We start from the raw sequence: 57,671 nt of genomic DNA, 5'->3' as shown, positions 1-57,671 counted from the left end.
TCGTCACCGCGATCGAGCACATCGACTGGGCCGCCCGCAACGCCGGCCGGGTGCTCGGCCCGCGCCGGGTGCGGTCCCGGCTCATCCTCGCCGAGTTCTCCGGGCACCTCGAATACCAGCCGTACGGCGTGGTCGGCGTCATCGGGCCGTGGAACTATCCGGTCTTCACCCCGATCGGCTCCGCCGCGTACGCGCTGGCCGCCGGCAACGCCGTCGTGCTCAAGCCGAGCGAGTACACGCCCGCGGCCGGCCAGTGGCTGGTGGACAGCTTCGCCGAGGTCGTACCCGAGCAACCGGTGTTCACCGCCGTGCACGGGCTGGGCGGCGTGGGCGCGGCGCTGTGCCGTTCCGGGGTGAACAAGCTCGCCTTCACCGGCTCCACCGCCACCGCCCGCAAGGTCATGGCCGCCTGCGCCGAGACGCTGACCCCGGTGCTCATCGAGGGCGGCGGCAAGGACGCCATGATCGTCGACAGCGACGCCGACCTGGACGCCGCCGCCGAGGCGTGCGTCTGGGGCGGAATGACCAACGCCGGCCAGACCTGCATCGGCATCGAACGGGTGTACGCCGTCGACCAGGTCTTCGACACCTTCGTCGACAAGGTGGTGGCCCGCGCGGGCCGGCTGACCGTCGGGCCCGAGGGCACCGACATCGGCCCGATCACCATGCCCGGCCAGGTCGACGTGATCCGCCGCCACATCGAGGCCGCGGTCAACTCCGGCGGGCGCGCCGTGCTGGGCGGCCCGAGCGCGGTGCAGCCGCCGTACGTGCACCCGACCGTGCTGGTGGACGTACCGGAGGACTCGGCCGCCGTCCGCGAGGAGACCTTCGGGCCGACGCTCACCATCAGCCGGGTCCGCGACGCCGACGAAGCCGTCGCCCGGGCCAACGCGCTCGCGTACGGCCTGGGTGGCTCGGTCTTCGGTCGGCGGCGCGCGGTTGCCATCGCCCGACGGCTGCGCTCCGGGATGGCCTCGGTCAACTCCACCCTCACCTTCGCCGGGATGTCCACCCTGCCGTTCGGCGGGGTCGGTGACTCCGGCTTCGGGCGGATCCACGGCGAGGACGGACTGCGCGAATTCGGCCGGGCCAAGGCGATCACCCGCCGGAGGGCCCGGTCGCTGCTGCCGTCCATGACCTTCGAGCGGACCCCGACCGACGTCGCCCGACTCGTCAAGGCCATCAAAATGATGTACGGCAGGTGAGTGTCGGATAACCGATCTCCACCGAGATCGACGCATCCACATGTTTGGACACGGTATTCGCGGCGGTACATTGCGTTAAATGGGCCCTAATCGATTGCGCTACCGCCTTGTCGACAGTGACCGGTCGTGGAGCGCCCGGCAGCGGCGGCGTCGCTCGGACTGGCTCGCACGCACGTTCCCGACGATCGGCGACATGCACGTGGTCGATCTCGGCGGCCGGCTCGGCACCTGGAATCGCGCCACCATCCGGCCCACTCGGGTGACCGTGGTCAACCTGGAGCAACCGCCCACCGTCGTCCCAGAGTGGGCCCACGTCGTACAGGCCGATGCCTGCGACCTGCCGCCGCAGGTCACCAACGGCGACTTCGACCTGGTCTTCTCCAACTCGGTGCTGGAGCACGTGGGCGGGCACGAACGCCAGCCGCGGTTCGCCGCGGCAGTCCACTCGTTGGCCGAACGGCACTGGGTGCAGACGCCCTACCGCTACTTCCCGATCGAGCCGCACTGGATCGCGCCCGGAATGCAGTTCCTGCCGGTCCGGCTTCGCACCGCGGTCGCCCGACGGTGGCCGCTAGGCCACAAGCCGACCCGGAGCCACGACGCCGCCATCCACCAGGTGCTCTGGACCGAACTGCTGGACCGGTCGCAGATGCGCCACTACTTCCCCGACTCGCGGATGCTCGTCGAGCGGGTGGCCGGCCTACCCAAGTCGCTGATCGCGGTGCGAACCGGGGAGTGAACCGGTCAGAAGAGGGTCAACTCGTCCTTCTCGATGCCCCGCAGCTTGTCGTAGTCCACGACCACGCACCGGATGCCCCGGTCGGCGGCGAGCACCCGCGCCTGCGGCTTGATCTCCTGCGCGGCGAAGACCCCGGTGACCGGGCTGAGCAGCGGGTCGCGGTTCATCAGTTCGAGATAGCGGGTGAGCTGCTCGACCCCGTCGATCTCACCGCGCCGCTTGACCTCGACCGCGACCGCACCGGAGTTGGCGTCCCGGCAGAGCAGGTCGACCGGGCCGATCGCCGTCATGTACTCGCGGCGGACCAGCGTGTACCCGTCGCCCAACACGCTCGGGTTGGCCGCCAGCAACTCCTGGAGATGCGCCTCCACCCCGTCCTTGCGCAGGCCGGGGTCCACCCCCAACTCGTACGAGGTGTCCTGGAAGATCTCCTCAAGGGTGATCCGCAGCTCCTCGCCAGCCTTGTTGACCACCCGCCACACGCCGGGGGCCTCCTCCAGCCGACACGGCGGGCTCATCCAGTTCAACGGCTTGTACGCCCGGTCGTCGGCATGGATCGACACCGACCCGTCCGCCTTCACCATCAGCAGCCGGGTCGCCAGCGGCAGGTGAGCCGAGAGCCGTCCGACGTAGTCCACCGAGCACTTCGCAATGACCAACCGCACCCGACGAGGGTAGCCGAGCACCCACCGGTCGCCACCGAGCGGCACTGGCGCGTCGATGGGATGCTGAGATGGTGCTCGAAGTCCTCACCGGTACCGGTCTCGCCGCCTCGGCGGGCCTGAACGCGTACATACCCCTGCTCACCCTCGGTCTGCTCGCCCGCTACACCGACCTGATCGACCTGCCCAGCGGCTGGACATGGCTCGGCAACGGCTGGGTCGTCGCCATCCTGGCCCTGCTGCTCGCCGTCGAGATGGTGGCGGACAAGGTGCCGGTGGTCGACCACATCAACGACGTGGTGCAGACCGTGGTCCGACCCACCGCCGGCGGCCTGGCCTTCGGCGCCGGATCGTCGTCGGAGACGGTGACGGTCACCGACCCGGGCAGCTTCTTCTCGTCGCACCAGTGGGTGCAAGTGGTCACCGGCGTTCTGCTCGCGTTCGGCGTACACCTGCTCAAGTCCGCAGCGCGGCCGGTAGTCAACGCGACCACCGCCGGGTTCGGCGCCCCAGTGGCCAGCACCGCCGAGGACGCCACCAGCGTGGTGGTCTCCCTGGTGGCGATCATCCTGCCGGTGCTGGTGCTCGCCTTCCTGCTCGGCCTGGTGGCGTTCGTCTACTGGTTCCTACGCCGACGCTCCGAACGCCGCCGGGAACGCGAGGCAGCACGCGCCGCCGGCTTCCGCGTCTGACGAGCCGCGGGCCGCGGGCCAGGGCGTTCCCGCCGGTCCAGACATGCCGCTGGCCGGCACCCCGGGGTGGGGTGCCGGCCAGCGGTCGATGTCGTGCGGTGGTGCGGTGGGTCAGCTGTTCCAGTGCTGGGCGACCAGGTCGGTGGCCTGCTGCTCCCACTGGGCGTAGGCGTCGGGGTAGGCCGAGACCTGCACGGTCTGCGCGGCGTCGGTCAACGCCATGTCCTGCCACCCGTCAACCTGCTTCAAACCCTTGAGGAACGCGGTGGTGGAGTACTCGGGGTTGGTGATCTGCTCGGGCGTGCCCCAACCACTGGTCGGGCGCTGCTGGAACAGGCCCAGCGAGTCATGGTCGTTGGCGTCGCCGAGGTGACCCAGGTTCTCCAGCTTCGACTCCTGCAGACTCGTGGCGATCGAGATCACCGCGGCCCGCTCAGGCAGACCAGCCTTCTTCGTCGCCGCGATGATCGCCTTCACATTGCCGGTCTGCTCGTCGTTCAGGTCGATGTGCGACTGCGCGCCCTGCACCTTGGCCGTCTGCACCGCGACCGCGACCGGCTTGCCATCCACGGGGGTGGCGGCGTGCGCGGCGATCGGACCGGCGAACACGCCACCGGCGAACGCGAGACCAGCAACAGACAGCATGCTCTTACGAATAATCGTGTTCATGAGAGGTCAGCTCCTTCAGGGGGGTAGACACCCACACGCCCGAGGGGGACGGCGCAAGGATGCGAGCACCTCGTCCGGCGCTTCCAACTGCAAGGGGGGAAAGTCATCGTCGGCGGCCTACGGGCGGGGGCTCGTGGCGCCGGGACTGTATGTAACGACCGCCGGGCCGCCGGCATTCCGGGGGTGGCCCATCCATCGGCACCCCGGTGAGCGGGGGCTCCGTTCCAGCGGCCCCCGAGTGAGGGGGTCGGTCAGGGGTCTGCAACGACCGGCCACCCGCGGGCATTCCAACCCGGGCCCGGCCGCCATCCCAACCCCCAGAGGGGCGGGGTGCCGGACCGGTGGTGCTGCGATCGTCAGGGTGTGTAACGACCCCCGGCCCGCCACGATTCCACCCCACGGATGCAGCCGGTCACACGCCAGAGACCTCCGATACGGGACATACGGCACGAAATTGCCGGCTGTCGCGGGCGTCAACTCGACCGGCTGGGGTTGATCGACTCGGTATCACCGATATCGGGCCATCCGGCCGCCCAGGACACCGGGACATCCCCGAAATCGCCGACATCGCCGACATCGCCGACATCGCTGACACGCTGACATCGAGTCGACCACCGCGAACGAGGATGAAGCGAACCCGGGGCGAGGTGGTCAACGAGGGGTATACCTCGGAGGCATATTTATGCCTCCGAGGTATATCGCTCACAACAGCGACCGCCCCCCAGAAGGGAGCACCCGGCCGCGTCCAACTACAGGGACCAATCAGACCCCGCCACCCCGCCAGACGGAATGGTCCGTCACGCAGCGGAGGGATCAGGACGAACGGCGACCACCGACGGTGTGGGGCCCGCCGTGCCCGGCGTAGGGATCAAGCCTGACCGCCCGAAGCCGGGCACGGCGGGCCCCACACCGCCCACGACGCACCGCACCGCGCCCGACAACCCACGACCCACCCGCACCGCGCCCGACAACCCACGACCCACCGCCGCCGCACCCGACAAACCCACAACGCACCACACCGCGCGGCCGACAAAGCCACGACCCACCGCACCGGGTGGCCGACAAACCAGACAGCTACCCAGCGTCGCGGCATAGCAAGGATCACGAAGCCGGCAAAAGCCTACGATCGGTCAAGAAGCCTAGAGGAGGTCGGCATGACTACAGCGATGGAGATGCCCCGGGTCCAGGAGTGCGTGGTCGTGGCCTGCGCGTACAACAACGCCGGCGACTGCCACGCCTTCGCGATCACGATCGGCAGCATGGATCACGCGCACTGCCACACCTTCGTCGAGTCGCCGGTGCGCGGCGGTGTGGACAGCCTGATCGCTCAGGTGGGCGCGTGCCAGCGGTCCGACTGTCGGCACAATGAGCAGCTCGAGTGCCACGCCTCGTCCATAAGGGTCGGCCCGGACAACGACATGGCCGACTGCATGACCTACGCCGGCCGCTGACCGGTCACACCAGCCCGGGTCAGGGCAGGTCGTTGGCGCGCCGGATGACCGTCACCAGGTCGTCGATGATGCCGGTGAGGGCGAAGTCCTTCGGGGTGAAGACCCGAGCCACCCCGGCCGCCCGCAGCGTGTCGGCGTCGCCGGCGGGGATGATGCCGCCCACCACCACCGGCAGGTCCGCCCGACCGGCGGCGCGCAGCCCGTCGAGCACGGCCGGCACGGCGGCAAGGTGCGAGCCGGAGAGCACGGAGAGCCCGACCAGGTCGACGTCCTCCTCAACGGCCGCGGCGACGATCTGCCCGGCGGTCAGCCGGATGCCCTGGTAGACGACCTCGAAGCCGGCGTCGCGGGCGCGTACCGCGATCTGCTCGGCGCCGTTGGAGTGCCCGTCCAGGCCGGGCTTGCCGACCAGCAGCCGCAGCCGGCCGCTGCCCAGCTCGCGGGCTGTGGCGGTAACCCGTGCGCGGACGGCCGCGAGGCCCGGGTCGCCGCCGGTGCCGGTGGCGCCGGCCAGTCCGGTGGGCGCCCGGTACTCGCCGAAGACCTGGCGCAGCGCGCCGGCCCACTCGCCGGTGGTCACGCCGGCCCGCACGCACTCCAGGGTGGCCGGCATCAGGTTCGCGGTGGTCGCGGCGGCCGCCCTGAGCCGGGCCAGGGCCGCCTCGACGGCCGCGGCGTCCCGGTCGGCCCGCCACCGGCGTACGCCGGTGGCGGCGGCGGTTTCGACCGCCGGATCGACCTGCTCGACCGCCTCCGCTCCGGCCGCGGTCAGCGGGGACGACTCGGTCCCAGTGAACCGGTTGACGCCGACCACCACGTCGGCACCGGACTCCATCCGGCGGCGGCGCTCGGCCAGCGAGGCGACCAGCGCGCTCTTGAGGTAACCGGTCTCCACGGCGGCGACCACGCCGCCCAACTCCAGCACCTTGTCCAGCTCGACGCGGGCACCGGTGACGATCTCGTCGACCAGCGCGGTCATCACGTGCGAGCCGGCGAAGAGGTCGGGGTATTCGAGCAGGTCCGACTCGTACGCCAGGACCTGCTGCATCCGCAGCGACCATTGCTGGTCCCACGGGCGGGGCAGGCCGAGCGCCTCGTTCCAGGCGGGCAGCTGCACCGCGCGGGCCCGGGCGTCGCGGGACAACGTCACGCCGAGCATCTCCAGCACGATGCGCTGGATGTTGTTCTCCGGCTGCGCTTCGGTCAGGCCGAGCGAGTTGACCTGAACGCCGTAGCGGAACCGGCGCTGCCTGGCCTCGGTGACGCCATACCGGTCCCGGGTGATCTCGTCCCAGAGCACGCTGAACGCGCGCATCTTGGCGATCTCCTCCACGAACCGCACCCCGGCGTTGACGAAGAACGAGATCCGCTGCACCACGTCACCGATCCGCTCGGCGGGCACCTGGCCCGAGTCGCGGACCGCGTCAAGCACGGCGACCGCCGTGGCCAGCGCGAAGCCGACCTCCTGCACCGGCGTGGCACCGGCCTCCTGGAGGTGGTACGAGCAGATGTTGACCGGGTTCCACCGCGGCATCTCACGCAGCGTGTAGGCCACCACGTCGGCGGTGAGCCGCAGCGACGCCGCCGGCGGGAAGATGTACGTCCCCCGGGACAGGTACTCCTTGATGATGTCGTTCTGCGTGGTGCCGGCGCAGCGGGCCAGCTCGGCGTTCTGCTCCAGCCCCACGGTGCCGTACAGGGCGAGCAGCCACATCGCCGGGGCGTTGATGGTCATCGAGGTGTTCATGTCGGCCAGCGGAATGCCGTCGAAGAGCGCCCGCATGTCGCCGAGGTGGGCCACCGGCACGCCGACCCGGCCGACCTCACCGGTGGCCAGCTCGTGGTCGGGGTCGTACCCGGTCTGGGTGGGCAGGTCGAAGGCGACCGAGAGACCGGTCTGCCCCTTCGCCAGGTTGCGGCGGAAGAGGGCGTTGGTCGCGGCGGCCGACGAGTGACCGGCGTAGGTGCGCATCACCCACGGGCGGTCCCGCTCGGGCAACCGCCCCGAAGATGCCTTCTCATCCATGGCCGGAGTCTAAGTTACCGTTCAGTAAAACGGGTTGTGGAAAACCACACAGGTCCATGTCGCGGACGTCCGGGTGCGAAGCGCCCGGAGTGTCCCGGACCGCCACACCCCGGGCGCCACGCCACCCCGGTCAGGACGCACACTGGACACCATGGATGACGAGCTGGCCATCTCCGTCCGGGGGCTGCGCAAGGCGTACGGCGACAACGTGGCCGTGGCGGGCGTGGACCTCGACGTCCACCGCGGCGAGGTGTTCGCCCTGCTCGGCCCGAACGGCGCCGGCAAGACCACGACCGTGGAGATCCTGGAGGGCTACCGACGCCGGGACGCCGGCGAGGTCGCCGTGCTCGGGGCCGACCCCGCCCACCCGGACGCCGGCTGGCGGTCCCGGGTCGGCATCGTGCTCCAGGGCACCGGCGAGTTCGACGAGCTGACCGTGGCCGAGGTGATCCGGCACTTCTCCGGCTTCTACCCGGACGCCGACGACCCGGACAAGGTGATCGAGCGGGTCGGGCTGGCCGGCAAGGCGAAGGCCCGTACGCACACCCTCTCGGGTGGGCAGAAGCGCCGCCTCGACGTGGCGCTGGGCATCATCGGCCGCCCCGAGCTGCTCTTCCTCGACGAGCCGACCACCGGCTTCGACCCGGAGGCCCGCCGCGAGTTCTGGGAACTGATCCGCGACCTCGCGGCGGCCGGCACCACCATCGTGCTGACCACCCACTACCTGGACGAAGCGGAGGCGCTGGCCGACCGGGTGGGTGTGATCGCCGGCGGCCGGCTCGTGGAGGTCGCCGCACCGAACCAGCTGGGCAACCGGCAGGAGGCGCTGGCGACGGTCTCCTGGCGTACCCCGGACGGGACGCTGGAGCGCGCGCCGAGCGCGACGCCGACGGCCCTGGTGGCCGAGCTGGCCGCGCGCTACGGCGGCGAGGTCCCCGGGCTCACCGTGACCCGGCCGACCCTGGAGGACGTCTACCTCACGATGATCGGACACGCGCGATGACGACCACGACGAAGCCGGCGACGCCGGTCGCCGCGACCCCGGGCCGCCGGCCGGGCGCGGGCGCGCTGGCCCTGCGGCAGGGCCGGCTGGAGATCACCCAGTTCCTGCGCAGCCGGGAGTCCGTGGTCTTCACGATGGGCTTCCCTATCATCATGATCCTGATCTTCGCGTCGATCTTCGGCGGCACGATCGGCGGCGGGGTCAAGTTCACCCAGTACTTCATCACCGGCATGATCGCGACCGGCCTGATGACGGTGAGCTTCCAGAACCTCGGCATCTGGATCCCGATCGAGCGGGACCGGGGCGTGCTCAAGCGCTACCGGGGCACGCCGATGCCGAAGTGGGTCTGGTTCGCCGGCAAGGTGATCATGGTGGTGGCGATCGGCATCGCCGAGACCGCGCTGCTGCTGGCGGTCGCGGTGGCGCTGTTCGACCTCGACCTGCCGGGTACCGCCGGGAAGTGGTTCACCTTCGGTTGGGTCTCCGTGCTCGGGGTGACCGCCTGCACGCTCTGCGGGATCGCCATCTCGTCGCTGGCCCGCACCGCGCGCAGCGGCTCGGCGGTGGTCACCCCGGTCGCCCTGGTGCTCCAGTTCATCTCCGGAGTGTTCTTCGTCTTCACCGACCTGCCCACCTGGATGCAGCAGGTGGCCGCGCTGTTCCCGCTCAAGTGGATGTGCCAGGGGCTACGGGCGGTCTTCCTGCCGTCGAGCTTCGGCGCGCAGGAGCCCGGGGGCTCGTTCGAGCTGGGCCGCGTCGCGCTGGTGCTGGCCCTGTGGTGCGTGATCGGCCTGGTGCTCTGCCTGACCACCTTCGGCTGGACGACCAAGCGCGACGGCTGACCGGTAAGCAGACAGTTCCCCGTCGGCTTTTTTCGACCGCACGACGGGACACCGGGTTCCGCCAAGGGCTGCGACACTCGGACCATGGCGGCTCGACCGACCCGGCGTGGTCTCCTGCTCGCGGGGGCGGGGGCGGGTGCACTGGCCGTCGGCATCGGCTGGACGGCGCGCGACCTGATCCGGCCCGCGCCGGCACGGCCGGTGCCTCCGAAGGCACCGGCCGGCGACGAACGGCTCACCAGCCGCCCGTCCGCCGCGCGGGGCCGCACGGTCGACTTCTACACGGCCGTCCCGGACGGGTACGGCGACGGGCGGGGACTGCCGGTCTGCCTCGTGCTGCACGGCGCTTCCACCACCGCGCGGGACTTCCCCGGGCTCGGCCTGGGCCGTTTCCTGACCGACGCGGTACGCCGGGGCGCTCCGCCGTTCGTGCTCGCTGGGGCAACCGGCGACCGACTCTCCTGGCGTCCGTCCGGGCGGGACGACCCGCAACGGATGGTGCGCGAGGAACTACCGGCCTGGTGCGCCGAGCGGGGCTTCGATTCCGCCCGACTGGCGGCCTGGGGCTGGTCGATGGGGGGCTTCGGCTCGCTGTTGCTCGCCGGGACCTGGCCGGGGTTCCTCCGGGCGGTGGCGGCCTTCTCCCCCGCCGTCGCACCTGGCGACGCCGTCTTCGCCAGCGTCGATCGGCTGCGCGGCACTCGGCTGGGCATCTGGTGCGGTCGGCAGGACGACTTCCTCGCCGACGTGCAAGCGCTGGAGCGTGCTCTTCCAGAGCCGGCCGCCTAGGTGGAGTACGCCGACGGCCGACACGACTTCGGCTACTGGGGTCGGGTCATCCCAGACGCCTTCGACTTCGTCGCGGCAGCGCTGGCAGACCCCGACCCGGCTTCCAGTCCGGGATGAGCACCGCCCCGGGCCCGCGGTAGCGAGTGATCGCCACTGCGGGCCCGTAGCTGCGTGTTCTCAGTACGTGTAGAAGCCCTTGCCGGTCTTGCGGCCCAGGTCGCCGGCGGTGACCATGCGCTGGAGCAGCTCCGGTGGGAAGAACTTCTCGTCCGCCGTGTCGGTGTAGATGTTCTTCGAGGCGTGCAGCAGCACATCCACGCCGGTCAGGTCGGTGGTGGCCAGCGGGCCCATGGCGTGCCCGAAGCCCAGCCGACAGGCGGTGTCCAGGTCCTCCGCCGACACCACGCCGGACTCGACGAGCTTGACCGCCTCCACCACCAGGGCGGAGATCAGGCGGGTGGTCACGAAGCCGGCGATGTCCCGGTTGACCACCACCACCGTCTTGCCGATCTCCTCGGCGAAGGCCCGGACGGTGGCCAGCGTGGCGTCGCTGGTCTTGTAGCCGCGGACCAGCTCGCAGAGCTGCATCATCGGCACCGGGGAGAAGAAGTGGGTGCCGACGACCGCCTCGGGCCGCTCGGTGACCGCGGCGATCTGGGTCACCGGGATGGCCGAGGTGTTGGTGGCGAGCACCGCGTCGGCCTTGCAGATCTTGTCCAGGGCGCGAAACACCTCGTGCTTGATCTCCAGACGCTCGAAGACCGCCTCGACCACGATGTCCGCGTCCGCCGCCGCCTCCAAGTCGGTGGTCGGGGTGATCCGGGCGAGCGTCGCCTCGACGTCCGACGCCTCGATCTTGCCCTTCTCGGCGAACTTCTCCAGCGACTTCCGAATGCCGCCGAGCCCTCGCTTGGTGGCCGCGTCGTCCAGGTCGCGCAGCGTCACCTGCCAGCCCGCCTGCGCCGCCACCTGGGCGATGCCGGAGCCCATCAGCCCGGCCCCGACGACCGCGAGTCGACCCGCCATCTGCTTCTCCCTCGCTGCGATTGAGTGCCTGCCTGCACCCTAGTCGGCGAGCCTGAACGACGGCTAAGGGGCTGTCGGGAGACCCGACAACCCCCTGGACCCGGTCTGCGTCAGATTTCCAGCTCCGGCTCCTCCGGCGTCGTCCCGCGCTCGACAGCCACTCCGAGCGCGCGCAGGTCAGCCACGAAGTCCGGGTAGCCCCGGTCGACGTGGTGCACGTGGGAGACCTCGGTGGCCCCGTCCGCGCAGAGCCCGGCGATGATCAGGCCGGCCCCGGCGCGAATGTCCGTGGCCCGCACCGGCGCTCCGGAGAGTCGGCTCCGGCCCCGGACCACCGCGTGGTGGCCGTCGGTCTTGATGTCCGCGCCGAGGCGCATCATCTCGTTGGCGAACATGAACCGGCCGTCGAAGATGTTCTCGGTGATCAACGAGGCACCGTCACTGACCGCGGCCAGGCCGATCGCCATCGGCAGCAGGTCGGTGGCGAAGCCCGGGTACGGCAGCGTCACCACGTCGACCGCGCGGGGCCGGTCGTCCATCCGCACCCGGAAGCCGTCTCCCCGGGTCTCCACCAGGCCGCCGGCCGCCACCACCTTGTCCAGCGCGACCTCCAGGAAGGCCGGGTCGAGCCCGGTCACGGTCACGTCGCCTCGGGTCATCGCCGCGCCGAAGGCCCAGGTGCCGGCCACGATCCGGTCCCCCACGGTGGCGTGCCGCACCGGGCGCAGCCCGGGTACGCCGGTGATCCGCAGGGTGGACGTTCCGGCGCCGGAGATCCGCGCGCCCATCTGGTTGAGCATGGTGCAGATGTCAACGATCTCCGGCTCCCGAGCCGCGTTGTCGATCGTCGTGGTGCCCTGGGCCAGCACCGCCGCCATCACCAGGTTCTCGGTGGCGCCCACACTGGGGAAGTCCAGCACGATGTCCGCGCCGCGGAGCCCGTGCGGTGCGGTAGCGATGACGAAGCCGTGCTCACCGGAGATGTCCGCGCCCATCCGGGTCAGCCCGGAGACGTGCATGTCCAGCCCGCGCGAGCCGATCGCGTCGCCGCCCGGGTGAGCCACCCGCACGTACCCCCGGCGGGCCAGCAACGGGCCGAGCACGCAGATCGACGCACGCAGCCGGCGGACCAGGTCGTAGTCCGCGTCGGCGCCCGGCTGTTCGGGTACATCGATGGTCACCGAGCGCGACCGGGCCACCCCGCCCCGCGCGACCATCGGATCCACCGGGTCGTCCGCGTCGAACCGCACGTCGCACCCCAGCCGGCGCAGCACCTCCCCCATGATCGCGATGTCGGTGATCCGCGGGACGTTGGTGATCACGCTCCGGCCCGGAGCGAGCAGCGCGGCTGCCATCAACTTCAACGCCGAGTTCTTGGCACCCACCACGTGCACGGTGCCGGCCAGCCGGGCGTCACCGCGTACCCGGATGACGTCGACATCGTTGACCGCCGGATCGCCCGCGTCCCCGGGGCCCACCACCGCCGGCCAGCCGGCGGTGGTGTCCGGCCGCGCCGGGATCGTCAGGTCCGGTATCCGTAGGCTGTGCGTCATGGCCGTCCACCTCACGCGCATCTACACCAAGGCCGGCGACGCCGGCATGACCAGGCTGAGCAACAACGAGCAGGTGCCGAAGACCGATCCACGGATCGCCGCGTACGCGGATGTCGACGAGTGCAACGCGGCGATCGGCGTCGCGCTCGCCCTGGGCCAGCTCGACGAGGAACTGCGGGCCGTGCTGGCGTCGATCCAGAACGACCTGTTCGACGTGGGCGCCGACCTGTCCACGCCGGTGGAGCCGGAGCCGAAGTATCCGCCGCTGCGAGTGACCGAGGAGTACGTCGAGCGCCTCGAGGGCTGGTGCGACGAGTACAACGCACGCCTGAGCAAGCTCGACTCCTTCATCCTCCCCGGCGGCACCGCAGGCGCGGCGCTGCTGCACGTGGCGCGGACCATCGCCCGGCGTGCCGAACGAGCAGCGTGGGCGCTGGTCAGCCACGATCCGGAACGGACCAGCCCGCTCCCGGCAAAGTATCTCAACCGGCTCTCCGATCTGCTCTTTATCCTGTCAAGAACGGCAAATCCGGCGGGAGATGTGCTATGGGTGCCGGGCGGTAAGCGCTGAGCGTCGGCGGGCTGCACCACGTCGAGGTGTGGGTTCCCGATCTCGCGGCCGCCACGCGTAGCTGGGGCTGGCTCCTGGGCGAGCTGGGCTGGTCGCTGCACCAGGACTGGCCGGCCGGCCGCTCGTGGCGCCTCGGCCCCACCTACATCGTGCTGGAGCAGTCGTCAGCGCTCTCCGGGCCCCGGCACGATCGGCTGGCTCCGGGGCTGAACCACCTGGCCTTCCACGCCGGCCCGCCGGCCGCCGTGGACCGGCTCGTGACGACAGCCCCGGCGTACGGCTGGACGCTGCTCTTCCCGGACCGCCATCCGCACGCCGGCGGCCCCGACACCTACGCCGCCTACCTCACCGACAACCACGGCTACGAGGCAGAACTAGTCGCCACCAGTAACGGCAGTTGATAGATAGCGCGCCCGAACGACGCACAGTGCCCCGGCAGGGTATCCGGGGAGCCCGCCCGGCGGAGGGATCAAGCCTGACCGCCCGCAGCCGGGCGGGCTCCCCGGAAACCCCCAACGGTGAGAGGGAACTAGGCAGCGGGCCAATCTTGGGAGGCCATACGCGGCGAGACCGCCCCCGGAGGGGCGGCCTCGAGCCAGGAGAGGAAACCGGTCACTGTAGACCGCGCCATGGCGATCTCCACCGGTGCATGGTGACTGGTACAGCGGAGGATCACCCAGTCGGCCGGCATGGAGAGACGTTCCTGACCCTCCGGCAACCGGCGGCGCTCCACCGCGAGCCCCTTGCGGGAGAGCACCCGCTTGGGCCGCAGGGCGAAGCTGAACATCCGGTACCAGCGCAGCTCGTCACCGGCGAACCGGCCGAAGCCGGGCGACCATCCGCGGCCGTCGAGCATGGTGGAGACCCGGACGCTGAGCCGGATGATGCCACCGCTGCGGGTGACCAGGGCCCGCCGGACGAAGAGGATGAGGAGCGCACCGAGGATGACGGCGACGCCGATCCCGATTCCCTCGACGATCTCCATCCCCGGTACGGCTCAGTGGCTCTGCGCGGAGACCGGGGTCGCGCTCTCGGCCAGGACGATGACACCGTCGGCGCTCACCGAGAGGAAGCCGCCGGCCACGTCGTAGGAGACCTGCTCACCGCCAGCCAGCTTGATGCGCACCTGGCCGGGCTCGGCGAGCTGGCCGAGCAGCGGCGCGTGCCCCGGCAGGACACCGAGCTCACCCTCGGTCGTCCGGGCGACGACCATCTCGGCGTCACCGGACCAGACCTTCTCCTCGACGGCGACGAGCTCGACGTGAAGCTGCTGTGCCACGCTGTCTCCTTGCTGCGGCGGCGGATTGCCGAAAGTCTAGTCCTGACGCTGACCCGCCCCCAAGGCGGGTGGGGAGAGCTGCGCCACGGCTACTTGGTCTTGTTCTGGAATTCCGGGTGCTCCAGCAGGAACGGGTCCAGTTGTTCATTGTGCAGGGCGGTGAAGAAGTCCGACACGCCGGGCTTGAACTGCTCACCCTTGTACTTCTTACCGTCGAAGACCCCGCCACCCGGGAGCTTGATCATCTGAATGGTGTTCGGGCGGATGCTCTTCAGGGCGAGCCCGAAGTCGATCACGCTGTTGCCACGGCCGTTGAAGATCAGCGACTGGCCCGCGGCGCGGAGCACCTTGTCCAGCTTGATCGGGTTGGACACCACGTCGGCGCTGAACGCCTGACCGACCATGGCCTTGACGAACTGCTGCTGGTGACGCTGCCGGCCGTAGTCAGAGTCCGGGACACCGTTCTTCGGGTAGCGCTGCCGGACGTAGTCCAGCGCCTGCCACCCGCTGAGGTGCTGGTTGCCCTTCTCGTAGACCGCCTGCGGGCCGACGTAGCCCTCGCCGCGCGTGTTGCCCGGCCGCGGCTTGCCGTCCGGCTGCTTGTGCTCGGAGCGCACTTCCCGCTCGACGTACATGTCGACGCCGCCCATCGCGTCGACGATCTTCTGGAAGCCGGTGAAGTTGATGATCGCGCCCGCGTCGAACCGCTTGATGCCGGTCACGTTCTGCACAGTGGTGGCCAGCAGCTCGAAGCCCCGCGCCGCGTCGGGGTTCCCTCCCGGCACCCGGCTGCCGAACGACATGGCGGCGTTGATCTTCGTGGTCTCGCCGGCGAACTCGGCCTTCTTGAACGAGGGGATGTGCACGTAGAGGTCCCGCGGCAGCGAGAACAGATAGGCCCGGTCCATCGACGCGGGCACGTGCAACACCATGATCGAGTCGGCCAGTGGCGCCGCTGTCGGCGTACGCGGGTCGATGCCGACCAGCAGGATGTTGAGCGGGCCCTTGATGTCGGTCTTCTTCGCCTGGGCACCGGCCGCCTGGTCGCCGAAGAGGTCGGCCTTGCCGACCGCGCCCTCGTAGCGGGCCATCAGCACCTCGGTGCCGACCAGCACCGCCCCGCTGAGCATGGTCAGCACGGTGCCGAACACCGTGCAGACCCTGGCCCAGCGCGGCACGCCCCGCCAGATGGACGGCTTACGGCCACTCTTGACGGCCTTACCCACGAGCATCTCCGTTCGTTACGCCCACGAAGAGGAGACGGGCGCACGTAGCCGAAAGGTTGCAAAGATCAACGCTCGTTCACGTGAGCGCCGACCGACCGTATCTCGGGTGGTACGGAACCGACGACCACGAGTAACGGACCGCGGCGATGATAAGGCGTGAAAATGAACAAAAGACTGCCCCGGCATGGCCGGGGCAGTCTTTTTGTTACAGATCTGATCGGGCTGTCAGCCCTTCATCAGCTCCTCAGCCTTGCGCTCCAGGTCCTCGAGACCGCCGCACATGAAGAACGCCTGCTCGGGGAAGTGGTCGTACTCGCCCTCGCTGATCTTGCGGAACGCCTCGATGGTCTCCTTGATCGGGACCGTCGAGCCCGCCACGCCGGTGAACTGCTCCGCAGCGTAGGTGTTCTGCGACAGGAAGCGCTCGATCCGCCGGGCCCGGGCCACGGTGATCTTGTCTTCCTCGGAGAGCTCCTCGATGCCGAGGATGGCGATGATGTCCTGCAGGTCCTTGTAGCGCTGCAGGATCCGCTTCACCTCGGTGGCGACCTGGAAATGCTCGGCGCCGACGAACTCCGGGGCGAGGATCCGGGACGAGGACGCCAGCGGGTCCACGGCCGGGTAGATGCCCTTGTCGGAGATCGACCGCTCCAGGTTGGTGGTCGCGTCCAGGTGGGCGAACGTGGTGGCCGGGGCGGGGTCGGTGTAGTCGTCCGCCGGCACGTAGATCGCCTGCATGGAGGTGATGGCCTGGCCCCGGACGGAGGTGATCCGCTCCTGGAGCTCGCCCATCTCGTCGGCCAGGGTCGGCTGGTAGCCCACCGCGCTCGGCATACGGCCGAGCAGGGTGGAGACCTCCGAGCCGGCCTGGGTGAAGCGGAAGATGTTGTCGATGAAGAGCAGCACCTCCTGCTTCTTGACGTCGCGGAAGTACTCGGCCATGGTCAGCGCGGAGAGCGCCACCCGCAGCCGGGTGCCCGGCGGCTCGTCCATCTGGCCGTAGACCAGCGCGGTCTTCTCGATGACACCGGACTCGGTCATCTCGGCGATGAGGTCGTTGCCCTCACGGGTGCGCTCACCCACGCCGGCGAAGACCGAGGTACCACCGAAGTTGCGGGCCACACGGGTGATCATCTCCTGGATGAGCACCGTCTTGCCCACACCCGCGCCGCCGAACAGGCCGATCTTGCCGCCCTTGACGTACGGGGCGAGCAGGTCGATGACCTTGATGCCGGTCTCCAGCATCTCGGTCTTCGGCTCCAGGTCCGCGAAGGCCGGGGCCTTGCGGTGGATACCCCAGTGGTCGTCCGGGGTCAGGGTCTCGCCCTCGGTGAGGTTGAGCACCTCGCCGATCGCGTTGAACACGTGGCCCTTGACCGCGTCGCCCACCGGCACGGTGATCGGCTTGCCGCGGTCACGCACCTCCGCGCCGCGGACCAGGCCGTCCGTCGGCTGCATCGAGATGGCACGGACCAGGTTGTCACCCAGGTGCTGGGCGACCTCCAGGGTCAGCGTCTTCTCACCGCCGGACAGGTTCACGTCAACGTTCAGGGCGTTGAACAGGGCCGGCATGGCGTCGCGCGGGAACTCGGCGTCGACGACCGGGCCGATGACCCGGACCACGCGACCCGTGGCCGTCTTGGTCTCTACTGGTGCAGTCATCACACTTCACTTCCCGACGCGGCCAGCGCGTTGGCGCCGCCGACGATCTCGCTGATCTCCTGGGTGATCCCGGCCTGGCGAGCCGAGTTCATCTCACGCGTGTACTTCTCGATCATCTCTTCGGCGTTGTCGGTGGCGCTCTTCATCGCCCGCCGCCGTGCCGCCGACTCACTCGCCGCCGACTCGATCAACGCCGCGTAGATCCGCGTGTTGATGTACCTCGGCAGGAGCGCGTCGAGCAGCGCCTCCGCCTCCGGCTCGAACTCGTACGCCGGCAGCAGCCCCTCGGAGCGCGGCCGGTCCTCCACCTGCATCGGACCGATGATCTTGGCGACCGGAGTCTGCGTCATCAGCGAGTGGAACTCGGTGTAGACGATGTGCAGCTCGTCGACGCCGAGCACCCCGTCCGCACCGGCACCGCCGTCGACGTCGTCCGCACCGGCCGTGAACGCCTTGATCAGCGTCTCACCCACCGTGCGAGCGTCCTCGAACGACGGCTGCTCGCTGAACCCCGTCCAGTTCGCCTCGATCGGCCGGTTGCGGAACCGGTAGAACCCGACGCCCTTACGCCCGATGACGTAGAGCACCGGCTCCTTGCCGTCCGCCCGGAGCCGCGCGATGAGCGACTCCGCCGTCTTGATCGCGCTGGCGCTGTAGCCGCCGGCCAGGCCACGGTCGCTGGTGACCAGCAGGACGCCCGCCCGCCGCACCCGCTCGCGCGGGGTGAGCAGCGGGTGGTCGATCCGCGCGTTGGACGCCAGCGCCGTGAGCACGCCGGTGATGGCCTGGGCGTACGGCAGGGACGCCTGCACCCGGGCCTGGGCCTTGGCGATCCGGCTCGTCGCCACGAGCTCCATCGCCTTGGTGATCTTCTTCATCGACTTCGCCGAGCGGATCCGTTGACGAAGAACGCGTACCTGGGCCGCCATGGGATCAGCTCTCGGCCGGGCGGTCGGTCGCGCTGTCGCGGAAGCGGGTCACCGTCTCGCGGTTCTCGTCGCCCTCCAGCGGCGCGGCCGGCGCGTCGTTGACCCGACGCTCGTCGGCCTTGCCAAGGAAGACCTGCTTGAACTCGCTGATCGCGTTGTCCAGGGAGCCGATGATCTCGTCGCTCCACTGGTTGTCGGCGATCCCGGCCAGCACACCCGCGTGCTTGTGCCGCAGGTACTGCAGGAACTCGGACTCGAAGCGCCGGATCTCACCCACCGGGATGTCGTCCAGCTTGCCCTCTGTGCCGGCCCAGACCGTGACGACCTCTTCCTGCACCGGGTACGGCGAGTAGTTCGGCTGCTTGAGCAGCTCGACCAGCCGGACACCGCGGTCCAGCTGGGCCCGGGAGGCCTTGTCCAGGTCGGAGGCGAAGGCGGCGAACGCCTCCAGCTCGCGGTACTGGGCCAGGTTGAGGCGCAGCGAACCGGCAACCTTACGCATCGGCTTCACCTGCGCGGCGCCACCGACCCGGGAGACCGAGGTCCCGACGTTGATCGCCGGACGGACGCCCTGGTTGAACAGGTCGGTCTCCAGGAAGATCTGGCCGTCGGTGATCGAGATGACGTTGGTCGGGATGAAGGCCGAGATGTCGTTGGCCTTCGTCTCGATGATCGGCAGACCGGTCATCGAGCCGCCACCCAGCTCGTCGGAGAGCTTCGCGCAGCGCTCCAGCAGGCGGGAGTGCAGGTAGAAGACGTCACCCGGGTACGCCTCGCGGCCCGGCGGGCGGCGCAGCAGCAGCGACACGGCCCGGTACGCCTCGGCCTGCTTGCTCAGGTCGTCGAAGACGATCAGGACGTGCTTGCCGCCGTACATCCAGTGCTGCCCGATGGACGAGCCGGTGTACGGGGCGATGTACTTGAAGCCGGCCGGGTCGGACGCCGGGGAGGCGACGATGGTGGTGTACTCCATCGCGCCCGCCTCCTCCAGCTGGCCCTTGATGGAGGCGATCGTGGAGGCCTTCTGGCCGATGGCGACGTAGATGCAGCGGACCTGCTTCTTCGGGTCGCCGGTGCGCCAGTTGTCCCGCTGGTTGAGGATGGCGTCCAGGGCGACCGTGGTCTTGCCGGTCTTCCGGTCACCGATGATCAGCTGCCGCTGGCCCCGGCCGATCGGCGTCATCGCGTCGATCGCCTTGATGCCGGTCTGCAGCGGCTCGAACACCGACTGCCGGGACATCACGTTCGGAGCCTGCAGCTCCAGCTCGCGGTAGCCCTCGTCGGCGATGTCGCCGAGGCCGTCGATCGGCTGGCCGAGCGCGTTGACCACGCGGCCGAGGAAGGCGTCGCCGACCGGCACGGAGAGCACCCGGTCGGTGCGCTTGACGCGCTGCCCCTCCGCGAGCTTGGCGGCGTCACCGAGAACGACGACACCGATTTCCCGGACGTCGAGGTTCAGCGCCACGCCGAGCGTGCCGTCCTCGAACTCCAGCAGCTCGTTGGTCTTGGTCGAGGGCAGGCCCTCGACGTGGGCGATGCCGTCACCGGTGTCGGCGACGGTGCCGACCTCCTCGCGGGAGACGTCGGTCGAGTAGGAGGAGACGTAGCGCTCAAGGGCGCCGCGGATCTCCTCCGTCGAGATGGTCAGCTCGGCCATCCTCTGCTTCCTTAAAATTCAGGGGCCCGGGATACCTAGTACCGACCGGTCCGAATGGCGTCTGTCATTCCGGGCGCTGCGCGGCGAAGCCGCCGCAACGCTGGGCGGCGGAGCCGCTCAGCGCTTCGCGAGCGCGTTGCGGGTCTCGTTGAGGCGGCGCAGGATCGTGCCGTCGTACAGGTCGGAGCCGACCCGCACGCTCACGCCACCCAGGACGTCGGGGTCGACCGTCTGCTTGATGGAGACCTCTCGACCGTATATCGCGGTGAGGCTCGCACCCAGCCGCCGCTCGTCCTCGTCACTCAACGGGGCCGCGACGGTCACGTACGCCACCTGCCGGTCGCGTCGCTCGGCGGCGAGCTCCACCAGCCGGGTGAGCGCCCCGATGAAGGAGCGTCCACCGAACCCACTCAACGCCACCTCGACGAGGCGGACGGTGACCGGGCGCGCCTTGTCGGCGAGCAGATCACGGGCCAGGGCGACCCGCTTCTCGATTGGAGCGACCGGGTCGGCCAGCGCGTTGCTCAGCGCCGACTGACCCGTGACGACCTGGCCGAAGCGGAACAGCTCGTCCTCGACCTCGCCCAGGTCGCCGGCCTTGTCGGCGCTGGCCAGCAGCGCCTCCACGCCCAGCCGCTCGGTGCCGTCGAGCAACTCCGACGGTGCCGACCAGCGGCCGGAGACCAGCGACACGAGCAGGTCGAGCGCGTCTGCGCCGATCCGACCACCCAGCATGTTGCCGAGCAGAGCGCCCCGGTCCTCGCCGGAGCGGGCCGGCTCGGACAGCGCCCGGCGCAGCCGCGGCTCACGCCGCAGCAGGGCGGCGACGGAGAGGACGGCGTCAGCGGTGGAGGCCACCGCCGACGGCTCCGCGCCGCGGACGTACGCGTCGAGGCGCTCGGCCGCGACCTTGTACGACTCCCGGCTGGCGGCCTGCATCAGCGGGCCCCCGTGCTCTCGAGACCGCTCAGGAACCGGTCGACGGTGCCCTTGCGCCGCGCCTCGTCGGCCAGCGACTCACCGACGATCTTGCTGGCCAGGTCCACCGCGATCGTGCCGACCTCGGTGCGCAGCTCGCGCACGATGGTGGCCCGCTCGGCGGCGAGCTGGTCCTTGCCGGCCGCGATGATCCGGTCGGACTCTTCCCGCGCCTTGGCGAGGACGTCCTGCCGGATCCCCTCGGCGTCGGCCCGGGCGTCGTCGCGGATCTTCGCGGCGTCGGTGCGGGCCTCGGCGAGCTGGGCACGGTACTGCTCGAGCAGCTGGTTCGCCTCGGCCTGGGCGGCCTCGGCGCGCTTGATGCCGCCCTCGATCGCGTCGACCCGAGCCTGGAACGTCTGCTCCATGCGGGGGAAGACGAACTTCATCAGCACGAAGCAGAGCACGGCGAAGGCGACCGTGCCGACCACGATCTCCTGCCAAATCGGGATGATCGGGTTGTGGGTCGACTCACCACCCTCAGCGGCGAGGAAATACATGGTTACCTCCCGGTCTAAGGGCGGGATCAGTTGCCGGCCCAGATGAAGCCGAAGGCGATGCCGAACAGCGCCAGCGCCTCGATGACGGCGAAGCCGATCCAGACGTACGGCAGGGTCATGCGGGACGACTCGGGCTGCCGGGCGGTCGACTGGATGTAGGCGGCGAACACCAGGCCAACGCCGATGCCCGGGCCGATGGCCGCGAGGCCGTAGCCGATGGCGGCGGTGCTGCCCTCTACCGCGGCGATAACGTCCATTAGTGGTTCCTCCTGGTTATCACGCGTGACTCTCACGCGGGACGACAACGGTTGGTGCGTGGATCAGTGCGCTTCGGCGAGCGCGCCCTGGATGTAGCTGGCGCTCAGCACGGTGAAGACGTAGGCCTGCAGGACGATGACCAGCGCCTCGAGAAGGGTCAGCGCCACGGTCATCACCCAGGACACCACCGAGATCGGTGCCAGCCAGGCGTTGGCATTGAGCATCGCGAAGCCGCCGAGCGTGAAGACCAGCAGGAGCATGTGGCCGGCGAACATGTTCGCGAAGAGACGGACGGCCAACGAGAACGGCCGGATGATGAAGGTCGAGAACGCCTCGATCGGGATCAGCAGCGGCAGGATGTACCACGGTGCCGGCGGGATCAGGGCGTGCTTGAAGTATTTGACGAAGCCGTGGTGCCGGATGCCGATGTAGTTGAACAGCACGTAGCTGAGCACCGCGAGGATCGCCGGGAAGGCGATGTGCGAGTTCGGCGAGATCTGGAAGAACGGGATGATCGCGAACGCGTTCGCCAGCAGCACGAAGCAGAACAGCGTGGTGAAGTACGGCGCGAACCGCACGCCCTGGTGCCCGATCATGTCGACCGCAATGTTGTTCCGGACGAAGCCGTAGATCGACTCGGCGAACCACTGCTTCTTGGTCGGCACCAGCTGCGGCTTCCGGTAGGTCGCCAGGAAGAAGATGATCAGTACGCCGACCGCGATCCAGATCATCGCCGTGAACTTGGTGAACCAAGGAGCGTTTTCCACACCCCAGGGCACGATGGCGGGCAGGTAGAAGTCGTCCACACTGGGTGGGAATGCCGCCTGGCCTGCTGCCAGAACGTTCGCCTGTCCGAGCACCGTGTCCCTTCCTAAGTAGGCGTGCCGAGCCGGCGGACGACGAGGATGATCCCCCCGGTCACGCCGAGCACGACGCCGATCCCGGTGGCGACGCCACCGGTGTCGAGCCACTGGTCGACCAGCCAGCCGATGAAACCCCACACGAGCATGCCTCCGATGAGGTAGCTGAGCGCGGTCCAACCCTGACCGGCGCCGGACGGATAGTCGTCCGGTTCACCGGCGGGACGGGGGGTTTGGTCACCAGCCATGACGGGGCGAACGATATCAGCCGGGAAGACGAGGCTGTGCCTCACCCCCCGCACAACCGTCGTTGTGTGGGCATCTCGGGGGCCGCGTCGTCTGTGGGCACGCTACTCCCCTTCCGCCCGTCGGAAAATGACCGGAGGCCGACACATTGTGGCGCGTCCGCTGGGTGGGACGACCGGCCGACGGCCAGGTCAGCCCCGCGGCCGGCGGGCGTGCACCGTGGTCAGCCACCAGAGGTGCACCGCTGTCCACACTGCCACCCCGGCGACGATGCCGAAGCAGAGCGGGATCAACCCGGGCCAATCGGCCGACGCCACGGCCACCAGCACCACACCCAGCAGGGTGAACTTCAGCGCGTACAGGCCCAGCCCGAGGGGCAGCACCAGCTGCGGGTTGATCTCGTCGGCCCAGGCCAGCACCACGGTGGTGAGGGTGTAGCTGAGCACCGTGACACCGACCCCGGCCGCCGCGCCGAGCGCGGCCGTCATGCCGCCGGTCGCGCCAGCGACCACCGCGGCGACCGCGGCCAGCGCCACCGACGCGGCCAGGAGCACCGGCAGGTGCCGCAGCCGCCAGCGCCGGTTGGTGTCGGCCGCGACAACCTCGGGCTCAGCCACGGGGGTACGCCGGAAACGCGGCGACCAGCTCGGCCACTTCGGCACCGACCCGGGACAGCTCGTCTGTGCCGCCCGGTGCCCCGGGATCGGCGCGTACCGCCCGCGCGATCAGGGCGGCCACCTGGCGCAGCTCCCCCTCCCGCATACCCTGGGTGGTGACGCTGGGCGTGCCCACCCGGATGCCGGAGGCCACCATCGGCGGCTGCGGGTCGTACGGGATCGCGTTCTTGTTCAGGGTGATCGACGCGGCGTCGCAGCGCGCCTCGGCCTCGGTGCCGGTCACGCCCAGCTCCCGCAGGTCGATCAGGGCGAGGTGGGTGTCGGTGCCCCCGGACACCGGGCGCATGCCCTCGGCGGCCAGCCCGGCGGCGAGCGCCTGTGCGTTGCTGATCACCTGACCGGCGTACGTCTGGAATTCGGGCTGGGCGGCCTCGCGCAGCGCGACCGCCTTGGCCGCGACCGCGTGCATCAGCGGGCCGCCCTGGGTGAACGGGAAGACCGCCTTGTCGATCCGCTGCGCCAGCGACTCGCGGCAGAGGATCATGCCGCCGCGCGGGCCGCGCAGCACCTTGTGGGTGGTGGCGCAGACGACATCGGCGTACGGCACCGGGGACGGGATCGCCCGGCCGGCGACCAGGCCGATGAAGTGCGCCGCGTCCACCATCAGGTACGCGCCGACCTCGTCGGCGATCTCCCGGAACCGGACGAAGTCGATCAGCCGGGGGTACGCGGTGGCGCCGCAGATGATCATCTTGGGCCGGTGCGCCCGGGCCAGGTCCCGCACCTCGTCGTAGTCGATCAGCTCGGTGTCCGGACGGACGGTGTACCCCACCGTGGCGAACCACTTCCCGGAGAAGTTCACCCGGCTGCCGTGGGTCAGGTGCCCGCCGTGCGGCAGGTCCATCGCCAGCACCGTGTCCCCCGGCTGCACCAGCGCGGCGTACGCGGCCAGGTTGGCGCTCGCCCCGGAGTGCGGCTGGAGGTTGGCGTGCTCGGCCCCGAAGAGCTCCTTCGCCCGGGCGATGCCGATCTCCTCGGCCCGGTCCACCTCGGCGCAGCCGCCGTAGTAGCGCCGGCCCGGGTAGCCCTCGGCGTACTTGTTGGTCAGCGTCGAACCGAGCGCGGCCAGCACCGCCGGCGAGGTCAGGTTCTCGCTGGCGATGAGCTGCAGGCCGCCCCGCAACCGGTCCAGCTCGCCGAGGACCACCCCGGCGATCTCCGGATCGGTTGCCCTGAGCTGCGCGAAATCCGGCCCCCAGAAGGTGCTCGTCTCGGTCTCCACAGCGAACGAGTCTAGGGGGCCGCACACTGGAAGCCGTGCGATGCCTCGTCACCGGAGCCACCGGATACATCGGCGGGCGGCTGGTGCCCCTGCTGCTCAACGAAGGGCACACCGTGCGCTGCCTGGCCCGCAAGGCCGTGCGGCTGCGCGACGTGCCCTGGGCCTCGGCGGCCGAGATCGTCGAGGGAGACCTGAGCAGGCCGGAGACACTGCCCGCCGCGTTCGCCGACGTGGACGTCGCCTACTTCCTGGTGCACTCGCTGGGCCGAGCCGACTTCGAGGCGGCCGACCGGACGGCGGCGACGAACTTCGCGGAGGCGGCCCGCGCTGCCGGCGTACGCCGGATCGTCTACCTGGGCGGCCCGGAGCCGGCGCCCGACGAGGAGGTCCCCTCGCCGCACCTGCGGTCCCGGGCCGAGGTGGGCCGGATCCTGCTGGCCAGCGGCGTGCCCACGGCGGTGCTCCGCGCCGCGGTGATCATCGGCTCCGGCTCGGCGTCGTTCGAGATGCTGCGCTACCTGACCGAGCGGCTGCCCGCCATGGTCACCCCGCGCTGGGTGAGCAACCGGATCCAGCCGATCGCGGTCCGCGACGTGCTGCGCTACCTGGCCGGCTGCACCACGCTGCCGCCGGAGGTCAACCGCGGCTTCGACATCGGCGGGCCGGACGTGCTCAGCTTCCGCGACATGATGCAGCGCTACGCCCGGGTGGCCGGCCTGCGCCGGCGGGTCATCGTGCCGGTCCGCCCGCTGACCCCGTCGCTCTCGTCGCACTGGGTCGGCCTGGTCACCCCGGTGCCGAACGCCATCGCCCGCCCGCTGGTGGAGAGCCTGGTCCACGAGGCGATCGCGCACGAACACGACATCGCCCGATACGTCCCCGACCCCCCGGGCGGGTTGACCGGCTTCGACCAGGCGGTGGCGCTGGCGCTGGCCAGGGTGCGCGACGCCCAGGTGGAGACCCGCTGGTCGACCGCGAGCGGGCCGGACGCCCCGGCCGAGCCACTGCCCTCCGACCCGGACTGGTCCGGCGGCACCGCCTACACCGACCTCCGGGAACGGACGGTGGATGCGCCGCCGGCGGAGCTCTGGCGGGTCATCGAAGGTGTCGGCGGCGAGCACGGCTGGTACTCGTTCCCGCTCGCCTGGTCGATCCGCGGCTGGCTGGACCGACTGATCGGTGGCGTCGGGCTGCGCCGGGGCCGGCGCGACCCGCACCGCCTTCAGGTCGGTGAGGCCCTGGACTTCTGGCGGGTGGAGGAGATCGTCCCGGGCGAACTGCTGCGGCTGCGCGCCGAGATGCGGCTGCCCGGCCGGGCCTGGCTGGAGATGCGGGTGCTGCCCGCCGACAACGGCCGCAGCCGCTACCAGCAACGCGCGGTCTTCCTGCCGCGCGGGCTGGCCGGGCACGCCTACTGGGGGTCGGTGGCCCCGTTCCACGCGATGGTCTTCGGCGGGATGGCCCGCAACATCGCCCGCGGCGCCGAGCAGGCCCCCGACCGTCCCGCCCCGCACACCGGCTGACCCCGCCGACCGGAACCGCGCGACTCAGTTGCCCGTACGGGCGCCGGTGACCTGGAAGGCCACCCGCTCACTCGGCGGGACGAAATCCCGCACCGGCTGGTCGCGCAGGGCGAAGGTGAGCACCTTGCCGACCGCGTCCACCATCCGGGCCTGCACCGCCTCACCCACCGCGTCGCGGGGGTCGTCCGGGTTCGCCGCCATCGAGGCCACCGCGAGCTGCGGCGTGAACGCCACCACCGTCTCCGTCTCGTACCGCTCCGAGCTGCCGGTCTTGCCGGCGACCGGGCGGCCGAGGCCGGACCGCAGCCCGGGTGCCGTGGCGCCGTCGCAACGCCCGTACATCGACTGGTCGCCGACCGGGCAGCGGGCCGCGTCGGCGGCCGCCCGGGCCACATCGGGGTCGAGCACCTGCCGGCAGTCCGGTTTCGCGGCGTCGACCGGGTGGCCGGCCGAGTCGCTGATCGAGACCACCGGCAGCGGGGCGCACCAGGTCCCCTCGGCCGCCACCGTGGCGTACGCCGTGGCCAGGTCGAGCGGGGTCGTCGCGGCCACGCCCAGGGTGAACGGGCCCCAGTTCTTCGCCCCGTACCGGGCCAGCCGGGCGTCCGAGTCGGCGCGCAGCACGATGCCGAGCCGCTCGGCCATCTCCACCACCCGGTCGGCGCCGACCCGCTCGGTGAGCCAGGCGAAGTACGTGTTCACCGAACGCCCGAACGCGGTCCACATGGTGCGCGGGCCGTCCATCGACGAGGGGGTGGCGTTCACCGGACACCAGCGGCCGTCACAGCTCGCCTCCCCGGTCACCGGGAACTTCGTGACCAGCCGGGTCGGGGCGGTGAACTCGGTCGACAGCGGCAGCCCGGACTCCAGCGCGGCCAGCATGGTGAAGAGCTTGAACGTCGACCCGCCCTGGTACCCCTCGATCGCCCCGCCGCCGGCCACCAGCTGATTCACCGTGTTCGGGTGGTTCTTCTGCCCGGCCGGGTTGTCCGCCACGCTGTAGCTGCGGTTCACCGCCATCGCCAGCACCCGACCGGTGCCGGGTTGCACCACCGCGGTCGGCACCGCCCGGGCCTCGGTCGGCTGGTAGATCCGCAGCACCTGCTCGGTGGTGGCCCGCTGCACCGCCGGGTCGAGCGAGGAGACGATAGAGAACCCACCCCGGCGCAGTGTGCGCTGCCGCTCGTCGGCGGTCGACCCGAACGCCGACTGGTCGCTCCACCAGCGGGTGAACCAGTCGCAGAAGAATCCCCAGTCGTTGTGCCCGTCCGGCACGGCCGCGCAGTCGTTCGGGGTCTCGCTGGGCCGCAGGTCCAGCGGCTCGTCCCGCGCCGCCGCCGCCGCGTCCGCCGACACGTGGCTCGACTCCACCAACTGGTTCAGCACGTACGCCCGCCGGCGCAGGGCGCTGTCGGCGTCGCCGTTGATCGGGTCGTCGCTGTCCGGTGACTGGACCAGCCCGGCCAGCAGCGCGGCCTGCGCCACTGTCAGCTCGGCCGGGGACCGGGAGAAGTAGCGCTTGCTGGCCGCCGCGATGCCGTACGCCCCGGCGCCGAAATAGGCGATGTTGAGGTAGCGGGTGAGGATCTCGTCCTTGCTCAGCTCCCGCTCCAGCGCCAGCGCGTACCGCATTTCCTGGATCTTGCGGGCGGTGGTGACCTCGGTGGCCGCCCTGCGCTGGCTCTCGGTCAGCCGGGGATCGCTGCTGAGGACGTTGCGGACGTACTGCATGGTCAGCGTGGAGGCGCCCTGTCGGGTCTGACCGTCGCGCTTGTTCACGGTGAACGCGCGCACCACACCGCGCAGGTCCACCCCGCTGTGCTGGAAGAACCGGACGTCCTCGGCGGCCACGATGGCCTGGCGCATCACCGGCGCGACCTCCTGCAGCGGCACGTCCACCCGGTCCTCCTGGTAGAAGGAGGTGATCAGGGTGGTGCCGTCGTTGGCGTACAGGTTGGAGCGCTGGGCGGTGGGTGGCGTGCGCAGCGTGTTCGGCAGCTCCGAGTAGGGCGTGGACAGTGCGCTGAAGCCGATCCCGAAGACCAGGGCCACCGGCAGGGCGGCCGCTGCCAGCACCAGGCCGGCCAGCACACCGGCGATCACCACGGTCAGCAGTTTGTCGAGATGGGCCCGGATCATCAGCTCTCCCCGCAGGAGCCGGTCACGCTAGGACCCGTTCAGAATGACCCGGAACGCCCCTTTCGCCCCGGGTTTTCCCCAAACCCGGAGGAAACTCGCACGCCGCTCAGGGAAGCAGCGCGGCGGCCAGCGGGTGGACCGTCTCCTCGATCTCGTCGGCCACCCGGCTGAAGCACTGGTCGCCGCGACCCCACGGGTCGTCGAGATCGTCGCTCGGCAGCAGCGAGGCGCCCAACCGGGCGTCGTGAGCCGCCGCCACCAGAGCCACGCCCCGGGCGTACACCGCCTCCGGGGTCGCCTCGGCCGACGGCAGCGCGGCGGCGTCCACCGCGGCCAGCAGGCGGCCGAACTCACCCAGCACGAAGGTGCGGGCCGCCGCGTCCGGACGAAGCGCCACCACGTACTCCTGCTGATCCGCGGTCGCGGTCAGGACCAGGTCGGCGGCGTCGATGTGCTCCGAGCGCAGCTTGCGCGCCGCGAAACCCTCGACGTCCCCGCCCCGGCCGACGACCTGCCGGGCCGCCGGCGGGTTCATCTCCTCGCCGGCGTGCCAACCGCCCGTGCCGGCGCTGTGGCTGTGCAGCAGCTCCTCGGCCCGGGCCGGATCCTGCTCGCGCCGCGCCAACCGCTCCCGCACCGCCAGGGCCACCAGCCGCTCGGCCATCGGCGAGCGGCAGATGTTGCCCATGCAGACGTGCAGCACGGTGAACGGGGGCACTCAGACCCCCCGGCCGTCGACGAGATCCGGCACCACGTCGCGCAGCTTCTCCAGCGGGATCGCGCCGGCCCGCAGCAGCTGCGGCACCTCACCGGTCAGGTCCACGATCGTGCTGGGCACCGGGTCCGGGCAGGGCCCGGCCTCCAGGTACGCCCGCACGGAGTAGCTGAGCTGGTCGCGCGCCTCCTCCGCGGTGACCGCGGCCGGCTGGCCGGTCTTGTTCGCCGAGGAGACCGCCATCGGGCCGGTCTCGCGCAGCACCTCCAGCGCCACCGGGTGCAGCGGCATCCGCACCGCCACCGTGCCCGACTTGTCGCCGAGATCCCACTGCAGGCTCGGTGAGTGCTCGACAACGATCGTCAACGCACCCGGCCAGAACGCCTCCACCAGGTCCCGCGCGGCGCTGGGCAGCGAGAAGACCAACCCGTCCAGGGTCTGCCGCGAGCCGATCAGCACCGGTGGCGGCATCTGCCGCCCCCGGCCCTTCGCATCCAGCAGCGCCTTGACCGCGTACGGGGTGAACGCGTCCGCGCCGATGCCGTAGACGGTGTCCGTCGGCAGGACGACCAGCTCGCCGTTCTTGACCGCCTCGATGGCCGCAGCGATGCCGCGGTCCCGATCGGCGGGCGACCGGCAGTCGTAGAGCATCACGAGGAGTCAGTCTGCCACGCCGTCCCGCCCGGGGCGTGCCGGCCGTCCGCCCGTCGGGATGCGGTGGCGTAGCGAGGACGGCCGGTGAGGTCCGGATGCTCCGTGATCGCGGTAAACCGGCCGTCCGCGGCGAGCAGCTCGGGCACCGCCGAACCGTGCGTGTCGTCGTGCTCGACCCCGATCACGCCGCCCGCGCGCAGCAGCGCCGCCGCCCGGATGATCACCGGCCGGATCACCGCCAGACCGTCCACGCCGCCGAAGACCGCCTCCGCCGGGTCGTGCCCGGCCACCTCCGGCGGCACCACCACCTCGACCGGCACGTACGGGGGGTTGCAGAGCAGCACGTCCACCCGGCCGACCAGGTCGGCCAGCAGGTCCGGCGCGGTGACATCGGCCTCGACCACCTCGATCGGGCGGTCCCCCGCCTCGGCGCGCTCCGCCGCGTTGCGGCGCAGCCAGGCCAGCGCCGCCGGGGACCGCTCCACCGCCACCACCCGCGCCCCCGGCAGCTCCTGAGCGACCGCCAGCGCGATCGCACCGGAACCGCTGCACAGGTCCACCACCAGCGGGTCGGGCCGGCGCTGGCCCTGTTCGAGGCCCCAGCCGGCCAGCAGCTCGGTCTCCGGCCGGGGCACGAAGACGCCCGGGCCGACCGCCAGCTCCAGGTGCCGGAACCCGGCGCGACCGGTCAGGTGCTGCAACGGCTCCCGGGCGGCGCGGCGGCGCACCAACTCGTCGAGCCGGGCCCGATGCTCGTCGGTCAGGTCGTCGGCGAGCGCCAGCCGACCCCGGGGCACCCCCAGCACGTACGCCGCCAGCAGCTCGGCCTCCACCCGTGCCGGGCCCACCCCGGCGGCGGCGAGCAACCGGGCCGCCCGGGCCACCGCGGCGGACGGACGGAGCCGGCCTGTCCCTTCGGGGGGGTGTTGCGGCAGAGTAGTCACGCGATAATCATGAAGCGTCGCAGGCGACGCCACGAACGGGTGCGTCGAGGCGCACACGACGGGAGGTCGCGAGTGGGCTGGCTCGACCGGGTCGATGACCAGGTTGACGCCCTCAAGCACGCCCGGGCGTTGCAGGAGGCCAGTCGTTCCGCAGAGTCGTACGCGCTGCTGGAGCGGGTGATCCGCAGCACGACGGACCCGGCGGCGCGAGCGGACGCCATGGTGCAGCGACTCTCCGCGCTGATCAATCTCGGACGCACGGCGGAGTTCACCCGGGCCATCGAGGAGGCCTCGGCGGCGGTCCGCGACCTCGCCGAGCCCTATCTGCACGGGCACCTCAACGCGCTGGCCGCGCTCGCCGCGCACCACCAGGGCGCACTGGACCGCTGCGTCACCCACCTGGTCAAGGCCGCCCGGGCGCTGGGCGCCGTGGAGGACCCGGACCGGGACACCGCCTGGGGCTGGCACGACCTCGCGATGGCGTACAGCTACCTCAGCTTCCACGGGTACGCCCTCGGGGCGATCGAACGGGCCCGGCAGCTGGGGCTGACCGCCGGGATCCCGGAGGAGACGTTCGCCGCGCCCGGCATCCGGCTGCGCAACGCCGTGGCGCTGGACCACAACGGCGACAGCGACGGCTGCCTGCGCGTGCTGCGGGACGTCGCCGCCGACCTGGCCCGGTTCATGAACGCCGGGCGGGCCGGCCGGCTGCGTCCCAGCAGCCTCGCCGCGTACGGCTACGCGGCCGCCCGGCAGGCCGCGCTCGGCGACCGGGTGGAGTCCGGCGGAGACGGCGATCCGTCCCGGCTGCTCGGCCACGGCGGGGACAGCGCCCGGGCGCGCGACATGCGTCAACTCGGTCAGGTCTGCCTGGCCGTCGCCGCCGGGCGGCCGATCGAGGCGGTCACCCGGCTGGACTCCATCCGGGTGTCCACGGAGACGCTCGGCGCGGCCGAGCCGGCCCGGCTGCGCAGCATCGCGCTGGCCCGGGCCGGGGACCACGTGGCGGCGCACCGGGCTGACCGGCTCGCGTTCCGGCTCGCCGCGCAGCGCAACGACCGGTTGCGCGACGTCTACATCGACGGCATCGCCGCCCGGATCGACCACGAGGAGATGCGCCGCGAGGCGGCGCGGTTCGAGGGCGAGGCGCTGACCGACCCGCTCACCGGGCTGCCCAACCGGCGGCGGCTGGAGCGGTACATCACCGCCGTGGTCACCCGCGGCGAGCGGGTGGTGATCGGCGTCTGCGACCTGGACGGCTTCAAGGCGGTCAACACCCGGCACGGGCACCACTCCGGCGACCTGGTGCTGCAACGCATCGCCGGGGTGATCAACCGGGTGATGCGGCGGGGCGACTTCGTGGCCCGCTACGGCGGTGACGAGTTCGTGGTGGTGCTGCCGGACACCGGCATGACCGAGGCCGCCGAGGTGGCCCGCCGGATCGAAGCGGCGGTCCGCGCCGAGGACTGGGAGTCGCTGGTGCCGGGGACGCCGGTCGGGGTGAGCATCGGCTTCGCCGAGGTCTCCGTCGGAAGTGGGCTGCGGGACGCGCTCAGCGTCGCCTTCGAGGAGGCCGACCGGGAGATGCTGCGAGCCAAGAGCCGTCCGCGCGCGAGCTGACCGCCGGGTGCCCGCCGGGCGGCGCCCCCGCGCCCCCGCGGCGCCGCGGTCAGCGGCGGGTCAGCTCGGTGTCGCCGGCCAGCCGGGCGGCGCGGTCGGCCTCGGTCAGGGCGTCCAGCACCCCGTCCAGCTCGCCGGCCAGTGCCAGATCCAGGTTGTACGCCGTGTAGCCGATCCGGTGGTCGGTGATCCGGTTCTGCGGGAAGTTGTAGGTGCGGATCCGCTCCGAGCGGTCCACCGTGCGCACCTGCGCCTTGCGGGCGTCCGAGGCGGCCGCGTCGGCCTGCTCCTGAGCGGCGGCGAGCAGCCGGGCCCGCAGGATCCGCATGGCCTGCTCCCGGTTCTGCAACTGGGACTTCTCGTTCTGGCAGGAGACGACGATGCCGGTCGGCAGGTGGGTGATCCGCACCGCCGAGTCGGTGGTGTTCACCGACTGGCCGCCCGGGCCGGACGAGCGGAACACGTCGATCCGCAGGTCGTTCTGGTCGATGCTGACGTCGACGTCCTCGGCCTCCGGCAGCACCAGCACCCCGGCGGCGCTGGTGTGGATCCGACCCTGCGACTCGGTGACCGGAACGCGCTGCACCCGGTGCACGCCGCCCTCCCACTTGAGCCGCGACCAGACGCCGTTGCCGCCCTCGGGGACGCCCTTGGTCTTGATCGACAGCGAGACGTCCTTGACCCCGCCCAGGTCGGAGTCCTGTGCGTCGATCACCTCGGTGATCCAGCCGTGGCGCTCGGCGTACCGGGTGTACATCCGCAGCAGGTCACCGGCGAACAACGCCGACTCCTCGCCGCCCTCACCGGCCTTGATCTCGACGATCACGTCCTTGGCGTCGTGCGGGTCACGCGGGATGAGCAGCTCGGCGAGACGCTCCTCCAGGACCGGCAGGGACGCCGCGATCGCCTCGGTCTCGGCAGCGAAGGAGGGATCCTCGGCCGCCAGCTCGCGGGCCGCGACCAAGTCGGCGCGCGCCTGCTCCAGCTCGCCGGCAGCCTTGTGCAGTGGCACGAGCTCGGCGTACCGGCGGCCGACCCGCCGCGCGGTGGACTGGTCGGCGTGGATCGCCGGATCGGCCAGCCGCTTCTCCAGCTGCGCGTACTCGTCGAGGAGGCCGGCCAGACGCTCGCTGCTCATGCTGCGGATGCTCCTTCGAGGGTGCGGCGCCGGCCGGGCCGGACCGAGTGCCGGTCGCCGGCCGGAAAAAGGGCGGAACGCGGACGGCGCCCGCGTCCGGTGGAAAACCGGACGCGGGCGCCGAACGAGGAGCTACTTGGCCTTCTTGGCCTGAACCTTGGCGTACTTCTGCTGGAACTTCGCGACCCGGCCGGCGGTGTCGAGAACGCGCTGCTTACCGGTGTAGAACGGGTGGCAGGCGCTGCAGGTCTCGACGTGGATCGCCCCGCCCTTGGCGGTGCTGCGGGTCGTGAACGTGTTGCCACAGGAGCAGCTGACCTCGGTGGTCACGTACTCCGGGTGGATGTTTGCCTTCATCTCGCCTCGGTCCTCTCGTTGGTGGTCGCCGGGTCGCCGTCACCGCCCGTCGCGCCGTGCGCGACGGGCTCGGGCGTGAACCGGAACCGGTGGCCGATTGACCAGTGTGCCATGGGCCTGAGCCGACCCGGTAATCGGGCCGCACACCTCGTCCGGCATCGTCAACACGTGCCTTCCCGTCCGCATTCCCGCCGCCCGGCCGGGCATTCACCCACCCGGCGGGCCGCCGCCCGGCACCCCGTCGGGGGTACGCCCGCCGAGCCGGAGGGGAGCCGATGACCCGCCTGATCGCCACCCGGGGCCTGCCGGCATCCGGCAAGACCACCTTCGCCCGGACCCTCCAGCCGTCCGTGGTCCGGGTCAACCGTGACGACCTGCGCCGGATGCTGCACGGCGAGCGGCTCTTCACCCAGTGGGCGGAGGCGCAGGTGACGACCGTGCAGCGGGCCCAGGTCGAGGCGCTGCTGCGGACCCGGGCGGACGTGTGCGTGGACGACACCAACCTGCGCTCGCGGACCCTGCGGGACTGGGCCGAACTGGCCGCCCGGTACGGCGCGGAGTTCGAGGTGCACGACTTCACCGACGTGCCGCTGGCCGAGTGCCTGCGCCGCGACGCCGCCCGCCCGGAGTCCGACCGCGTCGGCGCGGACGTGATCTGCCGGCTGCACGAGCGCTACCTGGAGGGGCGGGCGCTGCCGTTGCCCGTGCCGCAGGCCCGCACCGGACGACCCGCCGCCGTGCACCCGCCGTCGACCGAGCCACCGGAGATCGTCCTGGTGGACATCGACGGCACGGTCGCGCTGGCCGTCTCGCGCAGCCCGTACGACATGACCCGGGTGAGCGAGGACCAGCCGAACCCGGCGGTGATCGCGGCGGTCCGGGCGATGCACGCCGCCGGGTACGGGGTCGTCTTCTGCTCCGGGCGGGACGCCTCGGCGCGGGCGGCCACCGAGGCGTGGCTGGCCCGGCACGTCCGGGTTCCCTACCTCGGCCTGCACCTGCGCGCCGTCGGCGACTCCCGCAAGGACGCGATCGTCAAGCGGGAGATCTACGACCGGGAGGTCCGGGACCGCTACCGGGTGGTCGGCGTCTTCGACGACCGCGTCCAGGTGGTCCGGATGTGGCGCTCCCTCGGCCTCACCGTCTTCCAGGTGGCCGACGGCGACTTCTGAGGGTGCGGAAGGGCCCCTCCGCGGAGGGGCCCTTCCGGGAGTCTCACCGCGTGACGGTGCTGGTGGCGTTGGCGACGAGGCCGTTGACGGTGACGCTGAGGCGGATGGGGGCGCCGGGGCGCAGCGCGGTCAGAGTGCCGGTGGCCGGGTCGAAGCGCGCGGTGTGCCACGGTCGCACCCCGGCCGCCGAGCCGATGTGCACCCCCGGCGAGGCGGACCAGTCCGCGCTGACCGGGGCGGCCACCGGGACGGCACGCCCACCCGGCTGGGTCAGCGTGGCGGTGACCTGCGCCGGGACGCCGACCGCGACGCTGGCCGGGGCGCTCACCGCGAGCCGGTCCACGTGTGCGTGGAACTCCGCGTCCACCCAGCGGGGCCCCTCGGCGAGCGGGTCGCGCCGGGCCCGGTCGGCCTCGGCCGGGCTGACCGGGTCCACGCCGAACTCCGTCCAGCCGGTGAAACCGCCCTGGTCCGCCGGGGTGGATGGCGTCTTGCCCGCGTTCCCGTTGATCACGTACGGCACTCCGTCCACCCGGTCGGCGTGGAACGTGCCGACGTGCCCGCCCACGAACAGCGCGCCCTTGCCGGTGCGGTGCTGGAAGTCGGCCAGCCACTGCTCCAGCAGCGCCGCCTCCTTGCGGTCACCGAGTTGGCTGGCCTGCGCCGGGCTGGGGTCGCGCGGCGGGTGGTGGTGCAGGACGACGACCGAGCCGACGCGCCGGTCGGCGGCTGCCGCGTCCAGCGTCTCGCGCAGCATCCGCACCTGGTCGAAGCCGCCGCCGCGCAGCGTCCCGGTGGACGAGTTCAGGGTGACGAACCGGGTGCCGGCATGGTCGAAGACCCGTGCGGTGGCGCCGAACGCGGCCTGGAAGTTGCTGATCGGGGCGCCCATGATCTCGTGGTTGCCGGGCACGTAGTACCAGGGCAGCGCGTCGCCCAACTCCTCGTCGAGGATCCGCTTGGCCAACGCGAAGTCGGCCGGGTAGGCGGTGTCCACGAAGTCTCCGTTGATCAGCAGGAAGTCCGGCCGGGCCGCCTTCACCTCGCGCAGCGTCCGTCGAGCCTGGGCGACCAGGTCGCTGTCCGGGTCGGCGGCGACGAACTGGGCGTCGGAGAGCACCGCGAACCGCCAGGGTGCGCCGTCCACGGTGCCGTCGCGGACCACCACCCGATCGGTACGCGGCGCCACCGGCGGCATGTCGACCGTGGGCGGCACCTTCGCCACCAGGTCGTCGATGATCACCTCGCTGCTGTACTGCGCGGCGGCGTTGGTCTCGGCCACGTAGAACCGACGGACGCGCACCGGATACTGCACCCCCGCCGGCACCGCGAACTCCACGTACCGCCAGCCGGTCCAGGTGATCAGCGGGCCACGCAGCACGTGCTGGGTGTCCTGTGCGTCGTGCAGGTGCAGGCTGGGCCACTCACCGGTGCCGTTGCCGTGGATCCACATGCCGAAGGCCTGCGGCTGGCCGGGCACCTCGATCCAGGCCGGCGGGTCGGCGTACGCGGCCCGGGTGCCGGTGGACTGGCTGAAGTCGTACGACATCCGCAGGCCGGTGCCGGTGTGCCCCGGCGCCGGGGCGACCGAGCCGCTGGCCCGGGCCTGGCTGAACCGCCAGGACGCGGCGTCGTCGAAGCCGGCCACCGGGACGTCGGTCAGTCCGACGGTGACCGGGAGAACGGTGCTGTGTCGTCCGACGTGGACGGTGACGAGCCCGGAGCCGGTCTCGCGCAGCGCGGTGACGGCGAGGTTGCCGTCGTGGGTGGAGGTGATCCGCAGCAGGTCCCGGTCGTAGTCGAGGGTCAGGTCGGCCGGCTCGATCGGTGCGGTGTTGCCCTCGGCGTCCTGGCCGACCACACCGACCAGGGCGTCGCCGTCCCGGCCGGTCAGCCCGACGCGTTCTACTGTGGAGCTGACCCGGGCCAGCGGGCCGAGCACCGTGAGGCCCAGCGAGCCGGTTGCCCCGCCGCGCGCCGCGGTGACCGTGCTGGCCCCCGGCACGCCGGCGTGGAACACCCCGTCGCGGTCGATTCGGCCGCGTACCGCCGGGGTCACGCGCCAGGTCGGCGCGCCGGCCGCCGGGCCGTACGTCTCGTCGTAGCCGGCCGCGGTGAGGGTGCGGGTGAGGCCGGGGAAGACGCGGTCGGGCCGGCCGCCGCGCACCGGTGAGATGCCGGGAGCGGCGGTGGGGTCACTGGCGGTCTCCACCCAGTAGCCGGTGAGCCGGCCGCTGCCCTTCGGCGCGTAGATGGCCAGGCCGTTGGGCACCGCCCGCTCGCTGCCGTCGGAAGGGGTGTTCTCGACCTGCACGGCCGGGGCGCCCGGCTCCCGGGCCAGCAGCGTGGACGAGCCGCCGCCGTCCAGGTTGAGCGCGTGGTGGGCACCCAGTTCGGCCATCATCCGGCCCATCTCGGTCTGGGTCACGCCGCGGCTGTCGACCTGCCGACCGTCCACCGTCAACATGATCATTTTCCGACCGTCGGCGGTGAAGCCGACCGCCGTGCGCGGCGCCAGCGACGGGTCGGCGATGCTCTGCACGACGCCGTCGCGGACCAGGACGCTGCCACCACCGACCGCCGCGTGCAGAGTGCTGCCGTCGGACGACTTCGGTTGCCAGGCGACCGTCACCGGGTCACCGGGGCGGAGCCCGGCCAGCGCGTCCGCGCCGGCGTCGCGGCCGAGCAGCACGGTGCTGCCGGCGACGATCGGGCCGCTGCCGGCCGCGGTGGTCACCGTGGCCACGCGGCCGCCGGCCACGACGACCTCGACGACCCGGGCCGCGCCCGCGACCGCCCGCTCCCGGGGGTACGTCCCCCACAGTTCGGTGAACGCGCCGATGCCGTCGGCCTGCACGATGTTGTTGAACTGCGTCAACGGCACCGGCCCGGTGGGCAGGGTGGCGGTGCCGTCGAAGTTCACCTCGATCACCCGGCCGAGCCCGTCCGCGGTGACCGCCACCGCGTTGCGGTGCCCGCTGACCGCCGACTGGATCAGCTCACCGTCGCGGATGCCGACGCCCTGGGCGGCGCCGGAGTTGTTGATGTCGAAGAAGTCACCGTTGACCGCGGCGACGGCACGCGAGCGGTCCACCGGTCCCCGCAGCGGCTCGGCCTGGCTGACGGCTCCGGAGTTGACGTAGTCGACGGTGGCCCCGCCGCCGAGGTCCGTGGTGAGGGCGTCGGCACGCAGCCAGCCCTCGGCGTCGTACCGGTCGAAGGAGGTGAGCTGCACGCCCGGCGCAACTGGCCGGGTGGCCTTGGTGGTCTCCAGGCCGCCGGCCGGCTCGACGCCGTCGACGGCGGCGGTCGGGGCGGTCGCGGTGGCCGGGTCGGCGGCCAGACTGACCCAGCCGGCCGACCGGGACGACGCGGGCGGCGCGTCCTCGGCGACGGTGGACGGAGCCACGGGGGCGGCGATGGGCGCGGCCGGCGGTGCGGCTGTCGCCGGCACCGGAGCAGCCAGGGTGAGCATCGGCGTCAGCAGCAGGACGCCGATGCGACGGGCGGATCGTCTGCGGGTACGCATGGACGACAGTCAACCCGATCCTGAATAGAAGTTTCAAGATGCATCGACTGAACCGAAGGAAAACTCCACCCTCGTCGGCTCTCCCCGCGTCGGGCCGTGCCGCCGGGCCGTGCCGCCGGGCCGGCCTTGCCTCCGCCCTTTGCTCTGCTTCAACGGACGCAACGCGGAGAGGCCCGAACTGTTGCGCGGGTGTAAGCAGAGCAAAGGGGTCGAATGGACATGACGAAGGGGCACGGCCGCTGTGGCCGTGCCCCTTCGTTTGGTCAACCGAGGGTGGTTACTCCCCCGGCGTCGACTTCGCGATCTGCATCAGGAACTCGATGTTGGTGCGGGACTTCTTGAGCCGGTCCAGCAGCAGGTCCATGGCGGCCTGCGAGTCCAGCGAGTGCAGCACCTTCCGGAGCTTGTGGATGATGGCCAGTTCCTCGGGCGCGAACAGGACCTCTTCCTTACGGGTACCGGACGGGTTGACGTCGATGGCCGGGAAGGTGCGCTTGTCAGCGATCTTCCGGTCCAGCTTCAGCTCCGCGTTGCCGGTGCCCTTGAACTCCTCGAAGATGACCGTGTCCGCCATGGACCCGGTCTCCACCAGCGCGGTGGCGATGATGGTCAGCGAGCCGCCGTTCTCGATGTTGCGAGCCGCGCCGAGGAAGCGCTTCGGCGGGTAGAGCGCGGTGGAGTCGATACCACCCGACATGATCCGGCCGCTGGCCGGCGCCGCCAGGTTGTACGACCGACCGAGCCGGGTCACCGAGTCGAGCAGCACGACAACGTCGTGCCCCAGCTCGACCAGACGCTTCGCCCGCTCGATCGCCAGCTCCGCCACCGTCGTGTGGTCCTGCGGCGGCCGGTCGAACGTGGCCGCGATGACCTCGCCCTTGATCGACCGCTGCATGTCGGTGACCTCTTCGGGCCGCTCGTCCACCAGCACCACCATCAGGTGGCACTCCGGGTTGTTCCGGGTGATCGCGTTCGCGATCGCCTGGAGCACCATCGTCTTACCCGCCTTGGGCGGAGACTGGATGAGCGCCCGCTGGCCCTTGCCGATCGGCATGACCAGGTCGATCACCCGGGTGGTGAGGATGTGCGGCTCGGTCTCCAGCCGCAGACGCTCCTGCGGGTAGAGCGGCGTGAGCTTGTAGAACTCCGGCCGGCGCCGCGCCTCCTCCGGCTCCATCCCGTTGATCGTGTCCAGCCGCATCAGCGGGTTGTACTTGTCCCGCCGCTGATCGCCGCTGTTGCCGCCCTCGCGGGCCGCACGCACCGCACCGGTGATCGCGTCACCGCGACGCAGGCCGTACTTCTTGATCTGGGACATCGACACGTACACGTCGTTCGGGCCGGCCAGGTAGCCGGTCGTCCGCACGAAGGCGTAGTTGTCGAGCACGTCGATGATGCCGGCCACCGGGACGAGCACGTCGTCCTCGCCGACCTGCGGCTCGCGCCCTCCGGTGTCGCCACCGGTCTCTGGGCGGTCGCCCCGGCCCCGCCGACGGTCCCGGAAGCGGCTACGCCGGCCGCGCCGGCCGCCACCCTCGTCGTCGCCGTCGCCGTCGTTGTCGCGCTCGGCGCGCTGACCACGGTCGTTGCGGTCGCCCCGATCGTTGCGGTCGTTGCGGTCACCACGCTCGTTGCGCTCGGCACGCTCGCCCCGGTCGGCACGCTCCGGCCGATCGTTACGCTCGCCTCGCTCGGCACGCTCGCCCCGGTCGTTGCGCTCGCCCCGCTCGGCACGCTCGGCACGCTCGCCGCGCTCGGTGCGCTCACCCCGCTCGGCACGCTCGCCCCGCTCGGCACGCTCGCCCCGCTCGGCACGCTCGCCCCGCTCGGTGCGGTCGGCACGCTCAGTGCGCTCGGCCCGCTCGGCCCGCTCGGCCCGCTCGGTGCGCTCCGGGCGCTCGGCACGCTCGGTGCGCTCCGGGCGCTCGGCCCGCTCCGGGCGTTCGGCCCGGTCCCGGCGGTTCTCGGTCCGTTCGCCGGCCTCCGCCTCATCGGTGCGCGCCTCGGTGGTGCGCGCCTCAGTGGTACGCGCCTCCGCCGCGGCGGTCCGGCTCCGCCGGGTACGGCCCCGGCTCTCGGTCTCGGCGGCCGGCTCGGCCGGCGCCTGGTCGGTGCGTCCCTCCGCCGCCGGACGGTCCACGGTCTCCCGCACCTCCTCGCGGGTCGGAGCGGCCGCAGCCGCGACCTCGGCCCGCGGTCGAGGGGTACCGGCGGCGTTGCCGCCCTGCCGCTCGGAGATCGCGGCGATCAGCTCGCCCTTACGCATGCGAGCCGTGCCGGAGATGCCGAGCGACGCGGCCAGGCTCTGCAGCTCTGGCAGCAGCATCGCCGACAGACCGGTGCCGCTACGCCGACGACGGGCGGGAGCGGCGGTGGTGGCATCGCCAGCGACGTTGGAAACATCCGACGTCACGTCGGTGGTGTCGCTCAATGGATTCCTTCCCTCGGTAAAGGCCGTGACTGCCCGGAGTCGGACTCAGGTGGCCGGGCGGCCTCGGTGCACCCGCCTCGCAAGGACGCGTCGCGGGAGTCTGTGACACAGCAGCCGGTCGGTTTCCCGACTCACCAAACATCGGTGAGCAGGTCTCGCCGTCTGCGGCGACCTGTGGAAACTGCGGCGCGGCGTGGGCCTTGGCAGGGGTGACGGGCTGACCGCCGAGAGCTTCGGGGGTGCGCCGCCCCGCAGGAGATCGCGTGCTTCGCGGCTGTGCTAGGTCTAGAGCGTAATCAACTCTTCCGACCTGCGGCAACAGGGTCCCGCTCGGCGTGTCCAAGTCTACCCCGAGCAACCCGCGCACCGCTGACGTCTATCGGTAACTGCCAGATCTGCCAATCTGTTCCCACCGGGAGGCTTGGCGGCGGCTCGCTGAGCGCCAGCACAGTCGGCCCGGCCCCACTGACAACAGCCGCCACACCGGCCGCTCGCAACGCGTTGACCAGGGCCGATGTGCCCGGCATCCCCGGTGCGCGGTAGGCCTGGTGGAGCCGGTCGACGGTGGCGGGCAGCAGCAGCGACGGGTCCGCGGTCAGCGCGTGCACCAGCAGCGCCGCCCGCCCGGCGGTCAACGCGGCGTCGCCATGCGGCACGGTGGCCGGCAACGCGGCCCGCGCGGTCGCGGTCAGCCCCCGCTCCGAAGGCACGAAAATTGTCGGCCGCACCCCGTCGGCGACGGCCAGGGACACCGCGCGAGCGCCGGTCGGCTCGGACCAGGCCAGCGTGAAGCCGCCGAGCAGGCACGGCGCGACATTGTCGGGATGGCCCTCGATCTCGGCGGCCAGCCGGAGCACGGCCGCCGGGTCCAGCCGGTGCTCCCCGTCGGCGACCAGGGCGCGGGCCAACAACACCCCGGCGATGATCGCGGCGGACGAGGAGCCCAGCCCACGGGCCTGCGGGATCCGGTTGACGCACTCCACGATCAGCCCCGCGGGCTGCCCACCGAGCACGTCGAAGGCGGCCCGCATGGCCCGCACCACCAGATGCCGGTCGTCGTCGGGCAGCTCACCCGCACCCTGCCCGGTCACCGTCACCCGGACCCCACCCGGCGCGACCTCGGCCGCCAGGTCGTCGTAGAGCCCGAGGGCGAGGCCCAGCGCGTCGAAGCCCGGGCCCAGGTTGGCGCTGGTCGCGGGGACCCGAACCCGGACCGGCCCGGGGCTGAAGTTCATCGGCACGCGCTCATGCTAGGGGTCGGCACCGACGATCCGGTCCGACGCCCGCAGCGTGGGACCGGCGAGCTCAGCCGGCCGGGTTCGGAACCGGTTCGGCGACCGGGTCGGTGAGCGAGAGCCGGCGGGTGGCGATCCGCCAGCCGACCGCGTACACGAGGGTGACCAGCCCGCAGCCGGCCAGCACCACGCGCTCGTCCACCACGTCCACCACCAGGGCCACCGCCAGCTGGCTCACCGAGATGGCCAGCGTCGCGAGCATCATGTCGGTGGCGAAGACCCGACCGCGCAACCGGTCCGGCACCTCGCCTTGGAGGGCGAAGTTCGACATCACCCAGTTGCTGCCGCCCGCGAAGTGCGCCACGAAGACCAGCAGCAGCACCAGCGGAAACCAGCGGACCACCGACGCGCCCAGGTAGGACAGGCCGTAGAGCGACATGGACAGCGCCAGCCCCGGCAGCAGCCAGGACCGGTTGGTCAGCACCCGGCGCATCAGGATGGGCCCCACCAGGGCCCCCGCCCCGCGTACCGCGAAGAGCAGGCCGGCGCCCAGCGAGCCGACCCCGTACACGCTGGCGAGCAGCGGAAACACCGTCAGCACACCGTTGCCCAGGCCGACCGCCGACTTCACCGTGACCAGCGCCAGGACCCGCGGCCGGTGCCCGATGTAGACGAGCGCCTCGCGGACCGCCGGCCAGGTCCGCTGGGCCGGCTGGTCGACGTCCCGTGGCGCCTGCAACGGCCGCCGGATCCGCCCGGCGAGGCCCGCGGCCAGCGCCAGGCCCACCGCCGCCACCCAGAAGCAGGCGTACGGGCCGACGGCCGAGCTGAGCACGCCACCGAGCGAGGCGCCGACCACCGTCATGGTGCCCCAGGCCGAACCGGCAACGGCGTTGCCGGCGGCCAGCTCGTGCGGCTCCAGAACGTTGGGCAGCGCGGCCTGGGCGGCCGGCGAGTAGAACGCCTTGGCGACCGCGACCACGCCGATCGCCACCAGCGCCAGCCACGCGGTCCCGGCGCTCCGGACGCCGAGCAGCAGCAGCACGCCCGCCAGCGCCGCCACGTTCGCGGCGATCATGACCTTGCGTCGGTCGAACCGGTCGGCCACCGTGCCCGTGTACGGCAGCAGCAGTGCCACGATGCCGGTGTCCACCGCCAGCACCAGCGCGCCCCAGACCCCGCTGCCGGTCAACTGGGGCAGCAGCACCAGCAGCGGCACCATGACGAACCAGTCGGCGCCGAAGACGACCAGCTCGGCGAGGAAGAGATTGCGAAAGCTCCGGTTGCCGGTCAGGACGGAGAGGGTGGACGCCACGTAGCGCGACGCTACCCGGTCGATCGCACTCGATACCCTCCGCGAGCAGCACCGACCGGCCCCTCGGTTCCGCTCGGAACCGGTCGGCGCGCAGAGAGCCGGAACGCCCCCGGCAGGTGAACCCGCCGGGGGCGTTCCGAGGTGCCGGTCCGACTACTCGGTCGGCTCCGTGGGGGGCAGCGGCGAGGTGCGGCTGCGGGGCAGCCGTAGCACCTCGAACTGGTCCGTGCCGTCCACCAGCGCGCCCGACGGCGCGGGTCGCCCCGCCGCCGCCTGCGAGCCCTCGGCGTGCGTCGCCGCCGGCGCACCGGAGGGCACGGCCACCTTGTTCGGGCTGGCCGGCTCGGCGGTCTCCGGGTCGGTCGGCCCGGTCACCGCCGGGTCGCCGGAGCGCCGCCGGCGGCGCCGCTCCCGCAACGATTCCTTGGTGTGTTCCACCATCGTGTACAGCGTCGGCACCAGGATCAGCGTCAGCAGCGTGGAGCTGAGCAGGCCGCCGATCACCACGACAGCCAGCGGCTGGGAGATGAAGCCGCCCTCGCCGGTCAACCCGAGCGCCATCGGCAGCAGCGCGAAGATGGTCGCGACCGCCGTCATCAGGATCGGGCGCAGCCGGCGCCGTCCGCCCTCGACCACCGCGTCCCGGACCCCCATGCCCTGGGCCCGGTACTGGTTGATCAGGTCCAGCAGCACGATCGCGTTGGTGACCACGATGCCGACCAGCATCAGCACGCCGATCAACGCCGGCACGCCCAGCGGCGTCCCGGTGACCAGCAGCAGGCCGATCGCGCCGGTCGCCGCGAACGGGATGGAGATCAACAGGATGAGCGCCTGGGTGAGGCTGCGGAACGTGGCCACCATGATCAGGAACACGATCGCGATCGCGGCCAGCACCGCCAGGCCCAGGTCGCCGAAGGCGTCCGCCTGGTCCGCGCTGACCCCGCCGATGGTCAGGCTCGCCCCCGGCACGTCGATGGCGTCCAGCCGCTTCTGCAGCTCCTGGCTGGTCGCGCCCAGGTTCGAGCCGGTCGCCGTGCCGGTGACCGAAACGCTGCGCTCACCATCGATCCGGCTGACCTGCTGCGGCCCCTCGCCCTGGGTCACGGCCGCGATGTCGCCCAGCTTGACCGGACCCACCGGCAGCGCCCGCAGCTCCTGCACCGACACCGGCGGCTGCGCGCCCAGCCGCAGCACCACGTTCTGCTGCTGACCGTCGAGCGTGACCTGGCCCAACGGCGCCCCGCGGAACGTCTGCGAGACGAGCTGACCCACCGCGGCCTCGGTGAGGCCGACCCGGCCGGCAGCGACCCGGTCGACGGTCACGTCGACGCGCGGCACCCGGTCGGCCAGGCTGGTGGTGACGTCCTCGACGTCCGGGACCCCGGCCATCGCCGTCCGGGCCGCCTCGGCGGCCCTGGTCAACACCTCCGGGTCACTGGCCTGGACGATCACCTCCAGCTGGCTGGTCGAGGCGTCCTGCCCGCCGCCGAAGCTGATCTCGCCCAACCCGGTGCCGAGCGTGTCGAACTCCTTGCGCAGCACCTCACGCATCTGCTTCGCGTCGGTGTCCCCGTCGAGCGCCACGGACCAGCTCGCGACGTTGTTGCCACCGCCGCCGGCCCACGGGTTGTCCCCGCCGCCGGCGGTCACCTGGTACGTCTCGACCCCGTCGGTACGCCCGAGCACCGTCTCGACCTGCTTGGCCGCCGCGTCGGTGGCGGCCAGGCCGCTACCCGCCGGCAGTTCCTGCCGGAAGCTGAGCGTGTCCTGACCGGAGTCGTCCAGGAAGTTGGTCTCCAGCTTCTGGGCCAGGCCGAAGGTGCCGAAGAGCACCAGCAGGCCCAGCCCGACGGTGATCCAGCGGGTGGACCGCTTTCGGGTGGCGAACCCGATCACCGGGAGGTACGCCCGCTGCAACGGGCTGCGCAGCTCCTTCTCCTCCGCGCCGCGGCGCACCGCGTCGTCGTCCGGGGTGCCGCCGCGCGGCTTGAGGAACCAGTACGCCAGCACCGGGATCACGCTCAGTGACACCAGCAGCGACGCGAGCAGCGCCACCGTCACGGTGATCGCGAACGGCGCGAAGAGCTGCCCGACGAACCCGCCGACCAGCGCGATGGGCGCGAACACCGCGACCGTGGTGAGGGTGGACGCGGTCACCGCGCCAGCCACCTCGCGGACGCCGGTGATGATGGCGTGCCGCTTCTCCTCGCCGTACTCCAGGTGTCGTTTGATGTTCTCCAGAACCACGATCGAGTCGTCCACCACCCGGCCTACCGCGATGGTCAGCGCGCCGAGGGTGAGCAGGTTGAGCGAGTAGTCGCCGATCCACAGCGCGATCAGGGCGACCAGCACGGAGAGCGGGATGGAGACCGCGGTGACCACGGTCGACCGCACCGACAGCAGGAAGACCAGGATGACGATGACCGCCATCAGCAGGCCCAGCAGGCCCTCGGTGGTCAGCGACTCGATCGACTTCTCGACGAACGGCGCCTGGTCGAAGACCACGGTCAGCTCGGCGCCGGACGCGTCCTTCAGGTCGGCCAGCCGGTCCCGGATCTCGTGCGAGATCTCCACGGCGTTGCCGTCCGGCGACGCCGTGACCGCGATGCCGAGGCTGTCCTTGCCGTTGGTCCGGGTGATCGCGGTGGCCGGGGCGAGCTGCTGCTCGACGGTCGCCACGTCACCGAGACGCACCGGGGCGGCCCCGGGGGCGACCACGATGCCGCGCAGATCGGCCAGGGTGGCGACCGGCGTGCCGACCTGCACCGGGAGGGCCAGGCCACCGTCGGTCACCGCGCCGGCCGGCACCGACACGCCGTTGGTCTTCAGCGCGGCGCCGATCGCGGTCGGCTGGAGCTTCGCCGCGGCCAGCTTGGCCGGGTCCGGGGTGACCACCACGACGTCGTCGCGGGTGCCGGTCACCTCGACCGTACGGACCCCCTCGATGCCCTCCAGCTCCGGCACCACCGTCGCGCGCAGCTTCTCGGCGAGCGCCCGCTCGTCCGCCGCGCCGGTCGCCGCCAGCACCACCGCCGGCAGGTCGTCGGTGCTGCCCGCGATGACCTGCGGGTCGACGCTCTCCGGCAGCTGGGCGTCGATCCGGCTCAGCGCGGTCTGCATCTTGTTGACCACGTCGTCCAGGTCGGTGCCGAACTCGTACAGCACCTGGACGGTCGCCGCCCCCTCGCGGGAGGTCGACGTGACCTGGTCCAGCCCGGGAATGCCCTGGAGCGCGTTCTCGATCGGCTCGGTCACCTGCGACTCGACGATCTCGGGTCCGGCGCCGGGATAGGCGGCCACGATGAACGCGGCCGGGAATTCGAGCGACGGCAGCAGTTGCTGCTTCAGCGACGGCACGGCGAACGCTCCGAACGCCGTGGTCACCACCGCGATGAGGGCGACCAGCCCTCGGTTGGCGAGGCTGAATCTGGCGAGCAGCGACATCGGCCTGGCTCACTCCTGAACGAGAAGGCGGGCGGGGATACCCGAAAGTGTGCCTGACTCGATCACCCCGCCCCCCGCCGGACCCCTGCCGCCCCAACGCCGCCGCGTTCCACGGTCGGCCGGGCCCCGACGGTCGGGAGCGGTGGCCGCTCAGGCCAGATCGAGGGCGCGGGCCGCGGCCAGCGGATCGTTCGCGATGGTCATCGGGGCGGGCGCGGTGGAGATCGCCCATTCCGGGTCCTTCAGGCCGTGACCGGTCACCGTGCAGACCACCGTCGAACCGGCCGGGATCGCGCCCACCGCGGCCTGCTGGAGCAGACCGGCCACGCTGGCCGCGCTGCCCAGCTCGACGAAGACCCCCACCTCGCGGGCGAGCAGCCGGTACGCGGACAGGATCTCCCGGTCGGTCACCGCCGCGATCAGGCCACCCGAGGCGTCCCGGGCGTCCAGGGCCTTGGTCCAGCTCGCCGGGTTGCCGATCCGGATCGCGGTGGCGATGGTCGACGGCTCCGCCACCACCTGTCCGGTGACGATCGGCGCCGCCCCGGCGGCCTGGAAGCCGTACATCTTCGGCGCCCGGGTGGTGGCGCCGGCGGCGTGCTCCTCCGAGTACCCCATCCAGTAGGCCGAGATGTTGCCGGCGTTGCCGACCGGCAGGCAGTGGATGTCGGGCGCGTCACCGAGCGCCTCGACGATCTCGAAGGCGGCGGTCTTCTGCCCGTGCAGCCGGTCGATGTTGACCGAGTTGACCAGCGCGACCGGGTAGTCCTGTGCGAGCTTGGCGGCCGTCGCCAGGCAGTCGTCGAAGTTGCCGCTCACCTGGAGCAGCTTCGCGCCGTGCACCAGCGCCTGGGCCAGCTTGCCCAACGCGATCTTGCCCTGCGGGACCAGCACCGCGCAGGTCAGCCCGGCCCGTGCCGCGTACGCCGCGGCGGAGGCACTGGTGTTGCCGGTGGAGGCGCAGATGATGGCCTTGTTGCCGGCCTCGACCGCCTTGGAGACCGCGACGGTCATTCCGCGGTCCTTGAACGAGCCGGTCGGGTTGGCGCCCTCCACCTTGAGGTGCACGTCGCACCCGATCCGGGCGGAGAGCACCGGCGCGGGCAGCAGCGGGGTGTTCCCCTCGTGCAGCGTGACGACGGGCGTGGCCGCGGTGACCGGCAGCCGGTCCCGGTACGCCTCGATCAGACCCCGCCACATGTCGTTCTCCTCGCCTCTACCGTCGCGTCGACCTGAGGTTCAGGCCACCCTGGACCAGCCTGCCGGAGCGACCGGCGGCAGACCCCGGGTTACCCACCTGGCGGGACGAGCGTGCCCGTCCCACCACCGGGTCAACGACTCACACCCCGCCCTCGACCCGCAGCACGCTGGTCACCGACCGGACGATGTCCAGGCCGCGCAGCTCGCCCACGGTCGCGGCGAGCGCGGCGTCCGGCGCCACGTGGGTGACGATCACCAGCTCGGCGTCGCCGTCCCGGCCGGGCGAGCCGCCGGCCGAACCCTGCCGCACGGTCGCGATCGACACGTCGTGCCGGGCGAACACGCCGGCCACCGCGGCCAGCACACCCGGACGGTCGGCCACGTCCAGGCTGACGTGGTAGCGGGTCAGCGCCTCGCCCATCGGCCGGACCGCCAGGTCGGCGTACGCGCTCTCGCTGGCCGCGCGCACCCCGGCGAGCCGGTTGCGGGCCACCGCCACCACGTCGCCGAGCACCGCGCTGGCGGTCGGCGCGCCACCCGCGCCCCGGCCGTAGAACATCAGCTCCCCGGCCGCGTCCGCCTCCACGAAGACCGCGTTGAACGCGTCGCCGACGCTTGCCAGCGGGTGGCTGCGCGGGATCATCGCCGGGTGCACCCGGACGCTGACCGTGTCCCGGCCGGCCGGGTCGACACCCCGGGCCGCGATGCAGAGCAGCTTGATCGTGCAGCCCATCGCCTGCGCGCTGGCCACGTCCGCGGCGGTCACCTCGGTGATCCCCTCCCGGTGCACGTCGGCGGCGCCGACCCGGGTGTGGAACGCCAGTGAGGCGAGGATCGCCGCCTTGGCCGCCGCGTCGAAGCCCTCCACGTCGGCGGTGGGGTCGGCCTCCGCGTACCCCAGCTCGGTGGCTTCTTCGAGGGCCTCGGCGAAGCCGGCGCCGGTGGCGTCCATGGCGGAGAGGATGAAGTTGGTGGTGCCGTTGACGATGCCGGTGACCCGGTTGATCCGGTCGCCGTGCAGCGACTCGCGCAGCGGGCGCAGCAGCGGGATGGCCCCGGCCACGGACGCCTCGTAGTAGAGGTCGCCACCGCCCTCGGCCGCCGCGTCGTGCAGCGCCACGCCGTCCTCGGCGAGCAGCGCCTTGTTGGCGGTGACCACGCTCTTGCCGGCGCGCAGCGCCTCGACCAGCCAGCTCCGGGCCGGCTCGATACCGCCGACCACCTCGATCACGACGTCCACGTCGTCGCGCTTGATCAGGCCGAGCGCGTCGGTGGTGAACAGGGTCGGGTCGATCGGCAGGTCACCGCGGTCCCGGCCGAGCCGACGGACGGCGATGCCGGCGATCTCCAGCGGTGCGCCGATCCGGGCGGCCAGGTCGATGCCCTGCTCGTGCAGCAGCCGGACCACCTCCTGGCCGACCGTGCCACAGCCGAGCAGCGCCAAGCGCACAGGTGACGTCATCCAACATCCAATGCGAGCAGGTCCTCTTCGGTTTCCCGCCGGACGATCAGACGCGCCTGGCCGTCGCGTACCGCGACCACCGGTGGCCGCGGTACGTGGTTGTAGTTGCTGGCCATGCTGCGGCAGTAGGCGCCCGTGCCGGGCACCGCGACAAGATCGCCGGGCTGCACGTCGGCGGGCAGGAATTCATCCTTCACCACGATGTCCCCGGACTCACAGTGCTTTCCCACCACGCGGGCGAGCATCGGCTGCGCCGTCGACGCCCGAGAGGCCAACGTCGCCGAGTACGAGGCGTCGTAGAGCGCGGTCCGGATGTTGTCGCTCATCCCGCCGTCCACGCTGACGTACGTCCGGATGCCGTCGAGATCCTTGACCGTGCCGACCTCGTAGAGGGTGAACACGGACGGCCCGACGATGGCCCGCCCCGGCTCGATGGAGAGCCGCGGCACGGCGAGCCGCTCGGCGGCGCACTCCGAGTCGACGATCTTGCGGAGCCGCTTGGCCAGGTCCTGTGGAGTGGCCGGGTCGTCCTGGGTGGTGTACGCGATGCCGAAACCGCCGCCCAGGTCCAGCTCGGGCAGCTCCACCCCGCGCGCGTCGCGGATCTGGGCCTGCAGGGCGAGCACCCGACGGGCGGAGACCTCGAAACCGCTGGCGTCGAAGATCTGCGAGCCGATGTGCGAGTGCAGGCCGCGCAGCTCCAGCACGCCCTCGTCGAGGACCTTGAACGCGGCCGCCGCGGCCGCGCCACCGGCCAGGGAGAAGCCGAACTTCTGGTCCTCGTGGGCGGTGGCGATGAACTCGTGGGTGTGCGCCTCGACCCCGACGGTGACCCGGACCAGGACCCGGGGGCGGACGCCCCGCTCGCGGGCCAGAGCGGTGAGCCGGTCGATCTCGATGAACGAGTCGAGGATGATCCGCCCGACACCGGCGTCCAGCGCCCGGGCCAGCTCGGTCACCGACTTGTTGTTGCCGTGGAAGCCGATCCGCTCCGGCGGCATCCCGGCCGCGAGGGCGGTGGCCAGCTCACCGCCGGTGCAGACGTCGAGGTGCAACCCCTCCTCGGCGATCATCCGGACCACAGCCCGGCACAGGAACGCCTTGCCGGCGTAGTAGACGTCCTCGGTCGGGAAGGCGGACCGGAAGTCCCGGCAGCGCGACCGCACGTCGTCCTCGTCCAGCACGTACATCGGGGTGCCGAACTCGGCCGCGAGGTCGCGGACGCTCAGGCCCGCGACGGCGAGCGCGCCGTCGGCGCCGCGCGTCACGGTGCGCGGCCACAGCCCCGGCATCAGGGCGTTGACGTCGTCCGGGGTACGCAGCCAGGCCGGCCCTCGGCTGCCGATGTCGCCGTGCAGCGCACCAGCCTCGTGAGCACGCATCAGGTACTACATCCTCTCGGGAGCGGAGACGCCGAGCAGGTGCAGGCCGTTGGCGATCACCGTGCGGGTGGCGTTGTTGAGCCAGAGCCGTGCCCGGTGCAGGTCGGTGACCTCCTCGTCGCCCAACGGCAGCACCCGGCAGTTGTCGTAGAACCGGTGGAAGGAGGCGGCGACGCTCTCCTCCAGGTAGCGGGCCACCCGGTGCGGCTCCCGCAGCTCGGCGGCGGTGGCCACCACCGCCGGGAACTCGGCGAGCGCCTTGAGCAGCTCGTTCTCCTTCTCGTGCCCGAGCAGCTCGGGGCGGAACGCGTCGGCGTCGCCTTGGAGCAGCCCCACCTCGGCGGCGTTGCGGGCCACACCCGCCGTCCGGGCCGCCACGTACTGCACGTAGTAGACCGGGTTGTCGCGGGTCGCCCGGGTCCACAGCTCGATGTCGATGTCGATCGGCGAGTCGCTGGAGTAGCGAGCCAGCGCGTACCGGGAGGCGTCCACCCCGATCGCGTCGACCAGGTCCTCCAGGGTGATCACCGTGCCGGCCCGCTTGCTCATCCGCATCGGGGCGCCGTCGCGCAGCAGGCTGACCAGCTGGCCGATGAGGATCTCCAGGTTGCGCTCCGGGTCGTCCCCGAAGCACGCGGCCATCGCCTTCATCCGGCCGATGTAGCCGTGGTGGTCGGCGCCCAGCATGATCACGACCCGCTCGAAGCCGCGCTCCCGCTTGTCCAGGTAGTAGGCGCAGTCCGCGGCGAAGTACGTCCACTCGCCGTCGGACTTGCGCAGCACCCGGTCCTTGTCGTCACCGAAGTCGGTGGTGCGCAGCCAGGTGGCGCCGGCGGACTCGTAGACCTGACCCTGCTCGCGCAGCCGGGCCAGGGCGAGGTCCAGCTCACCCCGGTCGTGCAGGTCCTTCTCGTTGAAGTAGGTGTCGAACTCCACCCCGAAGTCGCGCAGCGAGGAGCGGATCTCGTCGAACATCAGCGCGACGCCCTCGACCCGGAACACCTCCTGGGCGGCGGTGTCGTCCATGGTCAGCACGTCGGGCCGGCGGGCCTGCACCTCAGCGGTGATCTCGGAGATGTACGCCCCGCCGTACCCGTCCTCCGGCGCGGGCTGGCCCTTCGCGGCGGCGAGCAGCGAACGGGCGAACCGGTCGATCTGCGAGCCGGCGTCGTTGAAGTAGTACTCCGTGCCCACCTCGGCGCCGGTGGCCCGCAGCAGCCGGCTGAGCGCGTCACCGACGGCCGCCCAGCGGACCCCACCGATGTGCACCGGGCCGGTCGGGTTGGCCGAGACGAACTCCAGGTTGATCTTCTCGCCGGCGAGCCGGTCGCTGCGGCCATACTCCGCGCCGGCCTCGACGATCACCCGGGCGAGCTGGCCGGCGGCGGCCGCGTCCAGCCGGATGTTCAGGAAGCCTGGCCCGGCGATCTCCACCGACTTGACCCCGGGCGCCCGGCCCAGCTCATCGGCCAGGGCGGCGGCCAGCTCGCGCGGCGGCACACCCACCTTCTTGCTCAGCTGCAGGGCGAGCGTGGAGGCGTAGTCGCCGTGCTCGGGGTTGCGGGGTCGCTCCACCGCCGTACGCTCCGGCAGCGCGGCGTGGTCGAGGCCACGCTCGGCGAAGACGGCGTGGGCAGCGGTGAGGACGACCGAGGCTAGTTCTGCAGGAGTCACCGAACCATGTTATCGGGGGTAGACTCGGGCACTCGGCGGCGACCCTGCGCGTCATCCGGCCCGCCACCTCCCCTGACCAACCGACCTGACGAGGCACGATGAGCATCAGCACCCCGGGTGGCCCTGAGCGCCGCCCGACCGTGGTCAGCACCGGCAAGAAGCCGGCCGCGGGCCGGCCGGCGTCCGGCGCCAAGGCCGGCTCCGGCAAGCCGGCGGGCACTCCGCGGGCAGGTGGCAAGGGTCCCCGCAAGCCGATCGCCCCGGTCAAGGTGAGCCAGGGCCGGGCCTGGGGCCCGATCGCTCTCTTCGTCGCCGTGGGCGTGCTCGCGGCCGGCATCATCGGCTACGGCGCCTGGGCGTCGTTCCAGGGCGCCAAGCCGTGGGACAAGCGGGCGAACGCCATCGACGGCATCGTCAACATCCGCAAGTCGGACCCGGAAAGCCTGAAGTACGAGTCGCACAAGTCCGGCCCGCTGACCTGGAAGGTCTCGCCGCCGGTGGGTGGGGTGCACAACGCCGCCTGGCAGAACTGCATGGGCGAGGTGTACGACGCCCCGATCGCCAACGAGCACGCGGTGCACAGCCTGGAGCACGGCGCGGTGTGGATCACCTACCGCCCGGACCTGCCGAAGGACCAGGTCGACAAGCTCGCCGGCAAGGTGCGTGGCGTCGAGAAGACGATGATGAGCCCGTACGAGGGCCTGGACAAGCCGATCTCGCTCCAGGCCTGGGGCTTCCAGCTCAAGGTCGACAACGCCGACGACAAGCGGATCGACGAGTTCATCAAGGACCTGCGCGTGAACGCCTCCGTCGAGGGCCCGACCGCACTCTGCAACCAGGGTGTCACCGCCACCGGCACCACGCCGCGTGACCTCGACGCCCAGATGCCCACCCAGTAAGGACGGCGATGACTGCTCCCGCCACGACCGACAGCGAGCACGACGAGGCTCCGGTCGCCCCGGATCGGGGCGACCGCCCCGCGGCGCGGCGCTACGGCGTACTGGCCCTGGCCGCCATGCTGGTGGTGGGCCTGCTCCTCGGGTACGCCGGCGGCCTGCTCACCCCGGGCCTCACCCGGCCCGGTGACACCTCGGTCGAGGCGGGCTTCGCTCGGGACATGACGACGCACCACACCCAGGCGGTGGAGATGAGCCTGACCGCCTACCGGTCGGCGACGCTGCCCGGGGTACGGCAGATGGCCGTGGACATCGCCACCGGGCAGCAGGGCGAGATCGGCGCCATGCAGACCTGGCTGCGGGAGTGGGAGCTGAGCCCGACCGGGTCGCAGCCTCCGATGTCGTGGATGTCCGACGGGGCGACCGTGAAGAACGGGCTGATGCCGGGGATGGCGACCCCGCAGGAGATGGCCGGGCTGCGCGACGCCCAGGGCGTCGAGGTCGACCGCCAGTTCCTGACCCTGATGATCAACCATCACCTCGGCGGCATCCACATGATCGACGCGGTGCTCGGCGAGACCGACAACGCCGAGGTGCTTCGGGTGGCGCGCACCATGAAGGCCACCCAACAGAACGAGCTGAACAACCTCCGGCAGCTCCAGGCGCAGGCCAAGGGCTGATCCACCGTACGGGCACACCGGGCCCGCGTCATCGCCGTGAAACCGGCGGGGCGCGGGCCCTACTGATGCCCCTTGCCCCCTGTCGTCCCTTTTGGGCGCTTTGGTCGGTCCAACCGATTACGTTGCTTAGAGAGTTTTCTCCACACATATCGTGACCAGTTGCGATTCGGGCTCGTTGCCCAAGACGTGGGGGTTGCACTCAGAGACGCACGGCGTTCGGTCACCAGCTGGTGCCGGCGCCACACCATCGGCGGTGACGGGGCGGTGGCAGCCGTCCGTCGCGGACAGCGGCAGGGCGAGCCGGGAATGCTCAGCCGCGAACAGGAACTCGAACTGATCGACGTGCTGCGGGGCGTCCACCCCGACGAGTTCGGCCTGGACGAGGAGCTGTGGACGCGGCAGAGCCTCACCGCGCTCATCCAGCGCCGGTTCGACCTGCCGCTGGACGCGGGCGCGGTCGGGGCGTACCTGCGGGCCTGGGGGTTGGGTCCGCGGGAGCCGCGCGAGCGCGCCTGCGGGCTCTGCGTCAGCGCGGTCGAACGCTGGGTACGCAGCGAGTACCCGACGATCACCCGGTCCGCCCAGGAGCACCTCGCCGAGGTCTACTGGATCGGCCGGGTGCGGCTGCGCGGCACCATGCCGGCGGCCGACGTGATCTCCGCCGTCTCGTCCCGCGGCCGGGTGCGCTTCATGATCACCACACCGACGGTCGACCCGCCACTCCCTCGCGACTTCGTGTTGCGACTCAGCGGCGAGGAGCAGCGCACCGTTCACCTGATCGTGGACGGCTCGTGGCCGCGCAACGAGTGGCCGCGCCGGCCTCCCCGGCGGATCGTGCTGCACCCGCTGCCCAGCTGTGGCCGGGCGGTCGCGGCCTGACCGTCCGTTTCGGGCGGCCGGGCGGCCCCGTTTCGGGCGGCCGGGCGGCCTGACCACCAGGGGCATCGGGCAATCGGCGACACGATCGGGGCACCGGATACCGATTCGGCGTTCGTGATGGAGGTTTGCTAGTCTTCTCCAGTCGCTGAGCCCCCGTAGCTCAGGGGATAGAGCACCGCCCTCCGGAGGCGGGGGCGCAGGTTCGAATCCTGCCGGGGGCACCAAAGAACACCGAAGCCCGGGCCGTCGGCCCGGGCTTCGCCGCTTCCCAGGCCCGCCAGACCGCACGCCGAGCCCAAGATCGCGCTCGATGCGGGAAGGGGTGGCCTCGCCGCGTCGATGATCCCACTGCTTCCTGGATCGAGCGCGATCCTCCCGGGCGGGGCGCGCTCGGCGCTGGGGGACGCCCTGGTATCTGTTAACAACCCTTGATATTAAGCTTCACGAACGTCAATATGTGGAGGTCGCGGGTCGTCGAAGCCTGGGGAGTGAGCCATGAGAAGCCGTCGAATTTTCGCAGTGGCAGCCGGAGCGGCGATGACCGTCGCGGCCGCCGTCGCCTTCGTCCCCACCAGCATGGCCGCCGTGTCGTCGGCGGACGCCGCCGTGCTGGTCGCCTGCACCGCGCCGGCCTGGGCCGAGGGCAACACCTACCCGGCGGGCGGGCAGGTCACCTACGGCGGTCGGCTCCACCAGGCTCTGGTCACCCACACCGCACACCCCGGCGCCGGCTGGAACCCGGCCGCGACCCCGTCGCTGTGGCGTGACCTGGGCGCGTGCTCGGGAGGCACCCCGCCACCGACCACACCTCCACCCACCACGCCGCCACCGACCACGCCGCCACCGACCACGCCGCCGCCGACCACCCCGCCACCGACCGGTGGGACCTGTGGGGTGAAGTCGCGGCCCGCCGGCAAGGTGCTGCAGGGCTACTGGGAGAACTGGGATGGCGCCTCCAACGGCGTGCACCCCGGCCTCGGGTGGATCCCGATCACCGACAGCCGGCTCAGCCAGCACGGCTCCAACGTGATCAACGCGGCTTTCCCGGTGATCCGCGCGGACGGCACGGTGCTCTGGGAGAACGGCATGGACGCTGGCGTGAAGGTGGCCACCCCGGCCGAGATGTGCCAGGCCAAGGCCGCTGGCGCCACCATCCTGATGTCGATCGGCGGGGCTGCGGCGGGCATCGACCTGAGCTCCAGCGCGGTCGCCGACCGCTTCATCGCGACGATCGTGCCGATCCTGACGGCCTACCACTTCGACGGCATCGACATCGACATCGAGACCGGCCTGACCGGTAGCGGCAACATCAACACCTTGTCCACGTCGCAGGCCAACCTGATCCGGATCATCGACGGAGTGCTGGCCCGGATGCCGTCGAACTTCGGCCTGACCATGGCGCCGGAGACGGCCTACGTCACCGGCGGCAGCGTGGTCTATGGCTCGATCTGGGGTTCGTACCTGCCGATCATCAAGAAGTACGTGGACAACGGCCGGCTCTGGTGGCTGAACATGCAGTACTACAACGGCAGCATGTACGGCTGCGCGGGCGACTCGTACCCCGCCGGCACCGTGCAGGGCTTCACGGTGCAGACGCAGTGCCTGAACAACGGCCTGACCATCCAGGGCACCACCATCCGCGTGCCGTACGACAAGCAGGTTCCGGGCCTGCCCGCGCAGACCGGTGCGGGCGGCGGCTACATGTCGACGTCGCTGGTCACGCAGGCGTGGAACTCCGTACCCGGCATCAAGGGTCTGATGACCTGGTCGGCGAACTGGGACGGGTCGAAGGGCTGGACGTTCGGCGACAACGTGAAGCGTCTGCAGGGACGCTGAAAGCGCATCACCCCAGCTGATGGCCTCCGCGGGAGCGCCCTCGCCCGCGGAGACCACGGCTCGTCGGGGCGTACCGTCAGCCGGCTTCGCGGCGGGCGCGGGCTCGGCGCTTCCCCTCGTGCATGGCCTGCACCCGGGCCACCGGGATGGTCCGCCCCTCGGCCACGAGGTCGGCGGGCAGCGGCTGCGGCGCCGGCATCGACGCGGCCCACGGGTCGGCCCCGGCCACCAGAGCCGGCACGGTCCGGATGGTGAAATCGGCCGGGGTCACCTCGGTCAGGTCGGCCCAGTCGACCGGAAAGGAGACCGGCATCCCGGGGCGCAGCCGCGGGCTGTACGCGGCCACCACGGTCGCCCCACCGGCCCGCGTGGCGTCCACGAAGACCCGGCCGCCCCGGTCCTCCCGGATGAACGCCGTGGTGGCCAGCGCCGGGTCCAGCCGCTCGGCCCGGGCGGCCACCGCCCGGGTGGCGGCGGCCAGCTCCTCGGCCGTGGGGCCGTCGGAGATCGGGACGAAGACGTGCACACCCTTGGCACCACTGGTCTTGACGGCCCCGGACAGGCCGGCGTCGGCGAGCGCCTGGCGAACCAGCAGCGCGGCGCCGACCGCCGCGGCGAACCCGTCCCCCTCCGGCGGGTCCAGGTCGAGCACCAGGTGGGTCGGGCGGTGCAGGTCCGCCGCGGTGGCCAGCGTCGGGTGGTACTCCACCGCCCGCTGGTTGGC

The 57,671-nt window shown here is 71.6% G+C and carries 50 protein-coding genes and 1 tRNA gene (2 of these 51 cut by a window edge); 17 read left to right on the top strand and 34 right to left on the bottom strand.

Translation table 11 applies throughout. The features are described from left to right. Positions 1-1,205 carry the 3' portion of an aldehyde dehydrogenase family protein gene (locus ACWD6N_RS02495; RefSeq protein WP_354963863.1) on the top strand. 292 nt of this gene lie to the left of the window's left edge, so only the last 1,205 of its 1,497 coding nucleotides appear in the window; its start codon lies beyond the left edge, outside the window; it ends in the stop codon at positions 1,203-1,205. A gap of 79 nt (positions 1,206-1,284) precedes the next feature. Then, the gene (locus ACWD6N_RS02490; protein ID WP_354963862.1) at positions 1,285-1,944 is read left to right on the top strand and encodes a class I SAM-dependent methyltransferase; all 660 of its coding nucleotides are present in this window, start codon (positions 1,285-1,287) and stop codon (positions 1,942-1,944) included. Between the two features lie 5 nt (positions 1,945-1,949). Here ACWD6N_RS02490 and nucS read toward each other — a convergent pair whose 3' ends face one another. Beyond that, entirely contained in the window at positions 1,950-2,609 is a 660-nt protein-coding gene (gene nucS, locus ACWD6N_RS02485; protein ID WP_354963861.1) for an endonuclease NucS, read from the bottom strand. A 71-nt stretch (positions 2,610-2,680) separates the two neighbouring features. Here nucS and ACWD6N_RS02480 point away from each other — a divergent pair, with 71 nt between their 5' ends. Continuing rightward, positions 2,681-3,298: a DUF4126 domain-containing protein gene (locus ACWD6N_RS02480; RefSeq protein WP_354964013.1), complete on the top strand. Its 618-nt coding sequence runs from the start codon at positions 2,681-2,683 to the stop codon at positions 3,296-3,298. Between the two features lie 111 nt (positions 3,299-3,409). Here the strand turns inward: ACWD6N_RS02480 and ACWD6N_RS02475 are convergent, their stop codons facing one another. Beyond that, positions 3,410-3,967: a hypothetical protein gene (locus ACWD6N_RS02475; protein WP_387326051.1), complete on the bottom strand. Its 558-nt coding sequence runs from the start codon at positions 3,965-3,967 to the stop codon at positions 3,410-3,412. A gap of 1,154 nt (positions 3,968-5,121) precedes the next feature. Here ACWD6N_RS02475 and ACWD6N_RS02470 point away from each other — a divergent pair. After that, the gene (locus ACWD6N_RS02470) at positions 5,122-5,418 is read left to right on the top strand and encodes a DUF1540 domain-containing protein (RefSeq protein WP_354963859.1); all 297 of its coding nucleotides are present in this window, start codon (positions 5,122-5,124) and stop codon (positions 5,416-5,418) included. A gap of 19 nt (positions 5,419-5,437) precedes the next feature. On the opposite strand, the gene ACWD6N_RS02465 is transcribed toward ACWD6N_RS02470, so the two are convergent. Beyond that, on the bottom strand, positions 5,438-7,444 hold the full coding sequence (locus ACWD6N_RS02465) for a protein meaA (protein WP_354963858.1): 2,007 nt from the start codon (positions 7,442-7,444) through the stop codon (positions 5,438-5,440). A 151-nt stretch (positions 7,445-7,595) separates the two neighbouring features. Here ACWD6N_RS02465 and ACWD6N_RS02460 point away from each other — a divergent pair, with 151 nt between their 5' ends. The 3 genes from ACWD6N_RS02460 (at position 7,596) to ACWD6N_RS02450 (ending at position 10,078) form a co-directional block, all read left to right on the top strand. Further along, on the top strand, positions 7,596-8,447 hold the full coding sequence (locus ACWD6N_RS02460; RefSeq protein ID WP_354963857.1) for an ABC transporter ATP-binding protein: 852 nt from the start codon (positions 7,596-7,598) through the stop codon (positions 8,445-8,447). Continuing rightward, positions 8,444-9,289, top strand: a complete 846-nt coding sequence (locus ACWD6N_RS02455) for an ABC transporter permease (RefSeq protein WP_354963856.1) — start codon at positions 8,444-8,446, stop codon at positions 9,287-9,289. The genes ACWD6N_RS02460 and ACWD6N_RS02455 overlap by 4 nt, the downstream gene beginning before the upstream one ends. 84 nt (positions 9,290-9,373) lie before the next feature. Then, on the top strand, positions 9,374-10,078 hold the full coding sequence (locus ACWD6N_RS02450) for an alpha/beta hydrolase-fold protein (RefSeq protein WP_354963855.1): 705 nt from the start codon (positions 9,374-9,376) through the stop codon (positions 10,076-10,078). A 177-nt stretch (positions 10,079-10,255) separates the two neighbouring features. Here ACWD6N_RS02450 and ACWD6N_RS02445 read toward each other — a convergent pair whose 3' ends face one another. Both ACWD6N_RS02445 and murA read right to left on the bottom strand, forming a co-directional pair. Then, complete coding sequence (locus ACWD6N_RS02445; RefSeq protein WP_354963854.1) at positions 10,256-11,104, bottom strand: 3-hydroxyacyl-CoA dehydrogenase family protein; 849 nt, start codon at positions 11,102-11,104, stop codon at positions 10,256-10,258. A gap of 110 nt (positions 11,105-11,214) precedes the next feature. Continuing rightward, on the bottom strand, positions 11,215-12,657 hold the full coding sequence (murA, locus tag ACWD6N_RS02440; protein ID WP_354963853.1) for a UDP-N-acetylglucosamine 1-carboxyvinyltransferase: 1,443 nt from the start codon (positions 12,655-12,657) through the stop codon (positions 11,215-11,217). Here murA and ACWD6N_RS02435 point away from each other — a divergent pair. After that, on the top strand, positions 12,656-13,228 hold the full coding sequence (locus tag ACWD6N_RS02435) for a cob(I)yrinic acid a,c-diamide adenosyltransferase (RefSeq protein ID WP_210909719.1): 573 nt from the start codon (positions 12,656-12,658) through the stop codon (positions 13,226-13,228). The two genes, murA and ACWD6N_RS02435, sit on opposite strands and share 2 nt — an antisense overlap. 26 nt (positions 13,229-13,254) lie before the next feature. Beyond that, positions 13,255-13,629 (top strand): VOC family protein, encoded by a 375-nt coding sequence (locus tag ACWD6N_RS02430; RefSeq protein ID WP_354963852.1) that lies wholly within the window; start codon positions 13,255-13,257, stop codon positions 13,627-13,629. A gap of 128 nt (positions 13,630-13,757) precedes the next feature. Here the strand turns inward: ACWD6N_RS02430 and ACWD6N_RS02425 are convergent, their stop codons facing one another. From ACWD6N_RS02425 to ACWD6N_RS02365, 13 genes are all read right to left on the bottom strand, one after another. Continuing rightward, on the bottom strand, positions 13,758-14,213 hold the full coding sequence (locus tag ACWD6N_RS02425) for a DUF2550 domain-containing protein (protein WP_363757145.1): 456 nt from the start codon (positions 14,211-14,213) through the stop codon (positions 13,758-13,760). Between the two features lie 12 nt (positions 14,214-14,225). Continuing rightward, positions 14,226-14,507: a F0F1 ATP synthase subunit epsilon gene (locus tag ACWD6N_RS02420; RefSeq protein ID WP_354963850.1), complete on the bottom strand. Its 282-nt coding sequence runs from the start codon at positions 14,505-14,507 to the stop codon at positions 14,226-14,228. 89 nt (positions 14,508-14,596) lie between these two features. Then, positions 14,597-15,739: an LCP family protein gene (locus tag ACWD6N_RS02415; protein ID WP_354963849.1), complete on the bottom strand. Its 1,143-nt coding sequence runs from the start codon at positions 15,737-15,739 to the stop codon at positions 14,597-14,599. Positions 15,740-15,958: 219 nt separating this feature from the next. Then, a complete protein-coding gene (gene atpD, locus ACWD6N_RS02410; RefSeq protein ID WP_354963848.1) occupies positions 15,959-17,395 on the bottom strand; it encodes a F0F1 ATP synthase subunit beta in 1,437 nt (478 codons plus the stop codon). Continuing rightward, positions 17,395-18,324 (bottom strand): F0F1 ATP synthase subunit gamma, encoded by a 930-nt coding sequence (locus ACWD6N_RS02405; protein ID WP_354963847.1) that lies wholly within the window; start codon positions 18,322-18,324, stop codon positions 17,395-17,397. Before ACWD6N_RS02405 ends, atpD begins: the two co-directional genes overlap by 1 nt. A gap of 4 nt (positions 18,325-18,328) precedes the next feature. Continuing rightward, positions 18,329-19,981 (bottom strand): F0F1 ATP synthase subunit alpha, encoded by a 1,653-nt coding sequence (gene atpA / locus ACWD6N_RS02400; RefSeq protein ID WP_354963846.1) that lies wholly within the window; start codon positions 19,979-19,981, stop codon positions 18,329-18,331. Positions 19,982-20,098: 117 nt separating this feature from the next. After that, positions 20,099-20,920: a F0F1 ATP synthase subunit delta gene (locus tag ACWD6N_RS02395; protein WP_354963845.1), complete on the bottom strand. Its 822-nt coding sequence runs from the start codon at positions 20,918-20,920 to the stop codon at positions 20,099-20,101. Next, entirely contained in the window at positions 20,920-21,459 is a 540-nt protein-coding gene (locus tag ACWD6N_RS02390) for a F0F1 ATP synthase subunit B (protein ID WP_354963844.1), read from the bottom strand. Before ACWD6N_RS02390 ends, ACWD6N_RS02395 begins: the two co-directional genes overlap by 1 nt. Before the next feature lie 26 nt (positions 21,460-21,485). Then, positions 21,486-21,716 carry an ATP synthase F0 subunit C gene (locus tag ACWD6N_RS02385; protein WP_354963843.1) on the bottom strand — a complete coding sequence of 77 codons (231 nt, stop codon included), beginning with the start codon at positions 21,714-21,716 and terminating at the stop codon, positions 21,486-21,488. Between the two features lie 63 nt (positions 21,717-21,779). Next, complete coding sequence (gene atpB / locus ACWD6N_RS02380; RefSeq protein ID WP_354963842.1) at positions 21,780-22,577, bottom strand: F0F1 ATP synthase subunit A; 798 nt, start codon at positions 22,575-22,577, stop codon at positions 21,780-21,782. Positions 22,578-22,588: 11 nt separating this feature from the next. Then, the gene (locus tag ACWD6N_RS02375; protein WP_091405894.1) at positions 22,589-22,825 is read right to left on the bottom strand and encodes an AtpZ/AtpI family protein; all 237 of its coding nucleotides are present in this window, start codon (positions 22,823-22,825) and stop codon (positions 22,589-22,591) included. A gap of 189 nt (positions 22,826-23,014) precedes the next feature. Further along, positions 23,015-23,440 carry a hypothetical protein gene (locus ACWD6N_RS02370; protein WP_354963841.1) on the bottom strand — a complete coding sequence of 142 codons (426 nt, stop codon included), beginning with the start codon at positions 23,438-23,440 and terminating at the stop codon, positions 23,015-23,017. Beyond that, complete coding sequence (locus ACWD6N_RS02365; protein ID WP_354963840.1) at positions 23,433-24,722, bottom strand: serine hydroxymethyltransferase; 1,290 nt, start codon at positions 24,720-24,722, stop codon at positions 23,433-23,435. Before ACWD6N_RS02365 ends, ACWD6N_RS02370 begins: the two co-directional genes overlap by 8 nt. A gap of 35 nt (positions 24,723-24,757) precedes the next feature. Here ACWD6N_RS02365 and ACWD6N_RS02360 point away from each other — a divergent pair, with 35 nt between their 5' ends. Continuing rightward, positions 24,758-26,245, top strand: coding sequence for an SDR family oxidoreductase (locus ACWD6N_RS02360; protein WP_354963839.1), 1,488 nt, complete (start codon positions 24,758-24,760; stop codon positions 26,243-26,245). A 24-nt stretch (positions 26,246-26,269) separates the two neighbouring features. Here ACWD6N_RS02360 and ACWD6N_RS02355 read toward each other — a convergent pair whose 3' ends face one another. From ACWD6N_RS02355 to prmC, 4 genes are all read right to left on the bottom strand, one after another. After that, a complete protein-coding gene (locus ACWD6N_RS02355) occupies positions 26,270-28,384 on the bottom strand; it encodes a transglycosylase domain-containing protein (RefSeq protein ID WP_354963838.1) in 2,115 nt (704 codons plus the stop codon). A gap of 106 nt (positions 28,385-28,490) precedes the next feature. After that, positions 28,491-29,102, bottom strand: coding sequence for an arsenate reductase/protein-tyrosine-phosphatase family protein (locus tag ACWD6N_RS02350; protein WP_354963837.1), 612 nt, complete (start codon positions 29,100-29,102; stop codon positions 28,491-28,493). Continuing rightward, entirely contained in the window at positions 29,103-29,750 is a 648-nt protein-coding gene (locus ACWD6N_RS02345) for an L-threonylcarbamoyladenylate synthase (RefSeq protein WP_089021912.1), read from the bottom strand. Continuing rightward, positions 29,750-30,697 (bottom strand): peptide chain release factor N(5)-glutamine methyltransferase, encoded by a 948-nt coding sequence (prmC, locus tag ACWD6N_RS02340; RefSeq protein ID WP_354963836.1) that lies wholly within the window; start codon positions 30,695-30,697, stop codon positions 29,750-29,752. The genes ACWD6N_RS02345 and prmC overlap by 1 nt, the downstream gene beginning before the upstream one ends. A 72-nt stretch (positions 30,698-30,769) precedes the next feature. Between prmC and ACWD6N_RS02335 the strand changes: the two genes are divergently transcribed. Continuing rightward, positions 30,770-32,317, top strand: a complete 1,548-nt coding sequence (locus ACWD6N_RS02335; protein WP_354963835.1) for a GGDEF domain-containing protein — start codon at positions 30,770-30,772, stop codon at positions 32,315-32,317. A 49-nt stretch (positions 32,318-32,366) separates the two neighbouring features. On the opposite strand, the gene prfA is transcribed toward ACWD6N_RS02335, so the two are convergent. Both prfA and rpmE read right to left on the bottom strand, forming a co-directional pair. After that, positions 32,367-33,455, bottom strand: a complete 1,089-nt coding sequence (gene prfA, locus ACWD6N_RS02330; protein WP_354963834.1) for a peptide chain release factor 1 — start codon at positions 33,453-33,455, stop codon at positions 32,367-32,369. Between the two features lie 132 nt (positions 33,456-33,587). After that, positions 33,588-33,812, bottom strand: a complete 225-nt coding sequence (gene rpmE, locus ACWD6N_RS02325; RefSeq protein WP_007464546.1) for a 50S ribosomal protein L31 — start codon at positions 33,810-33,812, stop codon at positions 33,588-33,590. A gap of 275 nt (positions 33,813-34,087) precedes the next feature. Here rpmE and ACWD6N_RS02320 point away from each other — a divergent pair, with 275 nt between their 5' ends. Continuing rightward, complete coding sequence (locus tag ACWD6N_RS02320; RefSeq protein WP_354963833.1) at positions 34,088-34,984, top strand: phosphatase domain-containing protein; 897 nt, start codon at positions 34,088-34,090, stop codon at positions 34,982-34,984. A 43-nt stretch (positions 34,985-35,027) separates the two neighbouring features. On the opposite strand, the gene ACWD6N_RS02315 is transcribed toward ACWD6N_RS02320, so the two are convergent. The 9 genes from ACWD6N_RS02315 to argS form a co-directional block, all read right to left on the bottom strand. Continuing rightward, positions 35,028-38,513, bottom strand: a complete 3,486-nt coding sequence (locus ACWD6N_RS02315; protein WP_387326032.1) for a phosphodiester glycosidase family protein — start codon at positions 38,511-38,513, stop codon at positions 35,028-35,030. A gap of 277 nt (positions 38,514-38,790) precedes the next feature. Next, positions 38,791-40,944 (bottom strand): transcription termination factor Rho, encoded by a 2,154-nt coding sequence (gene rho, locus ACWD6N_RS02310; RefSeq protein WP_387326029.1) that lies wholly within the window; start codon positions 40,942-40,944, stop codon positions 38,791-38,793. Between the two features lie 296 nt (positions 40,945-41,240). After that, complete coding sequence (gene thrB, locus ACWD6N_RS02305; RefSeq protein ID WP_354963830.1) at positions 41,241-42,185, bottom strand: homoserine kinase; 945 nt, start codon at positions 42,183-42,185, stop codon at positions 41,241-41,243. A gap of 64 nt (positions 42,186-42,249) precedes the next feature. Beyond that, positions 42,250-43,494 carry an MFS transporter gene (locus ACWD6N_RS02300; protein ID WP_354963829.1) on the bottom strand — a complete coding sequence of 415 codons (1,245 nt, stop codon included), beginning with the start codon at positions 43,492-43,494 and terminating at the stop codon, positions 42,250-42,252. 153 nt (positions 43,495-43,647) lie between these two features. Continuing rightward, on the bottom strand, positions 43,648-46,938 hold the full coding sequence (locus ACWD6N_RS02295) for an efflux RND transporter permease subunit (protein ID WP_354963828.1): 3,291 nt from the start codon (positions 46,936-46,938) through the stop codon (positions 43,648-43,650). A gap of 150 nt (positions 46,939-47,088) precedes the next feature. Further along, a complete protein-coding gene (thrC, locus tag ACWD6N_RS02290; protein ID WP_354963827.1) occupies positions 47,089-48,138 on the bottom strand; it encodes a threonine synthase in 1,050 nt (349 codons plus the stop codon). A 139-nt stretch (positions 48,139-48,277) separates the two neighbouring features. Next, the gene (locus ACWD6N_RS02285) at positions 48,278-49,588 is read right to left on the bottom strand and encodes a homoserine dehydrogenase (protein WP_354964012.1); all 1,311 of its coding nucleotides are present in this window, start codon (positions 49,586-49,588) and stop codon (positions 48,278-48,280) included. An 8-nt stretch (positions 49,589-49,596) separates the two neighbouring features. Beyond that, the gene (lysA, locus tag ACWD6N_RS02280) at positions 49,597-50,982 is read right to left on the bottom strand and encodes a diaminopimelate decarboxylase (protein WP_354963826.1); all 1,386 of its coding nucleotides are present in this window, start codon (positions 50,980-50,982) and stop codon (positions 49,597-49,599) included. 6 nt (positions 50,983-50,988) lie between these two features. Then, positions 50,989-52,656: an arginine--tRNA ligase gene (gene argS / locus ACWD6N_RS02275; protein WP_354963825.1), complete on the bottom strand. Its 1,668-nt coding sequence runs from the start codon at positions 52,654-52,656 to the stop codon at positions 50,989-50,991. Positions 52,657-52,754: 98 nt separating this feature from the next. On the opposite strand from argS, the gene ACWD6N_RS02270 reads away from it, so the two are divergent. The 5 genes from ACWD6N_RS02270 (at position 52,755) to ACWD6N_RS02250 (ending at position 56,947) form a co-directional block, all read left to right on the top strand. Then, positions 52,755-53,555: a DUF3105 domain-containing protein gene (locus ACWD6N_RS02270; protein ID WP_354963824.1), complete on the top strand. Its 801-nt coding sequence runs from the start codon at positions 52,755-52,757 to the stop codon at positions 53,553-53,555. An 8-nt stretch (positions 53,556-53,563) separates the two neighbouring features. Further along, positions 53,564-54,232, top strand: a complete 669-nt coding sequence (locus ACWD6N_RS02265) for a DUF305 domain-containing protein (protein ID WP_354963823.1) — start codon at positions 53,564-53,566, stop codon at positions 54,230-54,232. A gap of 186 nt (positions 54,233-54,418) precedes the next feature. Then, a complete protein-coding gene (locus tag ACWD6N_RS02260; RefSeq protein WP_354964011.1) occupies positions 54,419-55,111 on the top strand; it encodes a winged helix-turn-helix domain-containing protein in 693 nt (230 codons plus the stop codon). 149 nt (positions 55,112-55,260) lie between these two features. Next, positions 55,261-55,335 (top strand) — tRNA-Arg (locus ACWD6N_RS02255). Positions 55,336-55,606: 271 nt separating this feature from the next. Then, complete coding sequence (locus tag ACWD6N_RS02250) at positions 55,607-56,947, top strand: carbohydrate-binding protein (protein ID WP_450004377.1); 1,341 nt, start codon at positions 55,607-55,609, stop codon at positions 56,945-56,947. A gap of 76 nt (positions 56,948-57,023) precedes the next feature. Here the strand turns inward: ACWD6N_RS02250 and ligD are convergent, their stop codons facing one another. Next, positions 57,024-57,671, bottom strand: partial view of a non-homologous end-joining DNA ligase gene (ligD, locus tag ACWD6N_RS02245; protein ID WP_354963821.1) — the 3' portion only. It continues 312 nt past the right edge of the window; the window shows 648 of its 960 coding nt (coding positions 313-960); its start codon lies beyond the right edge, outside the window; its stop codon occupies positions 57,024-57,026.

The organism is Micromonospora sp. NPDC005163 (genome assembly GCF_053599835.1).
Note: the sequence above shows the minus strand (reverse complement) of the source record. Positions and strands in the feature narration are given on the sequence as shown.

Excerpts from the sequence above, each read along its gene's own strand:
- ACWD6N_RS02265 (WP_354963823.1), top strand. The coding sequence starts at position 53,564 with ATGACTGCTCCCGCCACGACCGACAGCGAGCACGACGAGGCTCCGGTC.
- ACWD6N_RS02415 (WP_354963849.1), bottom strand. The coding sequence starts at position 15,739 with ATGCTCGTGGGTAAGGCCGTCAAGAGTGGCCGTAAGCCGTCCATCTGG.
- murA (WP_354963853.1), bottom strand. The coding sequence starts at position 12,657 with ATGACGCACAGCCTACGGATACCGGACCTGACGATCCCGGCGCGGCCG.
- ACWD6N_RS02475 (WP_387326051.1), bottom strand. The coding sequence starts at position 3,967 with ATGAACACGATTATTCGTAAGAGCATGCTGTCTGTTGCTGGTCTCGCG.
- ACWD6N_RS02435 (WP_210909719.1), top strand. The coding sequence starts at position 12,656 with ATGGCCGTCCACCTCACGCGCATCTACACCAAGGCCGGCGACGCCGGC.
- ACWD6N_RS02470 (WP_354963859.1), top strand. The coding sequence starts at position 5,122 with ATGACTACAGCGATGGAGATGCCCCGGGTCCAGGAGTGCGTGGTCGTG.
- ACWD6N_RS02320 (WP_354963833.1), top strand. The coding sequence starts at position 34,088 with ATGACCCGCCTGATCGCCACCCGGGGCCTGCCGGCATCCGGCAAGACC.
- ACWD6N_RS02395 (WP_354963845.1), bottom strand. The coding sequence starts at position 20,920 with ATGCAGGCCGCCAGCCGGGAGTCGTACAAGGTCGCGGCCGAGCGCCTC.
- ACWD6N_RS02375 (WP_091405894.1), bottom strand. The coding sequence starts at position 22,825 with ATGGCTGGTGACCAAACCCCCCGTCCCGCCGGTGAACCGGACGACTAT.
- atpD (WP_354963848.1), bottom strand. The coding sequence starts at position 17,395 with ATGACTGCACCAGTAGAGACCAAGACGGCCACGGGTCGCGTGGTCCGG.
- ACWD6N_RS02455 (WP_354963856.1), top strand. The coding sequence starts at position 8,444 with ATGACGACCACGACGAAGCCGGCGACGCCGGTCGCCGCGACCCCGGGC.
- ACWD6N_RS02405 (WP_354963847.1), bottom strand. The coding sequence starts at position 18,324 with ATGGCGGCCCAGGTACGCGTTCTTCGTCAACGGATCCGCTCGGCGAAG.
- ACWD6N_RS02390 (WP_354963844.1), bottom strand. The coding sequence starts at position 21,459 with ATGTATTTCCTCGCCGCTGAGGGTGGTGAGTCGACCCACAACCCGATC.
- rpmE (WP_007464546.1), bottom strand. The coding sequence starts at position 33,812 with ATGAAGGCAAACATCCACCCGGAGTACGTGACCACCGAGGTCAGCTGC.
- ACWD6N_RS02250 (WP_450004377.1), top strand. The coding sequence starts at position 55,607 with ATGAGAAGCCGTCGAATTTTCGCAGTGGCAGCCGGAGCGGCGATGACC.
- ACWD6N_RS02445 (WP_354963854.1), bottom strand. The coding sequence starts at position 11,104 with ATGGCGGGTCGACTCGCGGTCGTCGGGGCCGGGCTGATGGGCTCCGGC.
- atpA (WP_354963846.1), bottom strand. The coding sequence starts at position 19,981 with ATGGCCGAGCTGACCATCTCGACGGAGGAGATCCGCGGCGCCCTTGAG.
- prfA (WP_354963834.1), bottom strand. The coding sequence starts at position 33,455 with ATGAGCAGCGAGCGTCTGGCCGGCCTCCTCGACGAGTACGCGCAGCTG.
- ACWD6N_RS02465 (WP_354963858.1), bottom strand. The coding sequence starts at position 7,444 with ATGGATGAGAAGGCATCTTCGGGGCGGTTGCCCGAGCGGGACCGCCCG.
- ACWD6N_RS02270 (WP_354963824.1), top strand. The coding sequence starts at position 52,755 with ATGAGCATCAGCACCCCGGGTGGCCCTGAGCGCCGCCCGACCGTGGTC.
- lysA (WP_354963826.1), bottom strand. The coding sequence starts at position 50,982 with ATGCGTGCTCACGAGGCTGGTGCGCTGCACGGCGACATCGGCAGCCGA.
- ACWD6N_RS02385 (WP_354963843.1), bottom strand. The coding sequence starts at position 21,716 with ATGGACGTTATCGCCGCGGTAGAGGGCAGCACCGCCGCCATCGGCTAC.
- ACWD6N_RS02450 (WP_354963855.1), top strand. The coding sequence starts at position 9,374 with ATGGCGGCTCGACCGACCCGGCGTGGTCTCCTGCTCGCGGGGGCGGGG.
- ACWD6N_RS02295 (WP_354963828.1), bottom strand. The coding sequence starts at position 46,938 with ATGTCGCTGCTCGCCAGATTCAGCCTCGCCAACCGAGGGCTGGTCGCC.
- ACWD6N_RS02490 (WP_354963862.1), top strand. The coding sequence starts at position 1,285 with ATGGGCCCTAATCGATTGCGCTACCGCCTTGTCGACAGTGACCGGTCG.
- ACWD6N_RS02345 (WP_089021912.1), bottom strand. The coding sequence starts at position 29,750 with ATGCTCTACGACTGCCGGTCGCCCGCCGATCGGGACCGCGGCATCGCT.
- ACWD6N_RS02425 (WP_363757145.1), bottom strand. The coding sequence starts at position 14,213 with ATGGAGATCGTCGAGGGAATCGGGATCGGCGTCGCCGTCATCCTCGGT.
- ACWD6N_RS02315 (WP_387326032.1), bottom strand. The coding sequence starts at position 38,513 with ATGCGTACCCGCAGACGATCCGCCCGTCGCATCGGCGTCCTGCTGCTG.
- ACWD6N_RS02355 (WP_354963838.1), bottom strand. The coding sequence starts at position 28,384 with ATGATCCGGGCCCATCTCGACAAACTGCTGACCGTGGTGATCGCCGGT.
- ACWD6N_RS02460 (WP_354963857.1), top strand. The coding sequence starts at position 7,596 with ATGGATGACGAGCTGGCCATCTCCGTCCGGGGGCTGCGCAAGGCGTAC.
- thrC (WP_354963827.1), bottom strand. The coding sequence starts at position 48,138 with ATGTGGCGGGGTCTGATCGAGGCGTACCGGGACCGGCTGCCGGTCACC.